We start from the raw sequence: 55,578 nt of genomic DNA on the forward strand, positions 1-55,578 counted from the left end.
AGGCGACGGGGCGATTCTGCGTTAACGTGCTCGGCGCGGACCAACTCTCGCTATGCCGCCGCTTCGCCGCGCGCGCCGATGACAAGTTTTCGCAGCTGGCCCACGGGCAAAGCCCGGCAGGCCTTCCGGTGCTCGACAACGCGATTGCGTGGATCGATTGCACGATTGAGCGCGTGACCGAAGTGGGCGATCACTGGCTGGTGGTCGGCGCGGTCGAGGCGCTGGGCAAGCAGAATGAGGGCAATCCGCTGCTGTTCTTCCGCGGACAGTATCACGACCTCACGCTGCTGGCCGACTGAGTCGCTTCCAGACGCAGTTTTTTCTACCAATCAGTAGAATTTTTTCGTCCCGGCTTGCTGGTTTGATCTCGGTCAAGGATCGCTGCGCCCGCCGCTGCCAGAAAGATGGGGCGCGGAAGGATCAGGCTGTCATTCCCCCTTCCGCCGATTTCTCCCCGACTTCGGGCGGCCAGTAACCCTGGCCGCCCACTTTTCGTTATGCTTTTTAGCGGGCTAGCACGGATGCATGATTGCCGCAGACCGTTCCGACTGGTAGAACCGGGATGGATGAGCGCCTGTGATACCTGCATAGTCCGTAATCGGGCCATTTGCGCCGGTCTCGAACACCCCGAGATTTCGGCACTCAGTGTCATGGGTCGTCGCCGCTCCGTTTCCGCTGGAGAACCGCTGATCTGGGAGGACGACGACTCGCTGCTCGTCGCCAACGTGATCGAAGGTGTTCTGAAGCTGACGACCAGTACCGCCGATGGGCGCGAGCAGATCGTGGGCGTCGCTTACCCTTCCGATTTCATCGGCCGCCCGTTTGGCCAGACCAGCGCCGCCAGCGTGGTCGCGCTGACCGATGCGCGCGTCTGCGTCTTCGCGCGCAATGATTTCGACCGCTTTGCGCGCGAACACCCTGAGCTCGAACACAAGCTGCTGGAACGCACGCTGGCCGAGCTTGACCGCACCCGCGCGTGGATGATGCTGCTGGGCCGCAAGAGCGCGCCCGAAAAGATCGCAACCTTCCTGCTCGACATGTCCGAGAGGTTGGCGGACAACGGCTGTATGACGCACACCGGCCCGGCGCGGCAGTTCACGCTGCCGTTCTCGCGCCAGCAGGTCGCGGACCTCCTCGGTCTCACCATCGAGACGGTCAGCCGCCAGTTCACCAAGCTGAAGGCCGATGGCGTGGTTGCGTTGCCGGGGCGGCGCGATGTCGAGATTCTTGACCGCAGCTCGCTGGTAATGCTCGCCGGTTAGGCACTCAGCCGCGCTCGTTGCGGCGGCACCATTCACTGATGATGGGCAGATAGCTTTCGGGCTTGTCGCGCAGGATCGCGTGCGCGGCGCCGGAAATCGTGCGGTACTGTGCGTGGGGCACGCGGCGGGCGAAACCGGCGACGGTCTGGGGCCGCGCTTCGTCATACTCTCCGGCAACAAACAGCGTACGGCGGCCATCGAGGCGCGCCAGCAGCGGCTCGCCATCATAGTCGCGCAAGGTGCCTGTCGCACGGAATTCGACCGGGCCCCACATCCCGTTATAGACCGCTTCCCCCGCGTGGGGCGGCATGGATTTGCGATAGGCCGCTACGCGGGGATCCCCCGGAGCGCGCCAGACATGGCGACCGAGATAGGCCTCGTCTGCCGCCGCACATTGTTCGATGCCGGGCGGTGCAGCGCTCTCGCACGCGTCCAGCGTGGCGCGCCACTGGGCGGGGAGTTCGCGGCGCAGGGCGGCAGCGTCGGCAATCCAGCTGCGGGTTGAAACCAGCGGTGACTGGATGATCAGACCGGCCAGCGCAGCAGGCCGCCGCGCCCCGTATTCCAGCGCCAGCGTGCCGCCCCAGCTGCCGCCGCCGAGGTGCCAGCGTTCCACGCCGAGCGCGCGGCGGACCGCCTCGATCTCGTCGACAAAGCGCTCCACCCGCCAGTTTTGCGGATTACCGGGCGCATCGGAGCGGCCACTATCGAGCTGGTCGTAGAGGATCACCGCGCGCTCCTCCGCCAGCGCGGTGAGCGCGAGGAGCCCGGCGTGGCCGCTGCCAGGGCCGCCGTGGAGATAGACCAGCGGCAGGCGCGGACCGGATAGCTCACCGTTCACGCGGACATAAAGCCGTCCGCCTTCGACCGGGACCATCAGTTCGCGATCAGGCGCAACACGCAGAGGCAGGCCAGGGATGGGCTGGGCAGGGATGCGCTGGGTGCGAACGACTGGTGCCGTGCAGGCGGCAAGGCCAGCGGCGAGAAAGTTGCGGCGAGTCCAGTTCGGGAAGGGTGCGATCATGTGCGGCATAGTGCCGGGTACCTGCCGCGATGCAAGCACTGCGCATCCGGCAAAACGACGGGCGACCGGCGGGGCCGAAGCCCAGCCTGCCACCCGCCGCCCCTCCGCTGGGGAGGTATGCACAGCTGCGCGGGGAGGGTCGGAGGCCATTCGCGCTGGCGGTGCAATGGGTCAGAAGCGGTAAGAGACGCCCGCGCTGAGGATCCAGGCATTGATCTTGTGGCGGGTTGTCAGCGCGTCGACCCCGCCGGCAGTGGTGAAGTGAGCGGTCGTGTTCATCCAATACTTCTTGGCATCGAGGCTGAGGCCATAGCCCTTGTTGCCCAGCGCGATATCGACACCGCCCTGGACCGCTGCGCCCACTTCATTGGACAGGCGCACGCGGGCCGCGCCCAGCGATGCGGCGGCAGCGCCGGGGCGTTCACCCAGCCACAGGTAGAGCGCCGGGCCAGCGCCGATGTACGGCTTGATCCCGCCAGAGAGTGGCAGGTGATACTTGAGCGTGAGCGTCGCGGGGATCAGCACGGCGTGATCGACGATCGCCGCCCCCGCGAGCGCGCCCGCGCCCGTGACGTGATGCGAACTGGTGCAGCAGATCGTCTCTGCCGAGATGTTTTTCGTGAAGAAGTATTCGACCGCCAGCGTGGGCACTACGTTGTCGCTCGCCTTGGTCTGCGAACCGGCGGGCAGGCCGATGAGGTCCTTGTCGACACGGCTGATCTTGCCATCGGGCAGCACGGCCGAGCCGAGCACCTTGATCTGCCATTTGCCCTCGGTGGAGCCTGCATGAGCGGGAGCCGCGATGAGCGCGGTGGAGGCGAGCGCCGCGCCGATGGCGGCCAGTTGGACAATCTTCATGAGCAGAGCTCCCAAGCTGCGCGGGTCCTGCCCCTTGCAGGACTGCCAAGCCTCGCAGCACGAGTGTCCAATGATCCGGCGGGACGTCATCAACATTGACGGAGCGCAAATTGCGAAGAGAAAAAATAACCGGAAAGGCAAATGATTTCAGCGGAGGCACGATTGCCGGCTGCAAATTGACACCGGTCAATGTTGCGGGGGCGAAGGCCGGGCAGGGACGGTCCAGGACTTGATCCCATCATCCGCTTGGAAGGGTGCTTTCCATGGACTCCGTACTCCCGCGCACTGGCCTCTGGCTCGGCGCGTTGTTCTTCACGGTGATCGCCACCGCGCTGGCGGTCGATACCGGCTTTGCCGTCCACATGATGATCTGCGGCCTCGCCGCGCTCATCGGTCTTGTCGTCACGGTGCGGGGTTGGGACCCCGTAGCCGCGATTCGCCCGCTTGATACAGGACGTTACGATGACGATCTGATCCGCCTGGGTGTCATCGCCACGGTGTTCTGGGGCATGGCGGGGTTCCTCGCAGGCCTCTGGATCGCGCTTGAGCTGGCCTTCCCGCAGCTCAACCTCGGGCTGCAGTGGATCAATTTCGGGCGGCTGCGGCCTTTGCACACGTCCGCCGTGATCTTCGCATTCGGCGGCAATGCGCTGATTGCCACCTCGTTCTATGTGGTCCAGCGAACGTGCCGCACGCGGCTTGCCTTGCCGCGCCTCGCGAAGTTCGTGTTCTGGGGATACCAGCTGTTCATCGTGCTGGCGGCCACCGGCTACCTCATGGGAATAACCCAGGGTAAGGAGTACGCTGAACCGGAATGGTACGTTGACCTGTGGCTCACGGTGGTCTGGGTCGCCTATCTCGCGGTCTTCGTCGGCACGCTGCTCAAGCGGTCGGAACCGCATATCTATGTAGCCAACTGGTTCTACCTCGCCTTCATCCTGACGGTGGCGATGCTCCACCTCGTCAACAACGCTAACATTCCGGTGAGCTTCTTCGGATCGCGCAGCTACCCGGTGTTCGGCGGGGTGCAGGGCGCGCTGGTGCAGTGGTGGTATGGCCACAACGCGGTGGGCTTCTTCCTCACCGCCGGCTTCCTCGCGATGATGTACTACTTCGTGCCCAAACAGGCCGAGCGGCCAGTCTATTCCTACCGGCTTTCGATCATCCACTTCTGGGCGCTGATCTTCCTCTATATCTGGGCCGGTCCGCACCACCTTCACTACACCGCGCTGCCGGATTGGGCGCAGACGCTGGGCATGGTCTTCTCGGTCATGCTGTGGATGCCGAGCTGGGGCGGGATGATCAACGGCCTGATGACGCTCAACGGCGCCTGGGACAAGATCCGCACCGATCCGATCCTGCGCATGATGGTCCTCGCGCTCGCCTTCTATGGCATGAGCACCTTCGAAGGCCCGATGATGAGCATCAAGTCGGTCAACTCGCTCAGCCACTACACCGACTGGACCATCGGCCATGTGCATTCGGGCGCCCTGGGCTGGAACGGGATGATCACGTTCAGCTGCCTCTACTACATGGCGCCGCGCCTGTGGGGCCGGACACGGCTCTACAGCATACGCATGGTGAACTGGCACTTCTGGCTCGCGACCTTGGGAATCGTTTTCTACACCGCCGCGATGTGGGTGGCGGGGATCACCCAGGGCCTGATGTGGCGCGAATACGGGCCGGACGGCTATCTGGTGAACTCCTTCGCCGATACAGTCGCCGCGCTCCACCCGATGTATGCGCTGCGGGTCTTCGGCGGGCTGCTCTACCTCTCGGGCGCCACGGTGATGACGATCAACATCACCCGCACGATCCTTGGCCACTATCGGCAGGAAACACCGCTGCACTCGGCCGCGTTCGATCCGGCGCGCGACGTGCCGCTCGTCCCCGCGACCGCCATCTGACCCGGCCTGACAGGAGATACCGAAATGGCCACTTTCATGGAACGCCACCGCAAGCTGGAACGCAATGTCACGCTGCTGGCAGTGCTGGCGTTTGCGGCGGTGACAGTGGGCGGGATCGTCGAGATCGCGCCGCTGTTCTGGATCGATAACACCATCGAGAAGGTGCAGGGCATGCGCCCCTATACCCCGCTTGAGCAGGCCGGGCGCGACATCTATGTGCGCGAGGGCTGCTACGTCTGCCACAGCCAGATGATCCGCCCCTTCCGCGACGAAGTGGAGCGCTACGGCCACTACAGCCTCGCGGCGGAATCGATGTACGACCATCCGTTCCAGTGGGGATCGAAGCGCACCGGGCCGGATCTGGCGCGCGTGGGCGGCAAGTATTCGGATGAATGGCACGTCCAGCACCTGACGGACCCGCGCTCCGTGGTGCCGGAATCGATCATGCCGACTTACGGCTTCCTCAAGGAGCAGCCGCTCGATCAGGGTGACATGGTGCCTGCGCTGCAGACGCTTGAGCGGGTGGGCGTGCCTTATACCAAGGACGAGATCGCCGGCGCCAACGACGACCTCAAGGCGCAGGCCGATCCCGATGCCGATCATGCCGCGTTCCTGAAGCACTATCCGGGGGCGACAGTGCGCGACTTCGACGGCGATCCCAAGCGGCTGACCGAGATGGATGCGCTTGTCGCCTATCTCCAGGTGCTGGGCACGATGGTCGATGTGAACGCACCGGCCGCGCAGGAACATCTCGCCAAGGAGAAGGGCCGATGAACCTGCTCCAGCTTTCGACCCACTCAACCTACGACCTGCTGCGGCATCTGGCCGACAGCTGGGGCCTGATGATCATGGCGCTGGTGTTCCTCGCGCTGTGCCTCTGGCCGTTCCGCCCCGGCGGAAACGCGGCGAGCCGCGATGCGGCCCTCTCGATCTTCGAGGATGACAGCCATGACGCATGACACAAAGCACGCCGAGAAAGTGATCGACCACGCCACCGGCACGGCCAAGGTCGGGCACGAATGGGACGGGATCGAGGAACTCGATACGCCGCTGCCGCGCTGGTGGCTGTGGACCTTCTACGCGACGATTGTCTTCGCGCTGGTCTATGTCGTGCTTTATCCGGCGATTCCCATGCTCCATTCAGCGAGCACCGGCACGCTGGGCTGGACGAGCCGGGGCATGCTGGCGGGCGATCTGGCCCACGAAAAGGCCGAGCATCAGGCCGTGCGCAATGCCATCGCGGCAACCCCGATCGAGGCGCTGGCCGCCAATCCGGCTCTGCAGCGCGCCGCGATCGAGGGCGGACACGCCGCGTTCAAGGTGAATTGCGTGCAGTGCCACGGTGCGGGCGCGGCGGGCGGGAAGGGCTATCCCAACCTCAACGACGACGACTGGTTGTGGGGCGGCGATCTTGCGACGATCCAGCAGACGCTGGTGAACGGCATCCGCTACCCGGGCAACGATGCAACGCGCAGCAGCCTGATGCCGAGCTTCGGGCGCGACGGGATCCTGACGGCAGCGCAAGTGCAGGATGTGGTCAGCCATGTCCGCGTGCTGAGCAAGCAGGACCCGGCGAGTGCAGCCTCGCGGCGCGGCGCGCAGCTCTTTGCCGATAACTGCGCGGTCTGCCACGGTGCGGGCGGCGAGGGGAACCGCAGCCTGGGTGCGCCCAAGCTCAGCGACAAGATCTGGCTCTATGGCGGGGATCGCGCTTCGCTGACCAATACCGTCACCAATGCGCATGCCGGTGTCATGCCGGCCTGGACCGGGCGGCTTGATCCGGTGACGATCAAGATGCTCGCCGTCTACGTCCACTCGCTGGGCGGCGGTGAGGCGGCGCCGGCGCCGGCGCCTGCAGCACCAGCAGCGGGGGCGGCGCAGTAAGGATCATGAACGCTCAGGATCCCATCGTTTCTGCACCGCTCTATGCCAAGCGCACGGGCGTGTTCCCGAAGAAGATCGACGGGCCGTTCCGCCGCTTCAAATGGCTCGTCATGGCGGTGTGCCTTGCCGTCTATTGGGGCACGCCGTGGATCCGCTGGGACCGGGGGCCGCACGCGCCGGGGCAGGCGGTGCTGGTCGATCTGGCGCACCGCCGGTTCTACATGTTCGCCATCGAGATCTGGCCGCAGGAGTTCTACTTCGTGGCGGGCATGCTGATCATGGCGGGGATCGGGCTGTTCCTCGTCACCAGCGCGGTGGGGCGCGCGTGGTGCGGCTATGCCTGCCCGCAGACGGTGTGGACCGACCTTTACCAGCATGTTGACCGGCTAATCGACGGCGACCGCAATGCGCAGTTGCGGCTTAATGCCGCGCCCTGGACGCCCGCAAAGTTTGCCCGGCGTATGTTCAAGTGGGGCATCTACCTCGGCATCGCCTTCGTGACCGGGGGCGCGTGGATCTTCTATTTTGCCGACGCGCCCACCCTGCAGCGCGAATTCTGGACCGGCACGGCGGCCCCGGTGGCCTATGCCTGCACCGGCATCCTTACCTTCACCACCTTCTGGCTGGGCGGCTTCATGCGCGAGCAGGTGTGCATCTACATGTGCCCCTGGCCGCGCATCCAGACCGCGATGCTCGACGAAAACTCGCTCACCGTCACCTACAAGCACTGGCGGGGCGAGCCGCGCGGGTCGCTCAAGGAGGCCAAAGGCGCGGCCAGCCCGCTGGGTGACTGCATCGATTGCAAGCAATGCGTGGCGGTGTGCCCGACCGGGATCGACATCCGCGAAGGGCCGCAGATCGGCTGCATCACCTGCGCGCTCTGCGTCGATGCCTGCGACAAGGCGATGGCCTCGGTGGGCCGCGCGCGGGGCCTCATCGACTATTGCACGCTTGTCGACGCCGAGCGCGAGATCAAGGGCGAGGCGGCGCGGCCCGTGGTGAAGGTGCTCCTGCGCCCGCGGCTGATCGGCTATTTCGCGGTGTGGGGCGGGATCGGCCTTGCGCTGCTGTTCATGCTCGGCGCGCGCGAGCGGCTCACGCTTTCGGTCGCGCGCGAGCGCAATCCGGAATTCGTCCAGCTTTCGGGCGGCGCCGTGCGCAATGCCTTCACCCTGGCGCTGCGCAACATGGAAGACCGCCCGCGCACCTTGCGCATCGCCGCCGAAGGGCTGCCGGGCGCCGCGCTTTATACCGACGAGATGGCACCCGGCGCGGCCCGCGCGAGCGTCGATGTCGCAGTCCCGGCAGACAGCACGGCCAAGGTGCGGCTCTACACCGTGGTGCCTGCAGCATCGGCCCGTCCGCAGGACTTCGCGCTGACCGCGACGCCGCTGGATGGCGAAGGCCGCACGCCCCGCCGCGAGACGCACTTTGCCGCACCCGGCAGCGAACATGAAGAAGAGGAGCACGATTGATGGCACGGCTTCACGCACGACCCGTCCGGCCCTTCACCGGGCGGCATATGGCGCTGATCATGGTGGGCTTCTTTGGCGTGGTGATCGCGGTCAATGTGCTGCTCGCCAACCTTGCGGTCTCGACCTTCAGCGGGACGGTGGTGGAAAACTCCTACGTTGCGAGCCAGGAATTCAACGGCTGGCTGGGTGCGGCAAAGGCTGACAAGGCGCTGGGCTGGCACATGGCGCTGGCACGCGAGGGTGCGGGCGATGTGCGCTTCACGCTTACGGATGCGAGCGGGCGGCCACTGGCAGGCGCAGCTGTGCGGGCGCAGGCGGATCATCCGCTGGGCGCCAAGGCCCCGGTCACGATGACCCCGCGCGAGGTTGCGCCCGGCGTCTATGAAGCCGCACTGCCGGCGGGCCGCTGGCATGTGGGCATCGAGGTCCGCGCGCAAGGCCATGTCTGGCATGCCGAGGATGACGCGCTGTGAACGCGGCATCGGCGCGCCTCGCCCCCGCAATCAGCCGGACCGTGCTTGCGGTGCCTGGCATGCATTGCGGGGGCTGCATGGGCAAAGTGGAGCGTGCACTGGGCGCGGTGCCGGGTGTCGCCTCTGCGCGGGCCAACCTGACCGCGCGGACCATTGCGGTCGATCACACGGGCGCGGTGGAAATCCCTGAATTGGTGGCCGCGCTGGCCGGAGCGGGCTTTGCCGCGCAGCCGCGCGAGGACGCGCTCGAGCCGCCCTCCGCCTCGCGCGAATTGCTGGCGCCGCTGGCGGTGGCAGCGTTTGCCTGCATGAACGTGATGCTGCTCTCGGTCAGTGTCTGGTCGGGCGCGGATGGCAGTACGCGCGATCTGTTTCACTGGCTTTCCGCAGCTATCGGCGTGCCGGCGATCCTCTATGCGGGGCAGCCGTTCTTCCGCTCGGCACTGGGCGCTTTGAAGCGCGGGCGCACCAATATGGACGTGCCGATCTCCATCGGCGTGACGCTGGCGACCGGCCTTTCCTGCTACGAAACGCTGACCGGCGGCGAGGAAGCCTGGTTCGACGGCACGCTGATGCTGCTGCTGTTCCTCCTCGCGGGCCGCGCGCTCGATGCGATGATGCGTGATCGCGCGCGCGCCGGAGTGGCGGCGCTGCTGCGGCAGGCGGCGAGCGGGGCCATGGTGGTCGGCGCGGACGGCGCGCTGCATTGGTCGGCGGCGGCCACGCTTGCGCCGGGCATGCTGATGCGCGTCGCGGCGGGCGAGCGGCTGGCGGCTGACGGCGCAATCGCCAGCGGCACGAGCAGGTTCGACCAGTCGCTGCTGACGGGCGAGACGGCGCCGGTGCCGGCAGGCCCGGGCCAGCCGGTGCTGGCCGGCATGCTCAACCTCGATGCGCCGGTCGATGTGATCGTGACGGCGGCAGGGCAGGGCACTGCGCTCGCCGAAATCGCGCAGGCGATGGAATCGGCTGGGCAGGCCAAGAGCGCCTTTGTCCGCATCGCCGACCGCGCCTCGCGGCTCTATGCGCCTGCTGTGCATACGCTCGCGGCGCTGAGCTTTGCCGGATGGCTGATCGCGGGGGCGAGCTTCCATCAGGCGCTGGTGGTGGGGATCGCGGTGCTGATCATCACCTGCCCCTGCGCGCTGGGCCTCGCCGTGCCGGTGGCGCAAGTCGTCGCGGCGGGCGCGCTGCTGAAGCAGGGCGTGATGGTGAAGGACGGCAGCGCCATCGAGCGCCTCGCCCGGGTCGACCGCGTGCTGCTCGACAAGACGGGCACGCTGACCATGGGCCGCCCTGTGCCCGATACGGCGGTGCTCGATGCGCTTTGCGAGGAGGAAGCTGCGGTCGCGCTCGCTCTCGCCAGTCACAGCCGCCATCCGCTTTCGCAGGCACTGGCGCTGGCACTTGCGGCGCGCGGGGTGCGCGCGGCGACTGTCGAGAACGTACGCGAGACGGCGGGGCGAGGGGTTTCGGGCACTTGGCGGGGGCTGGCGGTTTCGCTCGGGCGGCCTTCGCAGCCGGGCGGGACCTCTGCTGCGCTCGCCATCGGCGCGGGGCCGGTGCGCGTGATCGGCTTTGCCGACCGGCTGCGGCCCGATGCCCGCGAAGCGCTGGCGGATCTTGCGGCACTCGGTATCCAGGCCTCGATCCTCTCTGGCGACAATGCTGCGGCGGTTGCGGTCACGGCGCGCGAAACCGGCCTCACCGGGCAGGCTGCAGCGCTTCCGGCCGACAAGCTCGACGCGATCCAGCGCCTGCAGCGCAGTGGCAAGTGCGTGCTGATGGTGGGCGATGGGATCAACGATGGTCCCGCGCTCGCTGCTGCCGATGCCTCGATCGCGCCGGGCAGCGCGAGCGATGTTGGCCGGCAGGCGGCGGACTTCGTGTTCACCGGCGATTCGCTGCTCGCCCTGCCGCGCGCCGTGCGCGCCAGCAGGCGGACGATGCGCGTGGTGCGCGAAAACTTCGCCGCCGCGATCCTCTACAACGCCTTTGCCGTGCCGCTGGCGATGGCCGGCCTCGTCACCCCGCTGATGGCGGCAATTGCCATGGCGACCTCGTCGCTGATCGTGGTGGGCAATTCGCTCCGCCTTGCCGGAGCTGCCAGATGACCTCGATCCTGATCCTCATCCCCATCGCGCTCGGCATGGGACTGCTTGGTTTGGCTGCCTTTTTCTGGGCGCTGCGAGGCGGGCAGTTCAGCGACCTTGAGGGCGCGGCGGCGCGCATCCTGATCGACGAGGATACGCCGCTGTGAGCCGCTTGTTCGCCCTGTGCAGTGCGCTGGCCTCCTTGCAGCTGGCGCTGCCGGCCCAGGCGGCGCACCCCACGATGATCGCGCTGTGCGGCGGTGGGGCGCCGATTCCGCTGCCCATGAAAAATCACGAACCGGACAAGCAGTGTTGCAAGATTTGCCATAGCGCAATGCGCAAGCGTTCGGTCGGTGGCACCTGCTGCGGGGACAACGACGACGAAGAGGATTCCGGGCAATGAGCGGGCCAACCAAAGCGGAGCAGTTTGCCGACTGGACCTACTATCCGGAGCTGCTCGCGCGGCCGGTGCCGCGCTACACCAGCTATCCCACGGCGGCGGAGTTCGTCGAGGAAAGCTTCGAGCTGCGCCAGCGCATCTCGCTGGCCAGCCTCACCGGGCCGGTCTCGATCTACCTCCACATTCCTTATTGCGAGGAGATCTGCTGGTACTGCGGCTGCAACACCGGCGCCGCCAACAAGCGTCACCGACTGACCGCGTACCTCGAAGCGCTGCACCGCGAGATCGCGCTGGTGGCCGATATGCTCGATCCCTCCGTGCATATCGAGCATATTGCTTTCGGCGGGGGCAGCCCCAATGCCGTGCCGCCGACCGAGTTCGTGCGTCTGATCGATGCGCTGGTGCTGGCCTTCCGCTTCGTGCGGCCCGCGCTTTCGGTCGAGCTCGATCCGCGCACCCTCACGCGCGATTGGCTGACCGCGATCCGGGGCATCGGCGTCACCCGCGTCAGCCTTGGCGTGCAGACCCTCAACCCCACCGTGCAGGAGGCCATCGGGCGCGTCCAGCCGATCGAGATGATCGAGCGCGCGGTTTCCGGCCTGCGCGCGGCGGGGGTCGGCTCGATCAATTTCGACCTCATGTACGGCCTGCCGCACCAGAACGACGAGGTGCTCGCCGAAACGCTGGCGCAGAGCGTCGCAATGGGGCCCAATCGCATCGCGCTGTTCGGCTACGCCCACGTGCCGCACATGATCCCGCGTCAGCGCCGGATCGATGGTTCTGACCTGCCGGACCAGCGCGGGCGCTTCCGCATGGCGGCGATGGGCGCGCGCCAGTTGATCGATGCGGGCTACCACGCGGTGGGCTTTGATCACTTCGCGCTGCCCGGCGATCCGCTCGCCCGCGCGGCCATGAACGGCACGCTGCGGCGCAATTTCCAGGGCTTTACCGAAGATCCGGCCTCGGTGCTCATCGGCCTCGGCGCATCGGCGATCAGCGAACTGCCCGGGCTGATGGTGCAGAACGAGAAAAACCCCGGGCGCTATCGCATGCTGATCGGCGCGGACAAGCTCGCGGGCCGCAAGGGGATCGAGACCGGCCCGGAAGATGCCCGCCGCGCGGCAATCATCGAGGCATTGCTGTGCAAGGGCGCGGCCAGGATCGACGGCGATTTGCTGGCTGCGGCGCGGCCGCGGCTGGAGCCATTTGCAAAGGAGGGGCTGGTCACGCTGGAGCGCGGCTGGTTGCGGCTTGAAGCAGACGCAGCGCCTTATGCACGCGCCATCGCCTCGGTGTTCGATGCCTATCGCACCGAGGAACGCAGCTTCAGCTCGGCGATCTGAGGCGGGGTGTCGTCCTGCGCCCGTACCACTCCTGCCCCCGCTCACCCTGAGCTTGTCGAAGGGTGCTGGCGCGACCGCCGTGCGTGATGCTTCGACAAGCTCAGCATGGGCGGGGTTGGGGGGCAGTGGCTTGGACATCTCAGGCGGTGCAAGTCGAAGAAATAGCTATGCGCATGCCCGATTGCAGGCTGCATGGTGCGCCCCCGCGCGTTAGGTCAGGGCACACCCCAAACCAGCCCAGCGAGTTCCCATGAAGCCCATCGAAACCATCATGCGCACCGCCCCGGTCATTCCGGTGCTGGTGATCGAGGACGTGGCCCACGCCGTGCCCGTGGCGCGCGCGCTGGTGGCGGGGGGCTTGCGCGTGCTGGAAGTGACGCTGCGCACCCCGGTGGCTCTCGATGTGATCCGCGCGATGCGCAGCGTGGAAGGCGCCATCGTCGGCGCGGGCACGGTGACCGATCCGGCCACGCTCAAGGCCTCGATCGATGCGGGCGCGGAGTTCATCGTCTCGCCCGGCCTCACCGAGCGGTTGGGGGCGGCAGCGGTTTCCTCGGGGATCCCCTATCTGCCGGGCGTCGCCAACGCGGGCGATATCATGCGCGGGCTCGATCTCGGCCTCAGGCATTTCAAGTTCTTCCCGGCGGCGACTTCGGGCGGACTTCCGGCGCTGAAGGCGCTTGCCGGGCCGTTCCATCAGTGCCAGTTTTGCCCGACGGGAGGGATCACGCTGGAATCTGCGCCGGAATGGCTGGGCTTTGGCCCGGTGCTCTGCGTCGGCGGCTCCTGGGTGGTGGGCAAAGGTGTGCCCGATGTTCTGGCTATCGAGGCGGCAGCGCGCGCGGCAGCGGCGCTGGCCTGATCCTGTGGGGCTGCAGCCCCGATGCAGCCTGCTGGCGTGTTCGCCCGCAGGTCCAATCACTTGGCTGGAGGCGCGGCGCGCATGGATACGGTCGATACGCTGAGGAACCGCCTGCAGGAACTTCACGCAAGGACGGCGGAAACCCCGCTGTTCAACCCGGTGTTCCAGCTGAGCCATGATCTTTCGCGTCAGCTGGAAAGCGGCGCGCTCGATCTTTCGGCAATGGAAAGCCTGGTCGCCGCGCTGGAATGCGAAGGCCTGCAGGCCCGCGCTGCGCGGCTGCGCACGCTTGTCGCGCCGACCGATCCGGCGGACAACCTTGCGCGGCTGGCGGCGCTGCTCAACGAGGAAGACGGGTTTTCCGAGTTCCGCCGCCGTTGGGAGCGGCCGCTGCTCCACGCCGTGTTCACCGCGCATCCCACGTTCCTGTTGAGCCCCGACGAGTCCGATGCCGTGGCCGAGGCGGCGCTGGCCGATGATCCGATGGCCGCGACGGTCTGCCAGGTGCCCGGCGCCGCCCCCAAGGTCACGCTCGATTACGAGCACGCCGAAGCGCTCGCCGCCATCGAAAGCGCGGGCGCTGCGCGCGACCGGATCAATGCCGCACTACTGGCCCATGCGCGCACGCGCTGGCCGGGGCGCTGGCTCGATTTCAAGCCGCTGCCGTTCCGCTTCGCGAGCTGGGTCGGCTACGACATGGATGGGCGGACCGACATTTCGTGGTCCACCTCGGTCGCCTACCGGCTGCAGGAAAAGGCGCGGCGGCTCGAAGGCTATGCCGCGCAACTGGGTGCAGCGGTGCCGGATCATGCGCAGATCGCCAGGCTGCGCGGCGCAGCGGCCCATGCGGCCGAGATGGCGGCGCAGTTCACCGGGCTTGGCGCAGAGCCGGAGGCGCTGGCGGCAGCGGCCAATGCGCTGACGGCGGAACATCCGGACAAGTTGCTGTCGCTCGGGCCCGTGATCGCGGCGCTGGAGGCCGAGGCCAGGACTGCCGAGGGCGATGCGGCGATTGCGCTCGCCGTGCTGGCGGGCGCGATGCGCGCGGACGGGCTCGGCATGGGCTGGATCCACTTCCGGGTGAACGCCTCGCAGCTTCTGAACGCGCTCAGGCGGCGGATCGATCCCGAAGGCACGCTGGACCTTGCCAGCAAGAGCGCGCTTTCGAAGCTGCGCGAACTGCTGGCCGAAGTGAAGCCGCTGCGCGCCAATTTCGCCGCGCTCGCCATCGAAACCTCGACCGCGATGCGCCAGTTCCTGGTGATGGCGCAAATCCTCCACCACATCGATGCCGATGCACCGATCCGCATGCTGATCGCCGAGTGCGAGCAGCCGCAGACGGTGCTGGCCGCGCTCTATTTCGCGCGGCTACTGGGGATCGAAGGCAAGGTCGATGTCTCCCCACTGTTCGAGACCGAGGCTGCGCTCGAGCATGGCGGGCGGTTTCTGGAGGCGCTGCTGGCGGAGCCTGCGTACCGGGATTATGTGCGCCTGCGCGGGCGGTTGGCGATCCAGACGGGCTTTTCGGATGCCGGGCGCTTCATGGGGCAGATCCCGGCGGCGCTGGCGATAGAGCGCCTTCAAGGCCGGCTCGCGGCGGCGATGAAGGCGGCGGGGCTGACGGATGTCGCAGCGCTGGTGTTCAACACCCACGGCGAAAGCATGGGCCGCGGCGCGCATCCTTCAGGTTTTGCCGACCGGCTGACCTGGCCGCTGAGCCGCTGGGCGCGCGGGCGCTTCGCCAAGGCCGAGATCGCGCTGGAGCCCGAGGCGAGCTTTCAGGGCGGCGATGGCTACCTGTTCTTCCGCAGCGACGAACTCGCGCTCGCCACGCTGACGCGGATCATCGAGGCGGAAGAGGTGCTGCGCGGGGATGGGGAAGCCGATCCGTTCTATGATCGCACCGACCTCAGCCTAGATTTCTACCGCGCGATCCGGCGCGTGCAGCGCGAGCAGCTGGAAAGCCAGACCTACGCGCGCGCCGTCACGGCGTTCGGGCTCGGCATGCTCAAGAGCACCGGCAGCCGTGTTTCGCGCCGGCAATCGGACATTGCCAGCGACCGCACGATGAGCCTGCGCCAGATCCGCGCGATCCCGCACAACGCGATCCTGCAGCAGATCGGCTATCCGGTGAACGTGATCGCGGGCGCGGGCATTGCGGCGGGGGAGGAGACCGAAGCTGTTGCCGAACTGCTTGGCCGCAGCGCGCGCGGGCGGCAGCTGGTGCGGCTGCTGCGCGCGGCCAATGGCCTCGCCTCGATCAAGACGGTGGCGTGTTTCGGCGAACTGTTCAATTCCGCCTACTGGGCGAGCCGGCCCTATCGCGGCACCGAAACCGCGCTGGAGGATGCCTGCCTCGCGCTGGCGGAATACCTGACGAAGGACGACCGCGCCGGTGTTTTCCGCCGCCTCGCCTCGCGGCTGCGGGTGGACTGGATGAAGCTGCACCGGCTGCTTGCCATGATCCCCCGTGAAGAGGCCCGCAATGCCGCGCCCGAGAAGGAGCGTCGCACCATCGCGCTGCTGCAGGCGCTGCGGCTCTCGCTGCTGATGCACATGTTCCTGCGCGCGGTGCAGGTGCCGCCGTTCTCACGCTCCAACGATGTGAGCCGCGAGGACGTGGTGGAGATGGTCCTCTCGCTGCGGGTGGACGAGGCGCTGGCGCAGCTGCGGCGCGCCTACCCGGTGGTGGAGCCCGAGATCGAAGACTTCCCGGTGAGTGAACCGACCGATTACCCGGACAATCGCGGCGAAGGCTACGGCGCGATCCGCACGCGGTTTATCGATCCCATCGAGCGGGCGCACGCGCTGAACCTCAGGATTTCAGCGGCGATTGCGAACCACTTCGGCGCGCATGGGTGAGGAGAGCTGTCACAAAATCCTAAGCTCGGATTCCTAAAAAATCAGCGTTTGCAAGAAGTTTCACTTCCAGATCGTGGTAATTGAACATTTGCCGCGAACGTCGCTTTAATTCATCATCATCTAAGCGGCGTTTAAATTCGGCAATATCAGGTACTCCCAGTACCGATGCTATACGTGAAAAGTATTGCATCGACTCGGCTCGCGCGAAAACGGGGAAGGGCACGTAACGGTCAAGGGCATAGATTAGTGGGAACGGATACCAGTAAAAGTGATTCGATTGACCAATAGACCGTAAAAAAATAACGAATTCAGCCTGCAGAATACTATCAAAGCTGGGGAAAGACCCTGCTTTGTGCGCTTCATGAACAATATCTGCATGTAGACTGTAGCGGTTCAGTTTAAGTCTTTGTTTCCTTTGGTCTAATGAAGAAACATTTTGATTGAAGGCTGTAAAATCAGAAGTCGATTGGCGGCCTGTTGCGGCTAATTCGCGAACGAGCCAAGCTCGGGAAAAAATCATAATTGTGAGATCGAAGCGTTCCTCATCTAGTGTCACTGCAACAGTTGATACAAACAAATCGTGCGAAATAATCTTAAAGGGATCAAATTGGAGGGGGTGATAAGTGGATAGACTTCGACTTGGCCAAGCAAGTTGACCTACGCGCTCTAGGGTAAAAAGGATTGAATCCCAAACTCGATTATCTTCGCTGTAACGCACTGCCGTTAAAACCAGTTCTGTAAATTGGCGAATATAGGGTCGAAGTGATTTTACAGCGTCTAGAACCACTTCATCTGCTGGAGCATCGCTCTCAAAGTTCGGTGTTAGGGCCCTGATCTCTTCAATCAATGCATCCCCATAATCTCGGAGATAGGGAGCGGCATTTGAAGTATTCTGGCGTATTGCGTTTTCGGCCCGTCTTGACTTTGATTGCGTACCGGAAGCATTTGGGTTCGCCGACAAAATCGCTTCAGGTATCTGACCTAATTTTGGCTTGACGTGCTGCGGTCGATCGACAAGCCAACGCAAGAGTTGCTCGTAAGCGTCTTCATAAGTCTCACCGGAACGAAAATCTACATACATTCTACCTCTATAGTATGTTGGGAGATAGGCTTTCCCATGTTCATCAGATTCCGTAAGTATCGCTGCAAATTTATCTTGCGTACTGCTGGCATATATTTCTGGAGAAATTATCTGACTCTCTGTTCCAACTCCACCGGTTCGCGCATTCGCCTTTTCCGCGTAGGCTTTGTCACAAACCATAATGACCTTCTTGACTAAAGGGTCGTTGACCATGCTCTCCATGAATTTGACTGAATCGTGGCCAGGCTTAAGGTCCCACTTATCTAGCACCACATCGACACCGTCTTCCCGAAGGCGTGAAGCGAGGGTCAAAACCCACGCTTCATGGGTTGGTGATGACCACGAATAGGATATGAATGTGCGAGGGCTAGTTGAAACGTCTAGATTCACTGGCCTTCCTCCCAAGCTTTGAACGTCAATCCGTTGTTAGACCGTAAATATGACTTATCGTTGGTTTTTCCAATACATTGAGGTTGCGCCACGTGGGTTGGGACTGTTGGGCTCAGCCACCTCACCCCACATAAGTCCGCCCCTGCTTCACCGGCTTGGCGGGCAGGCCGAAGATCGCGCCGGCTGAGAGCCTTGTGCCGCGCACCACCAGCACCAGCGTGTCGCCCGCTTCGATGTTCACGTCCTCGCCGGGGTGCTGGATCGATTGGCCGCCTGCGCGGTCGATCTGGACGATGAAGAACGCGCCCGCGCCGCGGCGTTCGGCTTCGCCTACGGTCGCGCCGGTCAGCGCGCCCTTGGGGACGGCGGTGACGACTTCGACGTCGAGGCCGAGATCGTGGAGGAACCTGCGCGCCTCGCCCATGTGTTCGGCGGCCTGGATGCGGCTGTCGGTGGCGGGGTAGAGGATGAGCTCGGTGATCCGCTCGGCGCCGATGTGGGTGGGGAGCACGACCTTGTCTGCCCCCGCGTGGAACAGCTTGCGCTCGGTGGTGGGTGCTTCGCCGCGGGCGATGATCTGGACGGCAGGGTTGAGGCTGCGCGCCGAGAGCGTGATGAACACGTTGGCGGCATCGTCGGGCAGCACCGAAGCGAGGACGCGGGCGTGCAGGATTCCGGCGGCGCGCAGGGTTTCCTCCTGCGTCGCTTCGCCGACCATCACCAGCCAACCGGCAGCGCGGGCTTCCTCCGCCAGATCGGGGTTGCGTTCGATGATGACGAAGGGATGGCGCGCCTCTGTCAGCGCCTTGGCCAGCTGCAGCCCGATGCGGCCCATGCCGCAGATCACGGCGTGGTTCTTCAGGCGGTCGATTTCGGTTTGCATCTTGCCTACCCCCAGGAGCTGGCGGAACTGGAACAGGGTGAACACCTGCACGAGCGCGGAGGTGAGCACGATCATGCCGGTGCAGCCGAGCACGATCGTGGCCGTGGTCCACAAGCGCAGGAAATGGGTGTCGATCGGGCGGACTTCGCCGTAGCCGACCGAGAAGATGGTGAGCAGCACCATGTAGGCCGCATCGTCCGCCGGCCAACCGCTTACGATGTAGCCCAACGTGGAGACTGCGAAGACGATCCCGACATAGAGCAGCGTGCCCGTCAGCAACCGCAGCGGCGAGCCAAGCACGCGGCCTGCGCCCTTGGAGAGTGTGGCGAACTCCTCCATCCGCGCCTCAGCCTCCGCCCAGCCGCATCAGCGCGGCCATGCCCCAGACGGTGCCGACGATGAGGAGCACACCGGCCAGATCGAGCAGGAACCCGGCGCGCAGCACGCGCGGCATGGCGATATGGCCGGTGCCCCAGGCGAGCGCATTGGGCCCGGTGCCGGCGGGAAGCATGAAGCCCCAGCTGGCCGCCAGCGCGGCGGGGAGCGCGAGCAGGATCGGATCGGCCCCGAGCGCACCGCAGAGCGCGGCGACGACGGGCATGATCCCGCTGGCAGCCGCGATGTTGCTGGCAAATTCGGTGACGATCACGACGAAGCCGACGAGCACCAGCGCGACAATCGGCAGCGGCACGCTGCGCAAGGGGAGCATCGCCGTGCCGAGCCAGTCGCTGAGGCCCGAGGCATCCATGCCCATCGCGAGGCTGAGCCCACCGCCGAACATCAGGATCACGTCCCAGGGCATGCGGTTGGCTTCCTTCCACGTCAGCATCGCGCGGCCGGTGCCGTCCGGCAGGACGAAGAGCGTGAGGCCAGCGATGGCGGCGATGGTGCCATCGGTGAGGCCGCCCTTGGGAAACAGGCTTTCGGTGAGGGGGAGCGTGACCCAGGCGAGCACGGTGAGGAGGAAGAGGGGGACGAGGCGGCGTTCGGGCGCGGTCCAGTGGACCGAATGCTCGATGGCATTTCGGGCGGCGGCAGGATCGAAGCTGCCCGGGCCGATCTTGTGGACCCGCGCGATGATGAAGGCGGCGAGCGGCACGCCGATGAGGACGATGGGGAGGCCGAACGCGGACCATTCGATGAAGGTGATCTTCACGCCGAGAGTTCGGTCGAGCAGCCCCGCGGCGATGGCGTTGGTGGGCGTGCCGACGATGGTGCCGTAGCCGCCCAAGGTGGCGGCGAAGGCGACGCCCATCGGCAGTGCGCCGGCCATGCCGTCCGTTTCGCCCTCCTTCACGCCGCCCGAGGAAAGGATAGCGAGCGCCATCGGCATCATGATCAGCGCGGTCGAGGTGTTCGAGATGAACATCGAGATCGAGGCGGTTGCCATCATCACCGCGAGCAGCAGGCGCACCGGGCTCGTCCCGGCGCGGGTGAGCATGGTGAGCGCAAGGCGGCGGTGGAGGCCGGTGCGCTCGATGGCCAGCGCGAGGAAGGCGCCGCCGACGAAGAGGAACATGATCGGCGAATAGTAGGCCGCCGCGGTCTTGTTCGCGTCCGTCACCCCGGTGAGGGGGAGGACGATGAAGGGGAGCATGGCGGTGGCCGACAGCGGCATCGCCTCGGTCATCCACCAGACCGCCATCCACCAGACGAGCCCGGCGGTGTGCCATGCGGTGGGTGGCATCCCGGCAGGCGCGCCGATCAGCAGCGTGGCAAGAAGGCCAAGCGGACCGGCGACGAGGGCGATGGTGCGGGCACTCATGCGGCGGAAGCGGCGCAAGTTGACACAGTTGACACTGTCCTGGGGAATAATTGCATTCGATCAGTACAGGGTTTTTGATCGACCCCCTCGATCAAAAGCCAGACTCTGCCCACGACCTGCATTCCATCGCCCTTTGCCCCGCCAGCGCAGCACGCCAGCCCCTCAAAGCCATAGGCGATGAAGGGTGCGGTAGGAAAACGGTTTTGGTGTCGGGATGGCGGCGGACCGACCGAAGTCCCGCGTTTCCGAGGGCGCGGGCCACGAGCGTTCCATCTTCAGCTCGCCCGTCACCCCGTGCTTGAAACTGGGTTGGGCTGCTTTGGCGCGGCGCCGAAGAAGAAAAGCCAAGGCCCGGATCAAGTCCGGGCCGACGGATTCCTTTGATGTTCTTATGCTGGAGTGGGTGATGTCTTGCGCCGGACACCCCCGCTCGCGGACCCTCTCCCCACGGGGGAGAGGGTCCGCGAGCGTTTACTTGGGCGCGAGGACCATCAGCATCTGGCGGCCTTCCATGCGGGGGAAGGCTTCGACCTTGGCGATTTCGGTGACATCATCCTGCACCTTGCGCAGGAGATTCATGCCGATTTGCTGGTGCGAAAGCTCGCGGCCGCGGAAGCGGAGGGTGATCTTGACCTTGTCGCCTTCCTCGATGAACTTCACGACGCTCCGCATCTTGGTGTCGTAATCGTGGTCATCGATGTTCGGACGCATCTTGATCTCCTTGATCTCCTGCGTCTTCTGGCTCTTGCGGGCGAGGTTGGCCTTCTTCTGCGCTTCGTAGCGGAACTTGCCGACATCGAGGAACTTGCAGACCGGCGGATCGGCGTTGGGCGAGACTTCGACCAGATCGAGGCCGACTTCGGCAGCCTGATCAATCGCTTCGCGGGTGTACATGACGCCCAGATTTTCGCCGTTCTCATCAATCACGCGCACTTTGGGCACGGAAATGAGCTGGTTGTAGCGGGGGCCGGTCTTTACAGGGGGCGCCATCATGCGCCGGGGTGGGGGGGCTATAGTGCTTGCTCCTGATGTTTCAAAAATGGGGGAGGGCTGTGCGCCTGCCCCCGCGCGCTCATATCACAATGCGGCGGCAGATAAAGCGGGAAGGTTGGTTTGGGGTTAAGCGGTGTATGTCGGTTCGATCCGGTTTCACGCGGAGACCCGGAGGCGCGGAGAAGGAAAAAGGAAGTAGGGTTCGCGCAGAGGCGCAAAGGCGCAGAGAGAAGAAGCCGGGACAGCGGCGAAGCCGCCCTGTCACCTCAGCCTTGTCGCAAAATTCGGAGGGCCTGCGGCGCAAGAGACATCTCCGCGCCTCTGCGCCTCTGCGCGAAATCCCTTACGCTCCGCGCCAGAGGGCGAAGCGGGCGAGCCTGCCGGCGGCTGGAACGAGCGCATCGATTGCGCGGGCGGGCTGGAGGGCGCCCAGAATCGCGGGATCGGCGGCGTTCATGCCGCCTGTCAGCGCGCCGAACGCGGGGAGGATGAGGCGGCGCTCGCTCGCGACGGCGCAGGGGCGCGAGACGCGGCGGCCGCGCGCGGTGACAGCGAACTTCGGGTGATAGTGGCCGGAAAGCTCGAGGCCCGTCTCCCCCGGGCGGGCTTCGTGGCGCAGCGCAATGCCGCACACGGTGAGTTCGGGGAGGCCTTTCGCTTCCACGCTCGTGTCCTGGCAATCGTGATTGCCGGTGATCCACACCCAGTCGGTCGCGCGCATCAGCGCATCGAGCATGCCAGCGGCGTGGGGTTCGAGCCGGGCGGGGCCGTGGCTGTCATGGAAATTGTCACCGAGGCAGAACACCCGGCGCGCGCCGGTGGCGCGCAGGGCATCCGCGACTCGGGAAAGCGTCTCGCGGCTGTCGTAGGGCGGGAGCATCTGGCCGCGCTCGGCAAACCAGCTCGCCTTTTCGAGGTGGAGATCGGCGACGATCAGGGCGCGTTCCTCGGCCCAATAGAGCGCGCGCGACGGGGCGAGCGCGAAGTCCTGCCCGGCAAATTCGAAAGCGGCGCCAAACTGGTTGAACATAACGGGAACCATGGACAGGCCTTGCCGGATTGCATTTGGCTTGGCAAGACTTCCCCCATGAGCATTGCACAAGAGGCCGGACAGGCCATCGACAAGGGTATTGGCGCCAAAGAGGATTGGAGCGCGGAAACTGGCCGCGCCCGGACATGGTTCGAAAGCCTGCGGGACCGGATCTGCGCCGAGTTCGAGGCGATCGAGCGCGAGGCGGGGAGCGATGCCAGCTTTACCTACACGCCGTGGAAGCGCGAACACCATGGCGAACCGGTGCCCGATGGCGGGGGCGGCGTGCAGGGCCTGATGAAGGGCAAGCTGTTCGAGAAGGTCGGCGTCAACGTTTCCACCGTGGGCGGAACCTTCAGCCCGGAATTCGCCAAGACGATGAACGGCGCGGACCCTGAAAACCCGGCCTTCACGGCGACCGGCATCAGCCTTGTTGCGCACATGGCGAACCCGCATGTGCCCGCCGTGCACATGAACACGCGCTTCCTGACGACGCGCAAGGCGTGGTTCGGCGGCGGCGGAGATCTCAATCCGCCGATCCCCTATGCCGAGGATACGGCGGACTTCCACGCGAGCTACAAGGCCGCGTGCGATGCGCATGATCCGGCCTATTACGACAAGTTCAAGGCCTGGGCGGACGATTACTTCTACATCCCCCACCGCAAGGTGCACCGGGGCGTGGGCGGCATCTTCTACGATCACCTCGAATGCGCGGATGAGGCCGGGTTCGAGGCGAACTTTGCCTTTACCCGCGATGTGGGCGATGCTTTCCTCAACGTCTATCCGGCGCTGGTGCGGCGGCGGATGAACATGGATTGGACGCAGGACGACAAGCTTAAGCAGCTGAGCTGGCGCGGTCGCTATGCCGAGTTCAATCTGGTCTATGACCGGGGGACGCTGTTCGGCCTGAAGACGGGCGGCAACATCGACGCCATCCTGATGAGCCTGCCGCCTGAGGCGGTGTGGGAATAGGATTTCGCGCAGAGATCGCAAAGTGAAGCAATGAAGGGAGGGACGGAGGCTGCGCCGCAGGCTCTCTCCATCCCTTTGCGATCTCTGCGATCTCTGCGCGAGACTGTTTGTCCGGTGCGGTTCAGTAAGGGCTGCGCGTGCGGCTGCCGCCGGTGTTGGCGAGATCGATCGCGCCGAAGATCATCGGTGCGACGAGAAGGACGACCCAGAGATAGAGGATGGGATGCATGATGTGTTTCCTGTGGTTGCGTCACAGGGGAATGCATCGGCGTGGGCGGTGTTCCCTTAGCGGACCTTTTGCGGCGCCCATGTGGTCCAGATGAGGGCCAGCAGGATGACGGCGGGGATCGGCATCAAATTGAGCCCGAGCGGCAGCGCGGCGGCGCGGGTGGCGAGGGGGGAGAGCCAGATCAGCACCAGCAGGAACTTCTCCCACGGCCGCCAGCCCTCGCGCTGGCCCATGCCGATGAGGAAGGCGATCGGCATGATCAGGAAGGGCAGATCGTAGCTGAAGAGGTAGGGCGAGGCGAGCGCGGTGGCGGCGAGCAGCATGGCGCCGGCGGCTTCGTCGCTGGGGGCGCGGCGCCAGTAGAGGCAGGCGAGCGCACCGGTGATGACGGTGATGACTGCCTGCCCATAAAGGGCGACATTGGTGCCGAAAAGGACGCGCAAGGCCGCATAGGGCGTGGACATGCGCAAGAAGAATTCGCCGGAGGTCTGCGCCATCAAGGTCTGGCTGACGGCAAAACTCTGCGGGTAGGCGCGCCAGGTATCGATGCCGAAGACAAGCAGAGAGGCAAGGCACAGCGCGGCGGCCGATGCGGCGGCGGCGGCGATGGCGGTCCACTTGCGCCCGGCGGCGAGCCAGAAGGGGACGAGGAGCGCGAGGTGCGGCTTGATCACCAGCAGGCCGAACAGTGCGCCTGACAGCGCCTGCGAGCGGCGCAGGGTCAGCACGGCGGCGATCAGCAGGGCGCCGGTGACGAAGCCGTTCTGCGCGTGGCTTGCGGCGAGGTAGGCGGCGGGGAAGGCAAGCACGGCGAGGGTGCCCGCGCCGCCAGCGTTCGGCAGCGCGCGGCGGGCGACGAGGAACCACACGGCCCAGCCGGCAAGCGCCCAGACCAGCCACGCCGCCGCATAGGGCAGCAGCCCCAGCGGCGCGGCGAGGAACAGGTAGGGCGGCGGATTGACGTAGGCGACCATCTGGCCGGTCCCGGCAGCCATCTGCGCGGCATGTTCGGCCACAAGATCGTAGACGCGCGCTGCCGGCCCTGTCTGCAGAAGGCGGCCAGCGCCCCAGAATGCGAGGAAATCGCTGCCCACGGTGCCGGTCGCCTCACGGAAGACCTTCACCATCATGGGAATGTAGGCGACGAGGATCATCGCGGCGTAGACCCGCACGCGGCCGGCATCGAGCCAGGAGAGGGTGCGCAGGTTTGCCTTGAGCCGTGCTTCGAATGTTGCGCCTTCGCTCGACACGAACGGAGGTGGGCTGGGTGTGTCGGGCGTGTCGCTCATTGCACCCTTACGTGCCGCTGCGGTCTCGCATTGGCAACAGACGCGTGAAAGATTTGCCCGGTGGAGGCATTTTCCCTTGTCGGGAGCGCCGGGCCGGGGCCATCTATGGGTGAAATGCTGCGTCAATACGAACTTGTCGAACGTGTGCTCGCCTATGATCCGGATGCGGACGAGGCGATGCTGAACCGCGCCTATGTCTATACGGTGCAGAAACATGGCTCGCAGAAGCGCGCCTCGGGCGATCCGTACTTCTCGCATCCCGTTGAAGTTGCGGGCCTGATGACCGAGCTGAAGCTCGATCAGGAGACGATCATCACCGCGCTGCTCCACGATACGGTGGAGGATACGCTCGCCACGGTCGAGGAAGTCGAGCGCCTGTTCGGCCCCGAAGTGGCGCGGCTGGTGGATGGGGTGACCAAGCTCTCGAAGATCGAGACGATGAGCGATACGGAGCGCGCGGCGGAAAACCTGCGCAAGTTCCTGCTCGCGATGTCCGAGGACTTGCGCGTGCTGCTGGTGAAGCTGGCGGACCGGCTGCACAACATGCGCACGCTGCACTACATCAAGAGCGAGGATAAGCGCCGGCGGATCGCGCGCGAGACGATGGAAATCTACGCGCCGCTGGCCGAGCGCGTGGGCATGTACGAATACATGCGCGAGATGCAGCTCTTGGCCTTCGAGCAGCTGGAGCCCGAAGCCTATGCCACGATCACCGGTCGGTTGACCGCGATCCGCACCGACGAGGGCGCGCAGGTCGATTCCATCGCGCTGGCGATCAAGCAGACGCTGGCGGAAGCGGGGCTGAAGGTGGAGGTTTCGGGGCGCGAGAAGCACCCGTTCTCGATCTGGCGCAAGATGGCCGAGCGCCATGTGAGCTTCGAGCAGATCACCGATATCATGGCGTTTCGCGTGCTGACCGAAAGCGCAGAGGACTGCTACACCGCGCTGGGGCTGCTGCACCGCACCTGGCAGATGATCCCAGGGCGCTTCAAGGACTACATCTCGACGCCGAAGATGAACGGCTACAAGGGCCTGCACACCTCGCTGATCTACAACAACGCGATGCGCGTGGAGGTGCAGATCAAGACGCAGGAGATGCACCGGATCAACGAGTTCGGCCTCGCCGCGCACTGGGCCTACAAACAGGGCGCGCTGCCGGACGGGCAGGTGGGCTGGGTGCGCGATCTGGTCGAGATCCTCGAAGCGAGCCACGATCCGGACGAGCTGCTCGAAAACACGAAGATGGCGATCTATCAGGACCGCATCTTTGCCTTCACCCCCAAGGGCGCGCTGCACCAGCTGCCGAAGGGCGCGACGCCGATCGACTTTGCCTTTGCCGTGCACACCAATCTGGGCGCGCAGGCGGTGGGCGCGAAGATCAACGGGCGGCACGTGCCGCTGCGCACGCCGCTGGGCAACGGCGATGTGGTGGAGATCATCAAGAGCCGCAGCAGCGAGCCGCAGCTTTCGTGGCTGGCCTTCGTCGTCACCGGCAAGGCGCGCGCCGCGATCCGCCGCGCAGTGCGCCAGAAGGAGCGCGCCGAGATCGCCGAGATCGGGCGCAAGCTCTATGACGAGATTGCCGAACGCCTGCCGAGCAAGATTGGCAAGAAGGCGCTGGCGGATGCGATCAAGCGGCTGAAATACGCCAATGAGGAAGAGCTGATGGTCGCTATCGGCAGCGCCAAGATCGATGACCGGCAGGTGATGGAAGCGCTGGTGCCGGGCAGCGCGAAGAACTTGCCCGCCAGCGAAGGCTGGCCGAGCCAGCAGCGCGCCATCGCGGTGCGCGGGCTGACCCCGGGCATGGCGTTCAAGCTGGCCGATTGCTGCCACCCGGTGCCCGGAGACCGCATCGTCGGGCTGCGGCGTGTGGGGCAGGGCGTGACCGTGCACGCCATCGATTGCATGAGCCTTGCCAATGGCATCGATGCCGACTGGATCGACCTTTCATGGGACGCGCGAACCGATGGCGCGGTGGGCCGCATCCGCGCCGAGCTCTATAACCGGCCGGGCACACTCGCCGAAATGGCGGGCGTATTTGCCAAGAACCATGCCAATGTGGTTAATCTGGAAATGACCCAGCGCGAGAATCCGTTCCACACTTATGAAGTGGATCTGGAAGTGCGCGATCTGGCGCACCTGACGCGGATCGTCAGCGCGCTGCGCGCGAGCGACGCGGTGGCGCAGGCGGACCGGATTTGAGCCAATCCCGCATTGGCGTTCCCGTAGTCTGGTGATAGCATTCAGGGATGGCAGAGGAACTTCCCCTTACCACATCGCCAAGGCCCTATCGCCTGACGGTGGACGACTTTCTCCGTCTCGACAATGCGGGGGCGTTCGAGGGCCTTGGCAAGACTGAATTGATTGGCGGGGAGGTCTTCTACTTGAATGCGCAGCATCGTCCGCACGCGCGGATGAAGGGGCAATTGCATCTCGCACTGGTGCAGGCTTTGGGCAAACTGGATATCAGCCTTGCCGTGCTGATCGAAGCGACCGTTGCAATGCCGCCGCACAGCGCGCCGGAGCCAGATCTCATCCTGACCAGCGAGCCCGATGGGGAAGGGCCGGTGCCTCTGGGCTCCGTGCGGCTGCTCATCGAGATTGCCGATACCACACAGCGCCATGATCTGAGTATCAAGGCGGGCATCTATGCTGAAAACGGGGTGCCGGAGTATTGGGTGGTCGATCTGAAGGAGGGCCTTGTGCACCAGATGTGGTCACCTTCAGGCGAAACCTACCTCGAAACGCGCGACGTGGCGCTCGGCGCGCAGATCATGGCGGCGACGATTGCGGGGTTCGCCATGGCGCTTCCGGTGACAGGCTAGGCGCGGCACTCGGCCGATCGTTTCTGGGCGCACCGCACCCGGTATCATCAATTGGATTTCAACAGGGGAACGGGAATGCGTGCGCCAGGGCTGAGCCGGTGGAGCCGGATGCTGCTACCCGTGTTGCTGGCGCTGCCGGGCACGGCGGTCCAGGCCGGGGATGGCGCTGCGCCCGATGCGCAGACACAGGCGTGGTGGGCGCTGACGCGCGAGCTTTCGTCCGATGCGATGGAGGGGCGCGATACGGGCTCGCCGGGGTATGACCGCGCGGCGGCGATGGTCGCGAAGCGCTTTGCGGCGGCGGGGCTGAAGCCGGTCGGCACCGATGGCGGCTGGTTCCAGCCGATCACCTTCGAGGACTTGCGGCTGAACGAGGCGGCATCGCGGCTCACCATCGGCGGGCAGCGGCTGCGCTTCAATCGCGAGGTGCAACTGGCGCCCTCTGCGGCGACACCCAAGGCGCTGGCGGCAGCGGCGACATTCCGGGGCTATTGCTCGGCGGACGAGATCGGCGATGTGAAGGGGCAGCTGGTGGTCTGCTATGGCCGCCCGGCCCCGGCGCGGCTGAAGGGGTTCGACCGGGCGAAGGCGCTGCGCGAGGCGGGCGCGGCGGGCATGCTGCTGATCGCGGCGCCGGGGCTGCCGGGTGAGCCGATCCGCTGGCCCTTTGCCTATTCACGCAGCGTCATGCCGCTGGAAGATGCGGTGAAGGTGAAGGTGAATGTGAAGGCTGGGCCGCCGTGGTTTCAGGGCGTGCTCAATCCCGATGCACTGGCGCGGCTCACCACGCGGGCGGGCGATATCCTGAAGGCAGGCGCGGCGGGGGCGGACTTGCCGCGCGTGGAGCTGGGCGAGGCGAAAGCGGTGCTGGCGGTGCGGCGGCGGGTGACGCGTTCGGCCAATGTGCTGGGCCTGTTGCCGGGCACCGACCCGGCGCTTGCCGGAGAGGCCATCGTGATCGCTGCGCACCTCGATGGTTATGGGCGCGGCGAGCCGGTGAACGGCGACGGGCTTTACAACGGCACGCTCGACGATGCGGCCTATGTCGCGCTGCTGGAGCAGTTTGCCACGATGCGCGCCGGCAAGGGGCTGAAGCGGCCGGTCCTGTTTGCGGTGTTTACCGGAGAGGAAAAGGGGCTGTGGGGCTCGCGCTGGTTCGTGCGGCATCCGACCGTGCCGCTGGCCTCGCTGGCGGCGGTGATCAACCTCGATCAGGTGCGGCCACTCTATCCGCTGAAGCTGATGACGGTGCATGGCCTCAAGGAAAGCACGCTGGGCGCTTTGGTGCGGCAGGTGGCGGAGGCGCGCGGGATTGCGGTGCAGGAGGACCCCGAGCCTGAGCGTGATCTGCTGCGCCGGTCAGACAACTGGCCGCTGATGGAAGCGGGGGTGCCGGGGACGAGCTTCGTCTTTGCGACGTATGACGAGAGCTCTCGCGCGCGGTATCGGGATTGGTACGAGCGGCGCTATCACCACCCGGCGGATGATCTTTCCACGCCGATGGACTGGCAGGCAGCGGCCGATTTCAACCGCTTCTTCACCGGGCTGACCGAGGCGGCGGCGGATGCACCTGCGCGGTTTGTGTGGACTGCGGGAAGCAAACCCGGGGAGCGCTGAGCGCTCCCCGGGCGGGCTGGATCAGTAGAAGATGTCGTAGATCACGTCGACCACTTCGCCCGAGTAGATATCCACGAGCAGCGCGTCGTCGTAGTAGCGGACCCAGCGATAGGGACCATCGACCGGCGGCAGACGATAGGCCCAGGGATCGGCGATCCAGTAGCGCTGGTCGTAAAACGGGGCGCCGATGACCACGCCGATGCTGAAGCGGTTATAGGAATAGCCCTGCCACGGCGCCGAATAGAAGCCGAGGTTGAAAACGGAGCGGTGGCTATTGCGCCAGCCGGACCAGTTGTAGCGGTTGTCGCGCCGCCAGCCGTTGCGGTCCCACCCGCGCCCGCCGTTGTTGTAGGCCCAGGCATTGCCGCGCCAGCCGTTGTTGCCGCGCCAGCCATCGCGATCCCGGTCCCGGTCACGATCTCTGTCACGATTCCAATCGCGCGAGGAATTGGCACCCCAGCCGCCACGGTTCCACTGGCCGTTGTTGTTGCCGCCGTTGTTGTTGCGGCGCCAATCCTCATTGCGGTTGCCGTCGCGGTCGCGGTTCCAGTTGCCGCGTCCGTCGTTCTGCCACTGCCCGCCCGTGTTGCCCCGTCCGGCGTTGTCACGGCCGCTATTGTCGCGGCCGTTGTTGCCCTGCCAGCCGTTGTTGCCGCGATTGGGATCGACGTAGGTCGGGTTGCGCGTGCCCCAGGCCGGGGCCCCGGTGCGGGGCTGCTGGGCCTGACCGCCCTGCGACCATGCCGGACGACCGAAGACGGGCTGGCCGGTGGGGTTCACGCCGTTGCCGCGATCACCGCGTTCCCGGTCACTGTTATTGACGCCGTTGTTGCCCTGCCATGCCTGACGACCCTGCCAGCCGCCCTGGTTGGCGGGCGGCGCGGGGCGGGCGGGCTGCTGGGCATTGCTCGGCGGTGATGCCGGACGGCTCTGCCAGCCGGAGGGCGCGGCTGCCGGAGCAGGGGCGCGGCTCTGCCATGCGGGGGCCTGGGCAGGAGCAGAGCGCTCCATGCGTCCGGCACCGCGTTCACCGCGATCGGGGCGTTCCTGCGCGCTGGCAGTGGCGGGCAACAGCGCCGCCGTGCCCAGCAGGAGGGCAAGAAGTGCGGATGCGCTGCTTTTCAAAACGGACTTCGTTGCCATGGTCCCGGCTCCGGTTACATGGGGCTCCGACTCGCTCGGGGCCTCCCATGTGTCCGGTCTATAACACGTGGGCTGTCCTATGGCTGAACCATGACAGTGGCCTCCGTTCATGTTGGGGTTGTCCAACATGAACGGATCGGGCCGTCAGCGTGTCAGCTTCTTGTAGGCGAGGCGCGTCGGGCGGTCGGCGGCGTCGCCCAGACGGCGGCGCTTGTCTTCCTCGTAGGCCTCAAAGTTGCCTTCGAACCATTCGACGTGGCTGTCACCCTCGAACGCGAGGATATGGGTGGCGAGGCGATCGAGGAAGAAGCGGTCGTGGCTGATGACCACGGCACAGCCGGCAAAGTTCTCGATGGCTTCTTCGAGCGCGCGCAGGGTTTCGACGTCGAGGTCGTTGGTCGGTTCGTCGAGCAGGAGGACGTTGCCGCCCTGCTTGAGCATCTTGGCGATGTGCACGCGGTTGCGTTCACCGCCGGAAAGCTTGCCGACGTTCTTCTGCTGGTCCTGGCCCTTGAAGTTGAACGCGCCGACATAAGCGCGCGTGCTCATGTCCTGCTTGTTGACCTTCATGTAGTCGAGCCCGTCGGAGATTTCCTCCCAGACGTTCTTCTTCGGATCGAGGTGATCGCGGCTCTGGTCGACATAGCCGAGGCGCACCGTCTGGCCGATCTCGATCGTGCCGCTGTCGGGCGTTTCCTGGCCGGTGATGAGCTTGAACAGCGTGGACTTGCCCGCGCCGTTCGGCCCGATCACGCCGACGATGCCGCCCGGCGGGAGGAGGAACGAGAGGTTCTCGAACAGGAGCTTGTCGCCATAGGCCTTGGAGATGTTCTTGGCCTCGATCACCTTGCCGCCCAGGCGCTCTGGCACCTGGATGACGATCTGGGCCTTGTTGATCACGCGGCTTTCGGTCGATTCCACCAGCTGGTCGAACGCCTTGATGCGGGCTTTGCTCTTGGTCTGGCGGCCCTTGGTGCCGGCGCGGATCCAGTCGAGCTCGTCCTTGATCGCCTTCTGCTTGGAGGTGTCCTCGCGCTCTTCCTGCTCGAGCCGTTTGGCCTTGGCTTCGAGGTAAGTCGAGTAGTTGCCCTCATAGGGGAAGTACTTGCCGCGATCGAGTTCGAGGATCCAGCCGACGACATTGTCGAGGAAGTAGCGGTCGTGGGTGATCATCAGCACCGCGCCGGCATATTCCTTGAGGTGGTTTTCCAGCCAGTTGACGCTTTCGGCATCGAGGTGGTTGGTGGGTTCGTCCAGCAGCAGGATCGAAGGCTTCTGGATCAGCAGGCGGGTGAGCGCGATGCGGCGCTTTTCACCGCCCGAGAGGTTGTCCACCGGCCAATCGCCCGGCGGGCAGCGCAGGGCCTCCATCGCGATTTCGAGCTGGTTGTCGAGCGTCCAGCCATCGACCGCGTCGATCTTGTCCTGCAGTTCGGCCATCTCGGCACCGAGCGCGTCGAAATCGGCGTCTTCCTCGCCCATTTCCATGCCGATCTGGTTGAAGCGATCGACCATGTCGGCAATCGCGCGCGCGCCGTCCTTGACGTTTTCGAGCACGGTCTTGCTGGTGTCGAGCTGCGGTTCCTGCTCGAGATAGCCGACGGTGATGTTCTCGCCCGGCCAGGCTTCGCCCGTATAGTCCTTGTCGATCCCGGCCATGATCTTGATGAGCGTCGACTTGCCCGCGCCGTTGGGGCCGACGATACCGATCTTGGCACCCTGATAGAACTGCAGGTTGATGTTGCTCAGCACCGGCTTGGGCGCGCCGGGGAAGGTCTTGGTCATGTTCTTCATGACGTAGGCGTATTGGGCGGCCATCTGAGGTCCTTGCGTATTCTCGGGAAGCTGGATTTGGCCCGCGCTCTACAGGGGCGCGGGGCCGTGGGCAAGCGGGGTGAGGGGTGGGAATGCGGCGGTTTCGCGCGGAGGCGAAGAGAAGAAGGAAGGATGTTTCGCGCAGAGACGCAGAGGACGCAGAGAGGCAGCACCTGCGGCAAAGCCGCTTTCAACCTGCAATGCTCAGGATACGAACAAAGGCCTGCGGCCAGCCAGTCACCGCCCTTTTCTTCTCAGCGTGCTCTGCTCCCTCTGCGTCTCTGCGCGAAACCCCTTTTTCCCTTCCCGCCAAAGCAGATAACGGTGATCCGCCTCAGCCTGCCGTGCGCGCCTTGAAGAAGGCGATGACGTCCTGCTCAACCTGCTTCGTCGCGCTGCCCGGTTCGTCGATCAGGTGCCAGGTCAGCACCGAATGCGGGGCGATGGGCGCGCTGGGATTGGCGTCCGCATCGGGCAGTTCGACCGTTACGCAGCGCTCGCCGAAGGTGTCCTTGAGCATGGCAAAGCGCCCATCGGGGACGAAGCTGTCGCTTGGGAAGCGCAGTGCCATCAGGTGCAAGTCTTCTTCCTCGAACCGGCGCTTGGCACAGGCGATTTCATCGGCGCTTGCATCGATCCGCGCGGCGCCCTTTTTGCCCAGCGGGAGCGAGGGCTGCGAGAGGACCGGGGCCACGACCGCAGGCTCGGTCATCATCGCGAGCGCGAAGCCGCCGGTGAAGCACATGCCGACCGCGCCGACCCCGCGCCCGCCGCATGTCGCATGGGCATGCCGCGCGAGCGCGCGCAGCCAATCGACGATGGGGCTCGACTTGCCATTGGCCCAGACGTTGAATTCGCGGCGCACGCAGATTGCCCAGAGCATCTGGCCTACGGTGTAGGCCTTTGTGGGTTTGCGCCCGTCCTCGCCAAACAGGCTGGGGCAATAGACCGTCATCCCCTGCGCGGCGACGCGATCAGCGAAGCGCAGCACTTGCGGGTGCAGGTTGGGCATTTCGTGCATGACGATGACCGCGGGGCCGCTGCCCTTGCACCAGACGCGGCGCCTATAGGGGCCATCGGTGAAATCGAAGGCTTCGTAGCCGGCGAAGGCTTCGGGATTTTTCATGCTTCCCCCCCCCATGCAAAAAGACCCGGACGGTGATGGCACCGGCCGGGTCTTTTTCGCGCCGCTCAGATGCGGATCAGATACGCTCGATGATGATCGCCGGGGCCATGCCGCCCGCTGCGCACATCGTGACGAGGCCGTAGCGGCCGCCCGAGCGCTCCAGTTCATCGAGCGCGGTGCCGATGAGGATCGAGCCGGTCGCGCCGATCGGGTGGCCCAGCGCCATGGCGCCGCCGTTGATGTTCACCTTGGCGCGGTCGAGTTCGAGATCGCGGATGAACTTTTCGGCGACGACGGCGAAGGCCTCGTTGATTTCCCAGACGTCGATGTCTTCCTTGGTCAGGCCCGCCTTGGCGAGGACCTTCTTGGCGGCGGGAACCGGCGCGTTGAGCATCAGCGTGGGATCATCGCCCTGATTGGCATAGGCGACGATGCGCGCGCGGGGCTTCAGGCCGTGCTTCTCCGCATAAGCGGGCGAGGTGATGAGCAGCGCGGCGGCGCCATCGACGACGCCCGAGGAATTACCCGCGTGGTGGACGGGCTTGATGTCCACGTCCGGATAGCGGCGATTGATCTGCTTGCGGAAGGTGACGCCGCCGCCGAGATCGAAGTCCATCATCCCGGCGAACGCGGGCTTGAGGCTGGCGAGGCCTTCCGCAGTCGTTTCGGGGCGCGGGAATTCCTCGTGGTCGAGCGCGACGGTGCCGTCCTCGTTGAGCACGGGGATCAGCGACTTGGCGAAGCGGTTTTCCTTGATCGCCATGTCGGCGCGCTGCTGGCTGACGAGGGCGAGCGCATCGAGTGCTTTGCGGCTGATGCCTTCGATCGTGGCGATGGCATCGCCGCAGATGCCCTGGTGCGATTGCGGGTGGAGCTCGTCGAGCGCCTTGTTGCCCGAGCCCATCAGGCGCGGCGGGAAGCCGGCATTGGCTTCGGCCGCGGCGTTGGCGGCGGTGAAGCTCATCATTTCGGTGCCGCCCGCGATGACGCAGTCTTCCATCCCGGACATGACGGTGGCTGCGGCCAGGTTCACCGAAGTGATGCCGCCGCCGCAGAAGCGGTCGAGCGTGGTGCCGCTGGCGGTGATGTTGAAGCCCGCCGCAAGCGCGGCCATGCGGCCCAGATCGCCGCCCTGCTTGCCGACCTGCGAGGAGGTGGACCAGATGATGTCGTCCACCGTGCCGGTATCGAGATTGTTACGCTCTGCGATGGCCTTCATGACCGTGGCGGCGAGGTGCTGCGGGTGCAGGTGCGACAGCGCGCCCTTGCCCGGCTTGCCCACCCCGCGCGGGGTGCGGACGGCATCGATGATGTAGGCTTCGGCCATGTCAGACTCTCCCAAGTACGTTAATCGAGCGATTAAACCGCTGCGCGCGCCTGTGCAAGGGGGAACCTCGACAGCGGTGCGGGGCGCGGCTTATGGTGGGCGCACAATCACCAAGAGGAGCCTACCATGCTGCACGCCGAACTGCTGGAGCAGGCCCGGAGCCTTGAGCCGCAGATCACTGCGCTGAGGCGCGCAATCCATGCCGAGCCGGAGCTGGGGCTGCACACACCGCTGACGGCCAGCAAGGTGCGCGCGGCGCTGGCGCATCTGCCGCTGACGTGGCGCGAGGGGCCTTCGACAACTGGGCTGGTCGCGACGCTCAAAGGCGGAGCAGGAGAGGGCCGCCGGGTGCTGCTGCGCGGGGATATGGATGCGCTGGAGATGCCCGAGGAGACCGGGCTGGAATTTGCCTCGCAGTTCGCGGGGCGGATGCATGCCTGCGGGCACGATGCACACACCGCGATGCTGGCGGGGGCGGCGGAATTGCTCTGCGCGCGGGCGGACAAGATTGCCGGCGAAGTGCAGTTCATGTTCCAGCCGGGCGAGGAAGGGCACCACGGCGCGCGGTTCATGATCGACGACGGACTGCTGGAACCGAAGGCGGACGCTGCCTTTGCGCTCCACATCATGCCCAACAGCCCGCACGGGATGATCGCGGGGCGCGCCGGGCCGCTGCTGGCTTCGGCGGACCGCTTCGAGATCACGGTGAAGGGCGATGGCGGCCATGCCTCGATGCCGCACGATACACTGGATCCGGTGCCGGTGGCCTGCGAGATCGTCAGCGCGATCCAGGCGATGGTGACGCGCAAGTTTTCGGTGGCGGACCCGGTGGTGGCGACGGTTTCCAAGATCGAGGCGGGGACGGCCTACAACGTGATCCCGGATGCGGCGCATCTGCTCGGCACGATCCGCACGCTTTCGCCCGCTTCGCGCGCGAAGCTGCACGAGGCGCTGCCGACGCTCGCCCGGCATATCGCTGCGGCACACGGGCTGACCGCAGAGACGGCGATTATTCCGGGCTTTCCGGTGACGATCTGCGATGCGCGCGCGGTCGATCTCGGCGCGGCGGTGGCGGAGGAAATTGCCGGTGAAGGCAGGTTCCACCGGATGGCACATCCGATCATGGGGGCGGAGGATTTCTCCTATGTGCTGGAGCAGACGCCCGGCGCGATGTTCTTCCTTGGCGTGGCGCCGCAGGGGGCGGACTGGAAGAGCTGCTGCTCGATCCATTCGACGCGGATGATGCTGGATGAAAGCGTGATGCCGCTGGGCAGCGCGATGCTGGCGGGCTGTGCGGAGCGGTTTCTGGCGGAAGGCTTTGCGTGAGGACCAAAGTGCCGTGTGCGGTGTCTCGACTTCGCTCGACACGAACGGGTCCCTTGGGGAAGGCTGTTTGATTGCGTGAGGTGCAATGCTGCCGTCTTGAAGGGCTGGCATCGCGGGCGGTGATCTGACAGGGGCTGCCACATGCAAGACCGGGTTCTGCCGCTGCGCGGCATTCACAATTTTCGCGACTATGGCGGCTACGGCGCGCGCGGCGGCATGCTGCGTAAAGGGCATCTGTGGCGTTCGGGGCATCACTTCGATGCGACGCCGGACGATCTCGATGTGGTGCACCGCATCGGCATCGCGCGGGTGATCGATTTGCGCGGGGATAGCGAGCGCGCTTCATTTCCGTGTCTGCGGCATGAGCAATGGGCGGGGCAGGTGGTGTTTTACCCCGGCGAGACGGCCGGAGATCATGGCAGGGCGGTGCATGATGAGGCCGCGGCTGGCGTGCGGACTGCGGACGATGCGCGGGCCGCGATGGTGAAGCTTTACGACAAGCTGCCGTTCCGCCCGGTGCTGGTGGGCACGTTCCGGCTCTACCTCCAGACCCTTGCCGAGGACCATGGGCCGAGCCTGCTGCACTGCTTTGCCGGCAAGGACCGCACCGGCGTCGGCGCAGCGATCGTCCACCGGCTGCTGGGCGTGCATCCGGACGACGTTATGGCGGACTACATGCTGACCAACACGGCCGGCAATTCCGAGGCGCGGATCGCGGCGGCGGCAACCAATGTTCGCGCAGGCTTTGGCCCGATGATGACGGACGATGCGCTGCGCACGATCATGGGCGTCCAGCCGGAGTTTCTGGAAAGCGCCTTCGCCGCGATGGAGCGCGAGCACGGGACGTTCGAGGCCTATGCCGAGGCGGTGCTGGGCGCGGATGCAGCGCTGGTGGCGCGGCTGGAGCAGCAGCTGGTGTTATGAGGGGCGGATTCAGGTCCGCGTCATCACCACCGACTCAAACCGCCGGTCCGCCAGATCATCCGGCGTGATCCACCATTGCAGTGCGCCGCCGCCGAAGTGATGGCCGATGGCGGGGTTGGTCGGCAGTTCGAGCAGCAGCAGGTGGGTTGCGGCCAGCTCCGCTTCGCCGCTGGCAGGGGCGAGCAGGCGCGACGGGGGCGGGGCGATCACGCCTTCGGGTGTGCGCCGGGCGAGGGCGTGCCGGTATGCGACTCGGGCGGTGATCTCTTCGGGGAACTTGGCCGCTTCCTGCGGCGAGGCGTGCAGCGTCGTCTCGATCGCGGCTTCGACGGCCTCGGGAATCACCCGTTCGGCCAGGGCGCGGTGGGTGGCGAGCCAATCCCAGAAAGCCTTGCGCACGGGCGGGGCGATGGGGGCAAGCGCGGGGTTGTTCAGCGCGTGGTCGAACCAGGCCTGCGCTTCCTCGCGCACGGCCTTGAGCTGGGCGGCGCGTTCGTCCGCGTCAAGGCTGGGGTAGGGATCGTGGACGACGGTGCGCGATGCGCGGTCCGCCTCGCGCACAAGGGCGGCGGAGGTGATCTGCACGGAGATCCAGTCCTGCGGATAGCCGTACCAAAGCGGTTCGAAGCCCTGACCATCAGGCCCATGAAAATCCGCGAGATCCAGCGCGGGCGCGAGCTCGTTCTGCCCTTGCGCATCAAGCAGGGCGCGCGCGGTGGCGGCATTGTGCGGCCAGCGGGGTGAGTCCGATTCGGGCAGGGCAATCAGCCGCGGTGCGACGGGCCAGCGGGGCAGGATCTGCGTGCCGTGAGCGGGCGTGAGCGCCCAGGGCCACACCAGCGCGGCTTCATCGCCATAGGCCATGGCGAGGCCCTGCGGCACATCGAGTGCATGCCATGGCATTCCCGCATAGCCCTGCGTGTGGATCACCCGGAAGGCATCGCCGGGGCCCCAATCGCAATCGAGGAACACGGCCAGCGCGCCTTCGGAAGGCAGCAGGCCGAGGCCTGCCTCGTCGGGCACTTCGGCAAGATCGATCTGGAGGAGGAAATGGAGCGGCTTGCCGGTGCCTGGATGGACCGGCCATTCGGCTGTGCCGGGAAGCACCGGGGTGCCGCCAAGCCAACTGCGGCCCTCCGGCGCGCGGTGCGGGGGGAAGTGCTGGCGCAGCACCAAGGCCTGCCGCGTGGAGGCGGCGAGCGGGGCCGGTGCTTCGGGCGTTGTGGCTGCGGGTTCGGGTTCGCCCGGCTCCTCAAGCTCTGCATAGGGGGCAGCGGGCAGCGCATTGGCGGCCTCGGCCTCGGCCAGCGAAGCGGCTGAAATCAGGCGGCTGCGGCCGACTTTTTGCGGCAGGGTTTCGGGCTCGGGCTCGGGATCGGCGGCTTCATCGGCGGCCTTCCGGCGCTTTGCCTTTTTCGGCTTGCGCGGCTTTGGTTCCTGCAGCGCGCGCTGGCGCAGCCAGTACCAGATCAGCGCGATGAGCCCCAGCGCGCTGGCAATGAAGATGGCGAAGATTGCGACTAGGGCGAGCACGCGTTCACCTTTCCGGTGTTACGCTGCGGTATTAGGCCCAAACCTGCAACAAATGGTTATTTTGGGGTGAAGGGACCGGTTCGGCGTTTTGCAGTCTGGCGCTGCGCGTTGGCGCTCTGGATCCCCGCCGGCGCGGGGATGCCCAACAAAAAAGGGGCGGGAGATCGTCCCGCCCCTCTTCAACTCGGTTCGATGCCAATCAGGCTTCGACGGCCATGGCCGTTTCGAGGTTTTCGACGATGGCTTCGAAGAACTTCTCGGTGGTCATCCACGGCTGGTTGGGGCCGATGAGGATCGCGAGGTCCTTGGTCATCTTGCCGCTCTCGACCGTTTCGATGCACACGCGCTCGAGCGTTTCGGCGAACTTCACCACTTCGGGGGTCTCGTCGAACTTGCCGCGATAGATCAGGCCGCGCGTCCAGGCGAAGATCGAGGCGATCGGGTTCGTCGACGTGGCCTTGCCCTGCTGGTGCTGGCGGTAGTGGCGCGTGACGGTGCCGTGCGCGGCTTCGGCTTCGATCGTCTTGCCATCGGGCGACATGAGGACCGAGGTCATCAAGCCGAGCGAGCCGAAGCCCTGCGCCACGGTGTCCGACTGCACGTCGCCATCGTAGTTCTTGCAGGCCCAGACGAACTTGCCCGACCACTTGAGCGCCGAGGCGACCATGTCGTCGATCAGGCGGTGTTCGTAGACGATATCGGCGGCGGCGAACTTCTCCTTGAAGCCTTCGGTTTCGAACACTTCCTGGAACAGATCCTTGAAGCGGCCGTCATAGGCCTTGAGAATCGTGTTCTTGGTAGAGAGGTAGACCGGCCAGCCGAGGCCGAGGCCATAGTTGAACGAGGCGCGGGCGAAATCGCGGATCGAATCGTCGAGGTTGTACATCGCCATGGCGACGCCCGCGCTCGGGAAATCGAACACGTCGAGATCGATCTTCTGGCCGTCATCGCCGTCCCACACGAGGCGCAGCTTGCCCGGGCCGGGGATCAGCGTGTCGGTTGCCTTGTACTGATCACCGAACGCGTGGCGGCCGACGACGATGGGATCGGTCCAGCCCGGCACGAGGCGCGGCACGTTCTGGATCACGATGGGCTCGCGGAACACGACGCCGCCGAGGATGTTGCGGATCGTGCCGTTGGGCGACTTCCACATCTTCTTGAGCTTGAATTCCTCGACCCGCTGCTCGTCCGGCGTGATCGTGGCGCACTTCACGCCGACGCCATATTCCTTGATCGCATTGGCCGAATCGATGGTGATCTGGTCGTTCGTCTCGTCGCGCTTCTCGACCGAGAGATCGTAGTACTTCAGATCGATATCGAGATAGGGAAGGATCAGGCGTTCGCGGATCCACTGCCAGATGATCCGCGTCATTTCGTCGCCATCAAGCTCGACGACAGGATTCTTCACCTTGATCTTTGCCATGGTTTTGTATGCCTTCCCCGGGGAGGTGATCTAAAGAAATTTGGCGTTCCTTAGCAGGCGCTTGGCGGCGCGCAAGCGGTCCAATCTCACCAAAGGGCAAGGCGCGTCCGGATTCGCGCGGTTTGGGTCTGGACAGCGGCGGGGGGGCGGCTCTAGACATTTAACCAAGCGATTAAGCGCCGATCAAAGGAGAGATGCCGTGAGCGATGCACCCGAAGTCCTGACCGAAGTGGACGGCAACGTCCTGATCGTCACCATCAACCGGCCCGAAGCCAAAAATGCGATGACCAAGGCGGCGGCCGAAGGAATCGCTGCGGCGATGGACCAGTTCGATGCCGATGTGGACCTGCGCTGCGCGATCCTGACCGGCGCGGGCGGCACGTTCTGTTCGGGCATGGACCTCAAGGGCTTCCTGCGCGGCGAGCGGCCAAGTGTGCCAGGCCGCGGTTTTGGCGCACTTTCGCAGTGGACGCCGAAGAAGCCGATCATCGCCGCGGTCGACGGCTATGCGCTGGCGGGCGGCATGGAGCTGGCGCTTTCCTGCGATCTGATCGTGGCGAACCGCGCGTCCAAGTTCGGCATCCCCGAAGCGAAGCGCGGCCTTGCGGCGGCGGCTGGCGGCCTGATCAAGCTGCCACGGCAGATTCCGCCGCGCATCGCGATGGAACTCGCGCTGACGGGCGATTTCATCGATGCGGAGCGCGCCTATGCGTTGGGCTTCATCAACGAGATCACCGACGGCCCCTCGCTGGAAGCCGCCAAGGCGCTGGCCGCCCGTGTTGCAGCCAATGGCCCGCTGGCGCTGATCGCGTCGAAGGCCATCGTGCGCGATTCGCACGAATGGACCGAGGCCGAGATGTGGGACAAGCAGGAGGCCTATATCGCGCCGGTGTTTACTTCATCCGATGCGCGCGAGGGATCGCTGGCGTTCGCCGAGAAGCGCAAGCCCAACTGGCAGGGCAAGTAAGCCTGCTGGATCACCCATGACCCGCTCATGCTGAGCTTGTCGAAGCATCAGGCGCACAGGTCGCGCCTGCACCCTTCGACAGGCTCAGGGTGAGCGGTCTGGTGATCGGGCAGCTTGGTTTACGCTGCCTGCAACCCAACAAAAAACCCCGCCGGAGCGGGGTTTTCGAAGCGATGGTGGGCGTAGCAAGGATTGAACTTGCGACCCCTACGATGTCAACGCAACGTTTGTGCCGGAAAGTGGCGGATTTCTGCCGTTTCTTGCATCGGGACGGTGAGAACATGCCGGGAACAAGTTGCCTTTTTGCGCGAGTCTCACGCAAAAGTCACGCAAGTTCTGATGGCCGATACGGGCGGGGCCGGAACGCTATCCCAGGCAACGCACCGGCCCCTGAGCGCTGCGGCTCCAATCCTCAGCGCCTACAGCCCGTTTGCCGGATGGTGCACAACGCCGCCATACCAAGAACTGGGGATAGACCGCGCCGGCTATAGCGTTCCTGCTGGATTGCCGGGCTGATATCAGCGTCTCTGCAATCGGAACAGGACTCGACTCAAGTTCACGCAGCACTAATGATGCGCCAATGAAGCCTGCATTCCATGTCTACATTGATGAGGCTGGCGACCCCGGTGTAAAGCCGAAGCTTACCGTCGATCCATCACCCACTGACTGGTTCGTTATTAGCGCAGTCGTGGTGAGCGATGAGCGGGAGCCCGACATTGTTGGTTGGGTTCAAGATATGGGTGAGGCAGTTCGGACACTGCCCGCAAACCCTTTGCATTACCGCAACCTGAGCTTGACCAATCGGGAGCGCGTAGCGCGAATGCTTGGTCGCAAGCCAGTGCGCTTGTTCTCGGTGGCATCCCACAAAGAAACTATGCGGCAGCACGTAAATAGAAAGCTCGGGCGCGCGTCAGACAAAGAGTTTTACAATTGGTGCCTTCGGCTGTTGCTCGAAAGGGTGACCAGTTTTTGCTATCGTAGAAGCACCCGTGATGGTGGCGAGGTCCAGCCCGCTCGGATAGTGTTTTCCGAGAGAGGTGGTCACAACTATAGCGAATTGCGCGACTACCTGAAAAAACTTGAGGCTCAGACCCTGACCAAAAAATTGGTACTTGAGAGACGAGGATTGTCGCCTGGGATTATCGCAAATAGCTTGATGGAGGTCAGACCACACGCAAGCGTTGCCGGACTGCAACTTGCCGACATTGTGGCCAGTTCCGTTTTTCAAGGCGCATGCAGTTGCCTATCGAAACACAGCCTTCAACCCGCTCTGAGCCTCAAGCCGAGGTTTGATGTTGCCGGGAAAAAGAAATTGCAAGCCAATGTCGGTATGATGCTTTTACCGTTCGCACATCAAGGCGAAATACCGCCCTCAGATTGGCCCTTGTTTGAAAGCTTCGGCTATTCATTTCCCCGGAATGGGTGACGGGCCCCGGCCTTCCGTTCAACCAAGCTTTCAGGCCGCCATTCCGGCGAGCGACCGTCTCAGTTGCTGCCCTCACTCACGAAGCGATCAGGCAAAAGGTTGTTCCGGCGTATCCCGCCGATGCCGAATATGGCAGAATAGTTAGAAGATTCAACGAATTATCTGAGTCTTAAATCAAACACTTACGCGCAACAGCTATGATGACCATTGTGCTAGCTTGCGTTCATGACCGATTCCTCACTCCATGACCGCCTGCATGCCCTGTTTGACCAACTCAAGGACTTCCCCGAGGCTGGGCGCTGCGAGCACGGCACGCACCTGAAGCCCCGCGCGTTCGTCGCGTTCTTGGAGCTTCGGCAGCTTATCGAGCGCGAGGTTCTGCCGGCGCTGCATCAAGTTGAGGCAAGGCGAAGTGACTGAGATGCGTGTTTCTTAACGCGTCACCTCGATCCGTCAGCAGATGGCCGTGCTCGCCAGTTTCTCATGCACTGCGGAGATTGATGATGCGATTGGGTCCACAGGCGCGCTCGGGAGGGGCTGCATAATCGGCGATAGGTTATCGTACGATATGTGCCTCGCGCCAACAGTCGGTCTTCTTTGGTAGGGCCTTGGTAACCACTTCGCGCAATAGGTGATGGAAATCGAGTGCGAGAAATCATGACTGACCCTTTGTACGGCATCGAAGTTCCACCGGAGCTGCGCGACTTGACGCTGCGCCACCAAACCCACATCGGGGAATTGGTCACCCAACTGCGGACAGTCGGTCTTGACGACGCAGCGATCGAAGCCGCAGTCGACCAACTGATCGGCACCTACCGCGCCCAGCTTATCGATGCTGTCAAAGCCATGGGAGGGCACGGTGCCTGATCCGAAGCTGACGGATGAAATGGGCAGGCTTGCCGCGCTCGAGCGCTACGAAGTGCTCGATACGCCGCCGAGCGAGCCCTTCGACAAGATCACAGCTCTTGTGAAAAGCGTTCTGGGAGTACCGATTGCCGCGGTTTCGCTCGTCGACAGGGAACGACAGTGGTTCAAGTCGATACAGGGCCTCGACGTGACGGAAACGCCGAGGTCTGTCTCGTTCTGCTCTCACACGATCATGGACGATGCTGTCCTGGTGATCGAGAATGCAGAGGCCGATAAGCGGTTTCGCGACAACGCCCTGGTTACCGGTGCACCATACATCCGGAGTTATGCGGGCGCTCCCTTGCGAACCCCTGACGGATACAATGTCGGTGCCCTTTGTGCGATCGACACGGTGTCGCGCCCGTTTTCAGATGCGCACCTCGGCATTCTGCGGAGCTTTGCATCGCTGGTTGTTGATGAACTCGAGCTGCGACGCATCGCTGAAAGCGACCATCTGACCGGGGCGATGAGCCGCCGTGGTTTCGTCAGCCAGGTCACCAAAGAGATCGAGCGCTTTCGCAGAGGGAACAGGGGAAGCGTCCTGATCCTGATGGATATTGACCACTTCAAGTCTGTAAATGACCGATTTGGTCACCCTGCCGGCGACGCTGTGCTGAAAGCAATCTCCGGCGTATGCACCGCTCACCTGCGCACAAACGACCTGTTCGGTCGCCTTGGCGGGGAAGAGTTCGGAATACTCCTGACCGAGACCAGCCTTGATGGAGGCGTAGCAGTCACGGAAAAGATCCGCCGGATGATTGCCGAGCAAGTGATACCGCTGGGCGGCGGGATCACCGTAACCGCAAGCTTCGGCGTCTCAGTCTTGGACTCCTCAATCACGAATGCGGACGATTGGATTTCTCGGGCCGATGCAGCTCTGTATGATGCAAAAAGGTCAGGCCGAGATCGCTACATCGTCGCCGATGATGGACGGCAGTCGGGGCCAGACCGGAGGACGTCCTAAGGTTGATGTTGGCGGCGACTGCATCAAACAGCTCGCCGAGCACATGGCGCCTCACCGCGTGCATCCCGAGATCAGCGCCATCGCCTGATCGAGCGCCGCGCTCAGCCTGAGCGCATTGGCGGCAAGCAGATCCGCGTCGCTTACGGCATTGCCGGTCAGCTTGTCCCCCACGCGCGGCGGCACGGCGGGCACGTCGCTGGCCTTGATGCAGGGAACGGGTACGGGGATTTCCACGCGCTCGGTGCGGACTTCAATTGCCGGCGGCGGGGGATGGGCACAACCGGCGAGGGTGAAGGCGGTTCCACCGAGCGAGGCGATGATCAGGCGGCGCATCACAGTTGTCCTTTCGCAGCCATGACGGCAGGGCTCGTTCGGCAGTTGTCCGCAGCACCCGCAGGAGCCCGCTGAGCGTCTATCCGGGCTGCAAGGCCCTCGCGCACCGCCGAACGGTCCTTCGCCTGTGCCAACGCCGCCTGCCCGACCTGAACGCGCTTGTCGGCGTCCGCCTTCAGTCCCTCGACGGCGGCGTTCTGTTCATGCAGCGCGGCGGTGAGCCGGTCGTTCGATTTGCGGGTGACCTCTTCGGCCTTGCGCCAGCCGTCGCGCTCGAGCGCCAGCGCGGCGATCTTGCTGTCGCGCGCCGTGATGCCGGTCTGCCACCATGCCAGCGTCAGCAGCAGCAGAACGATCGCGGCGCCCATCATGCGCTCGCGGGTGCCGGTGATCCAGCGGAGGGCATCGCGCAGCCATTTGCCAAGGCCGAGCAGCTTGGCGCCGATCCAGAACAGCCAGGTCATGCCAGCATCGCCTTGGCGCGGGCCACGCGGGCGCGGCGGTCGGAAATACCGTTCTCGCCGCCATTGATCTTGCGCGTGACATCATCCTCGCGCCCGGCATCGACCAGCGCATTGAGCTTGGCTCTGGTCCACCAGATCGCCGAAACGAGCACGGCGGCGTCAGGCTGCTCAAGCAGCTCAGGCTGCTCCACCAGCGGCAGGCCCGAGCGCATGGCCATATCGGTGTAGTTGGCCCGCCCGGTCACCTGGATCAGCCCGCGCCCCATGAACCGCTTGCCATCCCCGGGCTGCGTGTTGCCGAGATCGCGGCGGCCCTCATACCGGCGCTGCGCATCGGTTGGCCCCCAGATCTCGCGCAGATAGCGATAGCCGCCGGTTTCATGGCTGGTCTGGCCGGTCCAGTTAGCAAGGCGTTCTGCCGTCTCGCGCAAACCGAAGCGGTCGATGTGCTTCACCATGGCTGCGGCGACCGGCTGCATGTCGGCCATCGGGCGCAGCGACACATGGGCGAGAAGTCCAGCCATCGTGCGCGGACCGAAGGCGCCGTCCGCCGTGCCGATGGCATAGCCTTGGGCAAGCAGGCGGCGCTGAAGCGAGGCTACATCGATCACTGCTCGTCCCCCTTCGGCTTGATGCCCGGCTGCTGGCGCATGCGAGCCCACAGCACCACGGCCATCGTCGCCGGGCCGATCAGCGGGCGCACCGGCTCCGGCAGCAACAGCACGAGCTGGGCGTACTGCTCCGGTTCCGTCGAACGCAGCGTCTCGATCGCGCCGAACAGCAGGGCCAGCTTCACGCTGGTGAACTGCCACCAGTGCGCAGCCCACGCGGCTGCGGCCAGCACAGCGCGGCGCAGTTTGGTCATGTCCATCGATGTGTCCTTTTCAGGCTTCGGGATGATCCGGCGCGTCGGCCGGGAAGGCTTTTCGCAGCACCACGCGGGCATCGTGCAGCGCGGGGTGATCGGGATGGTTGGCTTCCACCACCGGGATGAGCGCCATCACGACTTGCGCGATGGCCATGGCGCGGTTGTCCGCCTGCGCCACGCGCGCCTCGAGCAGCGCGATCCGCTTGTCTTGCCGTGCTCCGGCGAGGCCAAGCAGCCAGCGTAGGAACGCCCAGGTCGAAACCAGCACGAGGCCGAGGCCGCCCAGCACTTCGTGGCTTCCAAACGCCAGCGCGCTCAGTTCGCTTTGCTCGCTCATTCCTGCGCTGCCCCTTCAATCACTTCGATGTTGATCCTGACAGTGATCCGCGAGGCGTGCTTTCCTTCGGAAAACAACATCAGCGCGCTGCTGAAGCCCGAGGCCATCGCCAGCAGGAACTGGAATGGCCAGACGAGGGAAATGATGCCGATCCAGCCCAGCAGCCACGCGCCCCACCGGAGCGGGTTGCACGTGACCGGTAGCGTTCCGGATCGATCATGGGCGGCTTCAGCGCTCACGCTTCAGGTTGCCCAGCCAGCGGTTCCACCGAACTTTCCGACCACCAGTTCTCGTGGGGTCCGGTCTCGTCGTCCCATACGATCAGATAGCGTGGCTCGGCTTCGTCCTGAGGTTCCCGCGCGGCGATCGTGCCGACAAGATCGTAGTTCATATCGCTGAGGTAAGACGGGGGCACCTTGACAGCCGCGCCGACTTCGAAAGCAAAGCTCATCTCAGGGCTCCTTGTTCATGTAGCGCCATTTGTTGTTCGGCCCATCGAAGACGAACCAACCGCGCTGGTTTTGCGCCAATGTCGCAAGCGTCGTCGAACCTTGCTTCAGGATCGCGTTGAAACCACCGCCTGCATCGTGCCAGATGATGAATTCGTCGCCATCGTCCGCATCAAGCGTTTCAAGTGTGAAGGTGCGAACAGCCGTCAGATTATTTGAAAGGTTGCCCGCGATCCGCTGATACTTCTTGTCCCGGCCGACACGCAGTGACGCATCCGCATCGCCTTTGCTCGACACGCCCTTGTACTGGCTGCGCAGTTCAAGGCTCTTGACCGTGATCGTCTGCGTGCCGCCGGCGCCAGTATAGGCGAAAGGCTTGATGCTGTGCTCACCGCGCGTATCTTCGACCGAGAGGTACGCATACTGGAACGAGAAAGCGCCGCTGGTGATGGTGGAATAGCAGAATGCCGCGTTCGCAGACGAGCCGCTGCCAGTGATCACCAGCGACGAATGACGCACAGTCAGGTTGCCGCCGTCGAGGCCAATGAAACCGTTGGTGTTGGCCTTGATGATTTTGCAGTGATCGAAGACCAACGCACCCGAGACATTCATCGAGGCAGGCTCGCGGATGTCCGTGCGAACATATTCCGTCTTGGAAGTGGTGAACCGCGCATTGAGCGTGGTCGAGGTCACGGTTTGCGCGATAGATACCTGATAATCGGCAGCACCTCCGCTGGTTCCATTTGTAAGTTGCTTGACGATGCGCGTGCCCGCAGCCGCCCCGGAGGTCACTTCCATGCCGGGAAGGTACAACCCGGTAACCCCGCTGCTGATCGTCATCGTCGTGCCGGAGATCGTGCCGGTGCCAGATGCCGTCACCATCGCCGGGAAGCCCGACGTGCTGGTGGCCATGTTTACTTCGCTGACGATCACGGAAACGAAATTCCAACCGTCGCCCGCATAGATAAGGTTATGCATGTCGGAGTTGCGGATGTTGACCTTGTGCGTGCCGCTGCCGCTGAAGCGCGTGCCGACGAACGAATAGATCGAATTGGCCGAAGTCGTGGAAACGCCATCAGGGATCGAATTGCGATGGCGGAAATTGCTCACCACGAGGCGACTGTTGCGGCACGCCACGACGCCATAGCGGATGCCGACCTGCAGGTTGGTTTCCAGCCCGTCGACGGTCACGTTGGTCCCGCGCACCTGAATGGCGCAGTTCAAACCGCTATCCGGTTGGCCTGGCGAGGCGGTGTTGTGCGTGCCGAATGCCTTGATGTTTTCGAAGCGCACCTGATCGCTGAAGGGGTGCGTGTCCCACGTCGCGGCGGTGCAGCTGATACCCTCACCGGTCACTGAGATCCGCCGCACCACACCGCCGCTGAAAGTCACAGGCTGGGTCAATCCGGTGGCAGTGCCAACGATGATGTCCGAATAGGCGTGGCGAACACCGCGCGCATGTACCTCAATCGCGCAATCGGTGCTGCCGGCCGCAACGCAGACACCGTAGCCGAAGGAATTGTTACCTTCATCATCCCGCAGATCGCGCACCTTGGCACGGACACGCGCACCCATGCAGCCGACCAGCATGACCCCGCGCGATGAGTTCGCTTCGATCCGCGCGTCGATGTCGGCGTCGACATAACCATCCGTCCGCAGCAGGTCGCGCGCCGTGCTGATCTCGCCGCTCATCGCAATATTGATCAGACACGGGTTGTTGCCCAGTTTCGCGATCGTGCCCGAGCTGCTGTAGAGGTTCCACTCGCCAAGTACGCGGTCGAGATAGATCGTGTTGCCAGCCTTGCCAATAACGATCGCGGTCTCGGCAAGGTTGGTCTGGTTCGTGAGAGCACCGGTCCCGCCATCGGCCACCAGAACACCATCGCCATTGATGTACTGGAAGAGGTTCCAGGCGCTATCAGACATCCGAACCGGGTCACCCGGAGAGAGCGCGGCATAGGCCCCGGAGTCGATCGTCAGCGCCGTGATATAGCTGCCGGAACCAGCAGGGAATTCCACGAGCGTTGGCGCCGCCGTCCAGCTTCCGACCGTGGTGTAGGCCTCCCTGGCAAGCAGTCCGGCTGAGCCGCTCGTCACGTTGATCAGGCCGTCGCCATCCCGCAGGATCGCGCAATAGCCGCTGATCGTAGCAAGCGACGAGAGCGACACTGGGCGGTCCACCATGAACGGGCGGTTCTCCACATTCATCTTGGTGATCATCGCGGCAACTTGCGTCGCCTCGTCGCCGCCGCCGCTGCCATATTCGCGCGAGAACACAATGGGCCCTGCGGAAATGAGGACATCGAGCTTCTGGTTATTGGCAAGCCCGATCTTCGACACGCCACCAGTCGCCCCCAGCGTATCAAAGTACGCTTGAACTGAAGGTTCTCCGGCGGCTCCGATGATATCCGCGCCATTCTCGCTCAGCAGTTTGGCAACGAACTGTTCAATCGTATCACCGGTTTGAAGACCGACCAGCGCGCCGCCTTGACCCTCAGCTGTGGCCGTTAGTGCCGAAATGGGGACGTAGTTGGCGAGCGCCGTGTTAAGTTCGGCAGCCGTGAGTACCTTGCCGGGCTGAAAATTCGTCATTTCTCGAAGATCCTGGCAATAAAAAACCCCGCAGAAGCGGGGTCATGAAATCGATGCGGCGACAGCTGATCAGGTCAGGATATCGGGCCAGAATGCGCGGAGGTCCGCTACGGACTTTGCCGTCGTGAGGGCGGGATCTGCCGGCAGGTCGCGTAGAGCCTTCTTCGAGGCGACCACCTTCTTTTTTGCGACCTCGTCACCATCCTCGTCGGCACGCTGCCATGCGACATCAAGCTCGGTGAGCTTGGGCGCACGGGCCTCTCGGAGCTTGCCGCGCCAGATATCGCGGGCTTTGTCCATGTCGAGGGTGATTTGGCCGTCGCCGGCGGTCAACGCTTCGAAGAACGCCACGTCCTCGACCACGAAATGGTGCTCGTCGCCACGAACGTGGTCGACTGTCCAGTCAGCTGCGACAAGGCCGTTCTCGAGCAGCTTAGCCGCCTCAGCCTTGGCGTCGGTCGCATCGACAAGAGTTGTGATCGCGATGCCGCCCGAAGGAAGTTTCCAAATGATCTGCGCCATGTCTGCTCCTTAGAGGCCAGCGGTCACAAAAGTGGCCTTGGTGATCGAACCGCCGCCGCCAGCGACGCCGAAGTTGATGGAAAAGCCTGAGCTGTTGTTCGAGGAACCGCTGCCCCAGAACGCCGATTGCGAGCTCGAACCGTTGCCAGCGTCACCGCCGATCACGACCGGCACTGGGTTGGTGATTGAGTTGCTGTAGGCCACGGTGATGATTCCGCCAGAGAAGGTCACCGAGGAGACGTTGAAGCCCTTGATGATCGAACCGCTGGCAGGTGCGATCTCGCCCGCAGCTTGAACTCTGCCAACTGCCAGAGCGACAGGCGAAGAGACCTGAAAGTTCGTACCGTCGTAGACCATGCAGTAGATCTGACCTGCCACAAGCTGACCGGCCGTCAGCGCGGCACCGTTGTACTGAACGGTTTTGGCACCGAGCCCGTTGACGTTGATCGTGGTCGCGCCGGTATTTGTGGCATTCATTTTCACGTCGACCGCGAGGCCGGCAGAGTAGGCGGTTAGAACTGGCGTCAGGGCAATGGCGATCGCATTGGTGGTCCCGGTATCGGCCGCATAACTGTAGCCGCCGCTCTGGACTGCTCTGGCCACCCCTTGGGGTGTGACAGCCTTCGAGGTATTGGTTCCCGCCGTCACGTCGCTGTTGGCTGCCAGTACCACGATGCCAGCCTGAGCTGTGCTTGCCGGAACGTCGATACCCACGCTCAGCAGCTCCCACTGTGTTCCGTCGTACATCAACAGGTAGATCTGGGCCGCCACCATCTGGCCTGCCTTCATCGCGCCGCCTTCGGACAGGACGTTTTTCACGCCAAGGCCCGCATAGTTGAAGGTCACAGCACCTGTATTGGTGTTGGCGATCTGGATCGCGACCTGCATACCAGCGACGAGGGCAGTCGGCGCCGGCGAGCTCGTGCCGACGAGTGCATTGACGGTACCGGTGTCCGCAATGAAGTTGCCGCTTGTTGCCGCGGCCCTGACTGCCAGCCCCAGATTGGTAACGAAATTGTTGAGGTTGCCGTCATCCGGGATGTTGGTGCTGAGCGCGTTTGCCATCCACGTTGCGACGCCGGCAGCAACAAAGCTGGCCTGGCGGAACACTTTGTTGAACTTTGCCGACGACGCGATTCCCGACGAAAACCCGTTGGCGACGGCGGTGTCGGCCGCATAAATCGCCTGAGAGACGACATTTGCACCCGCCCCCGTGGCGAAGGGCAGGAAATCCGTGCTTGCGGGCATGAGTTACTCCAGTGTCAGGTGAATTGGCCGAAGGCGCCGAAATCGAGCCCCGCGACGTAGTCGGTTTCGATATCGAGCCCGAAGAAGGGCGCGGCAGGAATGGTCGGGATGACGTAGGATATTTCGACCCCAGCCGGGCGCAGATTGAGCACGCCGGCCGCGAACAGCTGTGTGAACACCGGGTCAACCAGCGTGCCATGCAGCGCCAGCACCATGGTCATGTCGCCGTTGTCCTGGATCAGGATTTGGTAGCCCTGCGGCCCAAGCAAGATTTGCCACGCCGTGTATGCCCCGGGGATGGAGCCATCCCAGTGATTGGCGACGATCGTTGCGCGCAGCAGGGTAAGGTAGACGTCATCCGGCAGCGCGATGAGGCCAGTCAGGGGCTCACCCGGACTCCAGATCACGCCCTGGTCCAAACCAAGACCGCTGACATCGAAGCTGAAGTAGACTCCATCGAGCGGGCTCGCGACGTACCGGCTCACCCCGATCCATTGGCCGAGGATGTCAAGCTGCTGGCCTTGAGCGAGGTCGAGATCGAACGCAGCATTGAGGCTGTTCAGTGCCGCCAGTGTGTCAGCGAACGGCTGCACTGACGCTGCGACAGTCGCCATGAAATTCGGCTTGTCCGCGTGCCTTGATGTGATCAGCCCGGTGTAGGGGCTCGCGTTGCCCACCATCAGATCAGCGCCAGATTGATGTCTGCCAGCGCCTGCTGCGGGGCCTGATCGAATGTCATCGGAAGGTCGGCCGCCGCCGGCGATCCGGGATAGACCGCCATCGTGAGCGACGTCAGATTGAACGTCGTCGGCGCGCCGCTGCCTTGGATGGCTGCAGCAATGACCTGTGTCAGGAACACGCTTTCACCGATTGCGAGCGCGTTGATGTAGGCGTTGATCGCCGCGATGATGTTGTTGCCGGTCTGCACGGTGTAGCCGGCCAGTGGCTTCAGCGTGACGTTGGTGACGATCCGTTGATAGGTCGGCCGATCAAAGCGGACCGTGGACGGAATGCCGAATTCATCGGTCACGGTCTGGACGATGCTGCCATAGGTCGCGACGCCGATCTTGCCGTTGGCGATGGCAGCCGCGATCGCCAAGCTGTCCCCACCTTCGACCACAAGCCAGATCGTGTTTGCAGGAACCCCGGCTGTATCGGTGACACCGGTGCTGTTCTCGTGCGCTTCGGCGCGAGAGACCCCGGGAATGTTGCGGACGGCTGCAAGGATGGATGACAGCGGGGTACGCGCGGAGAGGTTGGTCGAGCGTTCCTGCCGCTGACGCAGCGTCGCGTCCTTTTCGACCGGCGCACCAGGTGAGGCCGCTGCGGTGTTGGTTACCGAGATCCAGCCCCGCGTCGGCGTCAGGATTTTGGTGATCGTCCCGATCGCAGCCGAGATCGAGCCCAACTGTGCCGCCGTTGCCGTAACTGTGATCGAGCTTCCTTCCGGGATGGTGACAGTTGTCGGCAGGCTCCAGACATTGCCTGCGGTGTCCTGTACCTGCCCGTTCGTGATGACGGTCCCTGCCGTACCGGTGATCAGGGCCTGAGCGGTGGAGTTCGAGGGCGTCTCCCGGCGAAGCCCGTTGATCTTCACGACTGAAGAGAGGCCGACGCCCTGTGCTGTGCTCGGTGAGAAGCTGTTGTAGACGGCAATCGCGCCAGCGTTCACGTCGGCGATGGCCTGCGCAATGGCGGCGACCCATTGCCCGTCCTGCGTGTCCGGGGTGAGGACCGCATCGACGCCATAGATCTGCTGATAGGTCGCCTGAAGCGAGAGCAGCGTGTCGTCGAAAGAGGGCGCAGTGATGCCCGCCGGGCCCACCTGAGCGCCCAACGTCTGCAGCGGATAGGTTGTCACTGGAGCGGTAGCCCTTATCCGAGAACCGATTGATCAAGCACGAAGGTGAAGTCGAGCAGCGCCAGAGACGGTGAGGTCCCCACAGGAAAACCGGTCACCGGCGCGACCGGCTGCTGCCCACGGCCGAATGCCGCACTGAGCGCAAGGGCCTGCGCGCTGTAGGCAGTCAGCACCGTCGCATTTACCGCCAACGCGCGATTGGTCAGGTCGCTGGAGTAGGCGGTAATCTGTGTCACACCCGGCGTACCGAGGATCACGCGGCGGATTTCAGCGTCGTAACCCGCCTTGGGCTGCCGTCCGAGGATCTTACCGCCCCAGTCGGTGCCTTCGGTCGTATCGAGAAACCACTCGCCCTTGATCAGGCCGAGCCGGGTGTTGATGCATTGCGCGACCGCTGCCGGCGAATTGATCAGGAAGTTCGTGGCGCTTTGTCCGAATGTCATATCGCCGTTGGCGTCGAGCGCGCGAACTCTCATTGCGGGCCTCCGCTGATTCCTGATCCGGCTTGGACGCCGCTGTGCTTGTGCTCGTCGAAATGGATGCCGTTGATGTAGACCCCACCGGGAGCGACAAGGTTGATGCGCTGACTGCCCGGATCGAGCTCGAGCATCGTTGAGCCGTCGGTGCTGCGCAGCTGCGCCTTGGAGGTCGACACGCCGAAAAGCACGCGGGGCTGCGACCAGATGCCGGGGATGACGTAGCCATCCGACAGGTCGTGCATGCGGTAGACCATCGGAGGCTGAATGCCGCCGTTCTGCCACCAGGCATCGATGCAGCGCGAGGCGAAGATAATCAGACACTCGTCGTTTGCAGCGATCGGCAAGGTCAGCGTGACGCCGCCGCCGGAGGGGAATTGTACCGGGCAGTCGACAAGAAGCGGCAGGTTCACGCTGGTGGCCTTGCCGGTCTTTGGATCGGACAGCGTGCCTTGGATCGAGGGCTGCACTTCGCAGGTCATGGCTGCAGGATCGAAAGACTGGATGATGCCGGGCAGGGCCGTCCATATCTGTGCCTGCCGCTCGCGCGTTGCCATCGCCAGCGCTGTTGTCGGATCGCCGAGGCGCTGCCGCTGATCCATCAGAACAGGTACCTTTGGAAGATGCCGGTCTTGCCCGCATTGGTGAGATCGACCGAGAGGCAGACCAAGTCGCTATACCAATCATTTCCCCGTGTGTTGCCGGAGTGCTCGATTACGTACATGCGATAGGTGCCATCAGGGTTGGGCCGGGGCAGGCTGTAGTTCCCGGCTTGAGCTTGATAGGCGGTGGCAAATGTTGCCGCCTGAATGGAAGCGTTGTTCAGCTTGATCGTCGCGCCAAGGGTCAGGTTTGGGTTGAGCAAGCAGCGGACCTTGATGCCGTCCTGCGTCTGTTCAGGCCAGCCGATCATGCCGGTGCCGCTGTTCAAGACCACCGACTCCTTTTTCTTGGGGCTGTCGGCCGGGACAAGGTCAATACCTTCATTCGAAAAGTACCAGATTGCCCCCATCTTGGTCGCCGCATCGGTCAGCACGCGTCGTGCTGCACCATAAGCAGTGGTACCGCGTGGCAACTGCGCTGGCTTTTCGCTCGTGAAATTGTTGAGCTTGCGGCCCATAGCTGCGGCGGCGGCATTCGCCATGTCGAGCACGGTTGATCCTGCAGCAAGCGTGACGAAAATCGGCTTCTGATAACTCCGGTAGCCCTCGGCGGCGATGATGTCGATGTAGGAATCGACCGCGTTTTCTCGACCAGCCTTTGCCTGGACGATCTCGCCATTAAAGATCACCCCAAATGCGCCGTGCTGGTACCCAGCGCTTATCTGGACCTTGGAGTACTCAATGATCTGCTGAAAAGTGACGTTCGAGACGTTGTAGATCCGGATCGATGCCGTCTGTGGAACGCCTACTTCTGCCTGCTTGATGCGGAACGAGAAGTGCAGATTGGACATGTCAACTGCCGTCGTTCCGTCGCCAACGAGCAGGCTCGCCTTGCGGATGTATTGGTTGTGGGCGGCCATAATCAGCCTGTCACAAAGACGAGATGCGTATCGGTGCCGAGGTCGGTGAATGTGGGCGCCTCATCACCGCCTGAACTGTTGAGCACCAGCAGCGAACCGCCGAGGCCGAGATAGTCGTACTGGCCAAGCAGGTCGGTGCCCGTCACCAGCGCGATGCCGGAGACAATCGGCGCCCCCGTCGCATCCGCGATATCGAGCACCCACCCGCCTTGCGCGTTGTTCCGCCACTGCACGGTCATCTGATAGGCGCTGCCAAGCAGCTGGATCGAGAACGTCTGCGGCTCTGCCGTGAGGGGGATTTCGAAAGCTGCCACTGAAGCCTCACGCGTACGTCGGGATCGGGCCGGAATAGCTGACCGCCGATTTCGTACCCTTCTGCGTCACACCGCCAGAGGCTGCAGGATCGGCTCTCTTCGCGGTCGCTGGCATCGATGTCTGGACCGTCTCGACGAGCAGCACCTCTTGAAGCTGAGCCGTGATCATCAGAATGTTTTCGGAAGTCTGGT

Annotated in this window: 56 protein-coding genes (2 of these 56 only partly in view); 25 read left to right on the forward strand and 31 right to left on the reverse strand. The window is 64.4% G+C overall.

Annotated features, from left to right (window positions below):
- Both ACODS2_RS13745 and ACODS2_RS13750 read left to right on the forward strand, forming a co-directional pair.
- Positions 1-299, forward strand: the 3' portion of a protein-coding gene (locus ACODS2_RS13745; RefSeq protein WP_298171592.1) for a flavin reductase family protein. The gene continues 187 nt to the left of window position 1, outside the view; 299 of the gene's 486 nt are visible here — the last part of the coding sequence; its start codon lies off the left edge, out of view; the stop codon is at positions 297-299.
- Positions 300-566: 267 nt separating this feature from the next.
- Entirely contained in the window at positions 567-1,262 is a 696-nt protein-coding gene (locus tag ACODS2_RS13750) for a Crp/Fnr family transcriptional regulator (protein ID WP_488999333.1), read from the forward strand.
- A gap of 4 nt (positions 1,263-1,266) precedes the next feature.
- On the opposite strand, the gene ACODS2_RS13755 is transcribed toward ACODS2_RS13750, so the two are convergent.
- Positions 1,267-2,286, reverse strand: coding sequence for a proline iminopeptidase-family hydrolase (locus ACODS2_RS13755; protein ID WP_488999334.1), 1,020 nt, complete (start codon positions 2,284-2,286; stop codon positions 1,267-1,269).
- A gap of 171 nt (positions 2,287-2,457) precedes the next feature.
- Entirely contained in the window at positions 2,458-3,144 is a 687-nt protein-coding gene (locus ACODS2_RS13760) for an OmpW/AlkL family protein (protein ID WP_488999335.1), read from the reverse strand.
- Positions 3,145-3,407: 263 nt separating this feature from the next.
- On the opposite strand from ACODS2_RS13760, the gene ccoN reads away from it, so the two are divergent.
- From ccoN to ACODS2_RS13820, 12 genes are all read left to right on the forward strand, one after another.
- Positions 3,408-5,051: a cytochrome-c oxidase, cbb3-type subunit I gene (gene ccoN, locus ACODS2_RS13765; RefSeq protein WP_488999336.1), complete on the forward strand. Its 1,644-nt coding sequence runs from the start codon at positions 3,408-3,410 to the stop codon at positions 5,049-5,051.
- Positions 5,052-5,075: 24 nt separating this feature from the next.
- Positions 5,076-5,825 (forward strand): cytochrome-c oxidase, cbb3-type subunit II, encoded by a 750-nt coding sequence (gene ccoO, locus ACODS2_RS13770; protein WP_488999337.1) that lies wholly within the window; start codon positions 5,076-5,078, stop codon positions 5,823-5,825.
- Entirely contained in the window at positions 5,822-6,010 is a 189-nt protein-coding gene (locus ACODS2_RS13775) for a cbb3-type cytochrome c oxidase subunit 3 (RefSeq protein ID WP_298172832.1), read from the forward strand. Before ccoO ends, ACODS2_RS13775 begins: the two co-directional genes overlap by 4 nt.
- Entirely contained in the window at positions 6,000-6,935 is a 936-nt protein-coding gene (ccoP, locus tag ACODS2_RS13780) for a cytochrome-c oxidase, cbb3-type subunit III (RefSeq protein ID WP_488999338.1), read from the forward strand. The genes ACODS2_RS13775 and ccoP overlap by 11 nt, the downstream gene beginning before the upstream one ends.
- 5 nt (positions 6,936-6,940) lie before the next feature.
- Positions 6,941-8,410, forward strand: coding sequence for a cytochrome c oxidase accessory protein CcoG (ccoG, locus tag ACODS2_RS13785; RefSeq protein ID WP_488999339.1), 1,470 nt, complete (start codon positions 6,941-6,943; stop codon positions 8,408-8,410).
- Entirely contained in the window at positions 8,410-8,883 is a 474-nt protein-coding gene (locus ACODS2_RS13790; protein ID WP_488999340.1) for a FixH family protein, read from the forward strand. Before ccoG ends, ACODS2_RS13790 begins: the two co-directional genes overlap by 1 nt.
- The gene (locus ACODS2_RS13795; RefSeq protein ID WP_488999341.1) at positions 8,880-10,997 is read left to right on the forward strand and encodes a heavy metal translocating P-type ATPase; all 2,118 of its coding nucleotides are present in this window, start codon (positions 8,880-8,882) and stop codon (positions 10,995-10,997) included. The genes ACODS2_RS13790 and ACODS2_RS13795 overlap by 4 nt, the downstream gene beginning before the upstream one ends.
- Positions 10,994-11,143 carry a cbb3-type cytochrome oxidase assembly protein CcoS gene (ccoS, locus tag ACODS2_RS13800; RefSeq protein ID WP_488999342.1) on the forward strand — a complete coding sequence of 50 codons (150 nt, stop codon included), beginning with the start codon at positions 10,994-10,996 and terminating at the stop codon, positions 11,141-11,143. Before ACODS2_RS13795 ends, ccoS begins: the two co-directional genes overlap by 4 nt.
- Entirely contained in the window at positions 11,140-11,379 is a 240-nt protein-coding gene (locus ACODS2_RS13805; RefSeq protein ID WP_488999343.1) for a hypothetical protein, read from the forward strand. Before ccoS ends, ACODS2_RS13805 begins: the two co-directional genes overlap by 4 nt.
- A complete protein-coding gene (hemN, locus tag ACODS2_RS13810) occupies positions 11,376-12,719 on the forward strand; it encodes an oxygen-independent coproporphyrinogen III oxidase (RefSeq protein WP_488999344.1) in 1,344 nt (447 codons plus the stop codon). Before ACODS2_RS13805 ends, hemN begins: the two co-directional genes overlap by 4 nt.
- A 250-nt stretch (positions 12,720-12,969) precedes the next feature.
- The gene (gene eda, locus ACODS2_RS13815; RefSeq protein WP_298172808.1) at positions 12,970-13,581 is read left to right on the forward strand and encodes a bifunctional 4-hydroxy-2-oxoglutarate aldolase/2-dehydro-3-deoxy-phosphogluconate aldolase; all 612 of its coding nucleotides are present in this window, start codon (positions 12,970-12,972) and stop codon (positions 13,579-13,581) included.
- Between the two features lie 81 nt (positions 13,582-13,662).
- Positions 13,663-16,443 carry a phosphoenolpyruvate carboxylase gene (locus ACODS2_RS13820; RefSeq protein WP_488999345.1) on the forward strand — a complete coding sequence of 927 codons (2,781 nt, stop codon included), beginning with the start codon at positions 13,663-13,665 and terminating at the stop codon, positions 16,441-16,443.
- Positions 16,444-16,462: 19 nt separating this feature from the next.
- Here ACODS2_RS13820 and ACODS2_RS13825 read toward each other — a convergent pair whose 3' ends face one another.
- The 5 genes from ACODS2_RS13825 to pdeM form a co-directional block, all read right to left on the reverse strand.
- On the reverse strand, positions 16,463-17,914 hold the full coding sequence (locus ACODS2_RS13825) for a TIR domain-containing protein (protein WP_488999346.1): 1,452 nt from the start codon (positions 17,912-17,914) through the stop codon (positions 16,463-16,465).
- 121 nt (positions 17,915-18,035) lie between these two features.
- Positions 18,036-19,136, reverse strand: coding sequence for a potassium channel family protein (locus tag ACODS2_RS13830; RefSeq protein WP_488999347.1), 1,101 nt, complete (start codon positions 19,134-19,136; stop codon positions 18,036-18,038).
- Between the two features lie 7 nt (positions 19,137-19,143).
- Positions 19,144-20,562, reverse strand: a complete 1,419-nt coding sequence (locus tag ACODS2_RS13835; protein ID WP_488999348.1) for an SLC13 family permease — start codon at positions 20,560-20,562, stop codon at positions 19,144-19,146.
- A gap of 471 nt (positions 20,563-21,033) precedes the next feature.
- Entirely contained in the window at positions 21,034-21,555 is a 522-nt protein-coding gene (infC, locus tag ACODS2_RS13840) for a translation initiation factor IF-3 (RefSeq protein ID WP_298172796.1), read from the reverse strand.
- Between the two features lie 343 nt (positions 21,556-21,898).
- Complete coding sequence (gene pdeM, locus ACODS2_RS13845) at positions 21,899-22,597, reverse strand: ligase-associated DNA damage response endonuclease PdeM (RefSeq protein WP_488999349.1); 699 nt, start codon at positions 22,595-22,597, stop codon at positions 21,899-21,901.
- A 45-nt stretch (positions 22,598-22,642) separates the two neighbouring features.
- On the opposite strand from pdeM, the gene hemF reads away from it, so the two are divergent.
- Positions 22,643-23,557: an oxygen-dependent coproporphyrinogen oxidase gene (gene hemF, locus ACODS2_RS13850; protein ID WP_488999350.1), complete on the forward strand. Its 915-nt coding sequence runs from the start codon at positions 22,643-22,645 to the stop codon at positions 23,555-23,557.
- 285 nt (positions 23,558-23,842) lie between these two features.
- Here the strand turns inward: hemF and ACODS2_RS13855 are convergent, their stop codons facing one another.
- Entirely contained in the window at positions 23,843-25,075 is a 1,233-nt protein-coding gene (locus ACODS2_RS13855; RefSeq protein WP_488999351.1) for a glycosyltransferase family 87 protein, read from the reverse strand.
- A 114-nt stretch (positions 25,076-25,189) separates the two neighbouring features.
- Between ACODS2_RS13855 and ACODS2_RS13860 the strand changes: the two genes are divergently transcribed.
- The 3 genes from ACODS2_RS13860 to ACODS2_RS13870 all read left to right on the forward strand — a co-directional run bounded on the left by ACODS2_RS13860 (position 25,190) and on the right by ACODS2_RS13870 (position 29,520).
- Positions 25,190-27,280 carry a RelA/SpoT family protein gene (locus tag ACODS2_RS13860; protein WP_488999508.1) on the forward strand — a complete coding sequence of 697 codons (2,091 nt, stop codon included), beginning with the start codon at positions 25,190-25,192 and terminating at the stop codon, positions 27,278-27,280.
- 47 nt (positions 27,281-27,327) lie between these two features.
- Positions 27,328-27,903 (forward strand): Uma2 family endonuclease, encoded by a 576-nt coding sequence (locus tag ACODS2_RS13865; RefSeq protein ID WP_298172786.1) that lies wholly within the window; start codon positions 27,328-27,330, stop codon positions 27,901-27,903.
- Positions 27,904-27,978: 75 nt separating this feature from the next.
- The gene (locus tag ACODS2_RS13870; protein ID WP_488999352.1) at positions 27,979-29,520 is read left to right on the forward strand and encodes a M28 family peptidase; all 1,542 of its coding nucleotides are present in this window, start codon (positions 27,979-27,981) and stop codon (positions 29,518-29,520) included.
- Between the two features lie 21 nt (positions 29,521-29,541).
- On the opposite strand, the gene ACODS2_RS13875 is transcribed toward ACODS2_RS13870, so the two are convergent.
- The 4 genes from ACODS2_RS13875 to ACODS2_RS13890 all read right to left on the reverse strand — a co-directional run bounded on the left by ACODS2_RS13875 (position 29,542) and on the right by ACODS2_RS13890 (position 34,931).
- Positions 29,542-30,663, reverse strand: coding sequence for an RcnB family protein (locus tag ACODS2_RS13875; RefSeq protein ID WP_488999353.1), 1,122 nt, complete (start codon positions 30,661-30,663; stop codon positions 29,542-29,544).
- A gap of 144 nt (positions 30,664-30,807) precedes the next feature.
- Positions 30,808-32,481 carry an energy-dependent translational throttle protein EttA gene (ettA, locus tag ACODS2_RS13880; protein WP_421837862.1) on the reverse strand — a complete coding sequence of 558 codons (1,674 nt, stop codon included), beginning with the start codon at positions 32,479-32,481 and terminating at the stop codon, positions 30,808-30,810.
- A 331-nt stretch (positions 32,482-32,812) separates the two neighbouring features.
- Positions 32,813-33,604 (reverse strand): dienelactone hydrolase family protein, encoded by a 792-nt coding sequence (locus ACODS2_RS13885; protein WP_488999354.1) that lies wholly within the window; start codon positions 33,602-33,604, stop codon positions 32,813-32,815.
- Positions 33,605-33,680: 76 nt separating this feature from the next.
- Positions 33,681-34,931, reverse strand: coding sequence for an acetyl-CoA C-acetyltransferase (locus ACODS2_RS13890; protein ID WP_488999355.1), 1,251 nt, complete (start codon positions 34,929-34,931; stop codon positions 33,681-33,683).
- Positions 34,932-35,057: 126 nt separating this feature from the next.
- Here ACODS2_RS13890 and ACODS2_RS13895 point away from each other — a divergent pair, with 126 nt between their 5' ends.
- Positions 35,058-36,257, forward strand: a complete 1,200-nt coding sequence (locus ACODS2_RS13895; protein ID WP_488999356.1) for a M20 metallopeptidase family protein — start codon at positions 35,058-35,060, stop codon at positions 36,255-36,257.
- A gap of 141 nt (positions 36,258-36,398) precedes the next feature.
- Positions 36,399-37,181 (forward strand): tyrosine-protein phosphatase, encoded by a 783-nt coding sequence (locus ACODS2_RS13900; RefSeq protein WP_488999357.1) that lies wholly within the window; start codon positions 36,399-36,401, stop codon positions 37,179-37,181.
- Positions 37,182-37,190: 9 nt separating this feature from the next.
- Here the strand turns inward: ACODS2_RS13900 and ACODS2_RS13905 are convergent, their stop codons facing one another.
- Positions 37,191-38,714 (reverse strand): DUF1963 domain-containing protein, encoded by a 1,524-nt coding sequence (locus tag ACODS2_RS13905; protein ID WP_488999358.1) that lies wholly within the window; start codon positions 38,712-38,714, stop codon positions 37,191-37,193.
- A 199-nt stretch (positions 38,715-38,913) separates the two neighbouring features.
- Positions 38,914-40,137 (reverse strand): NADP-dependent isocitrate dehydrogenase, encoded by a 1,224-nt coding sequence (locus ACODS2_RS13910; RefSeq protein ID WP_298174679.1) that lies wholly within the window; start codon positions 40,135-40,137, stop codon positions 38,914-38,916.
- Between the two features lie 199 nt (positions 40,138-40,336).
- Between ACODS2_RS13910 and ACODS2_RS13915 the strand changes: the two genes are divergently transcribed.
- From ACODS2_RS13915 to ACODS2_RS13935, 5 genes are all read left to right on the forward strand, one after another.
- On the forward strand, positions 40,337-41,104 hold the full coding sequence (locus tag ACODS2_RS13915) for a crotonase/enoyl-CoA hydratase family protein (RefSeq protein ID WP_488999359.1): 768 nt from the start codon (positions 40,337-40,339) through the stop codon (positions 41,102-41,104).
- 580 nt (positions 41,105-41,684) lie between these two features.
- Positions 41,685-42,530, forward strand: coding sequence for a DUF3800 domain-containing protein (locus ACODS2_RS13920; RefSeq protein ID WP_488999360.1), 846 nt, complete (start codon positions 41,685-41,687; stop codon positions 42,528-42,530).
- A 225-nt stretch (positions 42,531-42,755) separates the two neighbouring features.
- The gene (locus ACODS2_RS13925; RefSeq protein ID WP_488999361.1) at positions 42,756-42,950 is read left to right on the forward strand and encodes a hypothetical protein; all 195 of its coding nucleotides are present in this window, start codon (positions 42,756-42,758) and stop codon (positions 42,948-42,950) included.
- A gap of 237 nt (positions 42,951-43,187) precedes the next feature.
- Entirely contained in the window at positions 43,188-43,397 is a 210-nt protein-coding gene (locus ACODS2_RS13930) for a hypothetical protein (protein WP_488999362.1), read from the forward strand.
- Positions 43,390-44,400: a sensor domain-containing diguanylate cyclase gene (locus tag ACODS2_RS13935; RefSeq protein WP_488999363.1), complete on the forward strand. Its 1,011-nt coding sequence runs from the start codon at positions 43,390-43,392 to the stop codon at positions 44,398-44,400. The genes ACODS2_RS13930 and ACODS2_RS13935 overlap by 8 nt, the downstream gene beginning before the upstream one ends.
- Positions 44,401-44,451: 51 nt before the next feature.
- Here the strand turns inward: ACODS2_RS13935 and ACODS2_RS13940 are convergent, their stop codons facing one another.
- The 17 genes from ACODS2_RS13940 to ACODS2_RS14020 all read right to left on the reverse strand — a co-directional run.
- Positions 44,452-44,733 (reverse strand): hypothetical protein, encoded by a 282-nt coding sequence (locus tag ACODS2_RS13940; protein ID WP_488999364.1) that lies wholly within the window; start codon positions 44,731-44,733, stop codon positions 44,452-44,454.
- Positions 44,733-45,197, reverse strand: coding sequence for a hypothetical protein (locus ACODS2_RS13945; RefSeq protein ID WP_488999365.1), 465 nt, complete (start codon positions 45,195-45,197; stop codon positions 44,733-44,735). Before ACODS2_RS13945 ends, ACODS2_RS13940 begins: the two co-directional genes overlap by 1 nt.
- Positions 45,194-45,808, reverse strand: coding sequence for a glycoside hydrolase family 19 protein (locus tag ACODS2_RS13950; protein ID WP_488999366.1), 615 nt, complete (start codon positions 45,806-45,808; stop codon positions 45,194-45,196). Before ACODS2_RS13950 ends, ACODS2_RS13945 begins: the two co-directional genes overlap by 4 nt.
- Positions 45,805-46,068, reverse strand: a complete 264-nt coding sequence (locus tag ACODS2_RS13955) for a hypothetical protein (RefSeq protein WP_488999367.1) — start codon at positions 46,066-46,068, stop codon at positions 45,805-45,807. The genes ACODS2_RS13950 and ACODS2_RS13955 overlap by 4 nt, the downstream gene beginning before the upstream one ends.
- Positions 46,069-46,081: 13 nt before the next feature.
- Positions 46,082-46,402 carry a hypothetical protein gene (locus ACODS2_RS13960; RefSeq protein WP_488999368.1) on the reverse strand — a complete coding sequence of 107 codons (321 nt, stop codon included), beginning with the start codon at positions 46,400-46,402 and terminating at the stop codon, positions 46,082-46,084.
- Positions 46,399-46,641 carry a hypothetical protein gene (locus ACODS2_RS13965; RefSeq protein ID WP_488999369.1) on the reverse strand — a complete coding sequence of 81 codons (243 nt, stop codon included), beginning with the start codon at positions 46,639-46,641 and terminating at the stop codon, positions 46,399-46,401. Before ACODS2_RS13965 ends, ACODS2_RS13960 begins: the two co-directional genes overlap by 4 nt.
- Entirely contained in the window at positions 46,638-46,853 is a 216-nt protein-coding gene (locus tag ACODS2_RS13970; RefSeq protein ID WP_488999370.1) for a hypothetical protein, read from the reverse strand. The genes ACODS2_RS13965 and ACODS2_RS13970 overlap by 4 nt, the downstream gene beginning before the upstream one ends.
- Before the next feature lies 1 nt (position 46,854).
- Complete coding sequence (locus tag ACODS2_RS13975) at positions 46,855-49,443, reverse strand: hypothetical protein (protein WP_488999371.1); 2,589 nt, start codon at positions 49,441-49,443, stop codon at positions 46,855-46,857.
- A 69-nt stretch (positions 49,444-49,512) separates the two neighbouring features.
- Positions 49,513-49,965, reverse strand: a complete 453-nt coding sequence (locus ACODS2_RS13980; RefSeq protein WP_488999372.1) for a hypothetical protein — start codon at positions 49,963-49,965, stop codon at positions 49,513-49,515.
- Positions 49,966-49,974: 9 nt separating this feature from the next.
- Entirely contained in the window at positions 49,975-51,213 is a 1,239-nt protein-coding gene (locus tag ACODS2_RS13985) for a hypothetical protein (protein WP_488999373.1), read from the reverse strand.
- A 14-nt stretch (positions 51,214-51,227) separates the two neighbouring features.
- On the reverse strand, positions 51,228-51,893 hold the full coding sequence (locus ACODS2_RS13990) for a DUF2612 domain-containing protein (RefSeq protein ID WP_488999374.1): 666 nt from the start codon (positions 51,891-51,893) through the stop codon (positions 51,228-51,230).
- Positions 51,893-53,074 (reverse strand): baseplate J/gp47 family protein, encoded by a 1,182-nt coding sequence (locus ACODS2_RS13995; RefSeq protein ID WP_488999375.1) that lies wholly within the window; start codon positions 53,072-53,074, stop codon positions 51,893-51,895. The genes ACODS2_RS13990 and ACODS2_RS13995 overlap by 1 nt, the downstream gene beginning before the upstream one ends.
- A 14-nt stretch (positions 53,075-53,088) precedes the next feature.
- Complete coding sequence (locus tag ACODS2_RS14000) at positions 53,089-53,550, reverse strand: contractile injection system sheath initiator (protein WP_488999376.1); 462 nt, start codon at positions 53,548-53,550, stop codon at positions 53,089-53,091.
- Positions 53,547-54,107 carry a Gp138 family membrane-puncturing spike protein gene (locus ACODS2_RS14005; protein ID WP_488999377.1) on the reverse strand — a complete coding sequence of 187 codons (561 nt, stop codon included), beginning with the start codon at positions 54,105-54,107 and terminating at the stop codon, positions 53,547-53,549. Before ACODS2_RS14005 ends, ACODS2_RS14000 begins: the two co-directional genes overlap by 4 nt.
- A gap of 44 nt (positions 54,108-54,151) precedes the next feature.
- The gene (locus tag ACODS2_RS14010; RefSeq protein ID WP_488999378.1) at positions 54,152-55,072 is read right to left on the reverse strand and encodes a phage protein; all 921 of its coding nucleotides are present in this window, start codon (positions 55,070-55,072) and stop codon (positions 54,152-54,154) included.
- Between the two features lie 2 nt (positions 55,073-55,074).
- Positions 55,075-55,386, reverse strand: a complete 312-nt coding sequence (locus tag ACODS2_RS14015; protein WP_488999379.1) for a phage baseplate plug family protein — start codon at positions 55,384-55,386, stop codon at positions 55,075-55,077.
- 7 nt (positions 55,387-55,393) lie between these two features.
- A protein-coding gene (locus ACODS2_RS14020) for a phage baseplate protein (RefSeq protein WP_488999380.1) crosses the window boundary here: on the reverse strand, positions 55,394-55,578 show its 3' end. The gene runs 637 nt beyond the window's last position; only the last 185 of its 822 coding nucleotides appear in the window; the start codon falls outside the window, past its right edge; it ends in the stop codon at positions 55,394-55,396.

The sequence above is a fragment of the Novosphingobium sp. FG137 genome (genome assembly GCF_057809735.1).

What these genes read in the sequence shown, in the direction of transcription:
- ACODS2_RS13890 (WP_488999355.1), bottom strand. Translation starts at nt 34,931, where the DNA reads ATGGCCGAAGCCTACATCATCGATGCCGTCCGCACCCCGCGCGGGGTG.
- ACODS2_RS14005 (WP_488999377.1), bottom strand. Translation starts at nt 54,107, where the DNA reads ATGGCAACGCGCGAGCGGCAGGCACAGATATGGACGGCCCTGCCCGGC.
- ccoO (WP_488999337.1), top strand. Translation starts at nt 5,076, where the DNA reads ATGGCCACTTTCATGGAACGCCACCGCAAGCTGGAACGCAATGTCACG.
- pdeM (WP_488999349.1), bottom strand. Translation starts at nt 22,597, where the DNA reads ATGGTTCCCGTTATGTTCAACCAGTTTGGCGCCGCTTTCGAATTTGCC.
- ACODS2_RS13750 (WP_488999333.1), top strand. Translation starts at nt 567, where the DNA reads ATGAGCGCCTGTGATACCTGCATAGTCCGTAATCGGGCCATTTGCGCC.
- ccoG (WP_488999339.1), top strand. Translation starts at nt 6,941, where the DNA reads ATGAACGCTCAGGATCCCATCGTTTCTGCACCGCTCTATGCCAAGCGC.
- ACODS2_RS13865 (WP_298172786.1), top strand. Translation starts at nt 27,328, where the DNA reads ATGGCAGAGGAACTTCCCCTTACCACATCGCCAAGGCCCTATCGCCTG.
- ACODS2_RS13820 (WP_488999345.1), top strand. Translation starts at nt 13,663, where the DNA reads ATGGATACGGTCGATACGCTGAGGAACCGCCTGCAGGAACTTCACGCA.
- infC (WP_298172796.1), bottom strand. Translation starts at nt 21,555, where the DNA reads ATGATGGCGCCCCCTGTAAAGACCGGCCCCCGCTACAACCAGCTCATT.
- ACODS2_RS13945 (WP_488999365.1), bottom strand. Translation starts at nt 45,197, where the DNA reads ATGACCTGGCTGTTCTGGATCGGCGCCAAGCTGCTCGGCCTTGGCAAA.
- ACODS2_RS13790 (WP_488999340.1), top strand. Translation starts at nt 8,410, where the DNA reads ATGGCACGGCTTCACGCACGACCCGTCCGGCCCTTCACCGGGCGGCAT.
- hemF (WP_488999350.1), top strand. Translation starts at nt 22,643, where the DNA reads ATGAGCATTGCACAAGAGGCCGGACAGGCCATCGACAAGGGTATTGGC.
- ACODS2_RS13870 (WP_488999352.1), top strand. Translation starts at nt 27,979, where the DNA reads ATGCGTGCGCCAGGGCTGAGCCGGTGGAGCCGGATGCTGCTACCCGTG.
- ACODS2_RS13920 (WP_488999360.1), top strand. Translation starts at nt 41,685, where the DNA reads ATGAAGCCTGCATTCCATGTCTACATTGATGAGGCTGGCGACCCCGGT.
- ACODS2_RS13985 (WP_488999373.1), bottom strand. Translation starts at nt 51,213, where the DNA reads ATGCCCGCAAGCACGGATTTCCTGCCCTTCGCCACGGGGGCGGGTGCA.
- ACODS2_RS13760 (WP_488999335.1), bottom strand. Translation starts at nt 3,144, where the DNA reads ATGAAGATTGTCCAACTGGCCGCCATCGGCGCGGCGCTCGCCTCCACC.
- ccoP (WP_488999338.1), top strand. Translation starts at nt 6,000, where the DNA reads ATGACGCATGACACAAAGCACGCCGAGAAAGTGATCGACCACGCCACC.
- ettA (WP_421837862.1), bottom strand. Translation starts at nt 32,481, where the DNA reads ATGGCCGCCCAATACGCCTACGTCATGAAGAACATGACCAAGACCTTC.
- ACODS2_RS13900 (WP_488999357.1), top strand. Translation starts at nt 36,399, where the DNA reads ATGCAAGACCGGGTTCTGCCGCTGCGCGGCATTCACAATTTTCGCGAC.
- ACODS2_RS13885 (WP_488999354.1), bottom strand. Translation starts at nt 33,604, where the DNA reads ATGAAAAATCCCGAAGCCTTCGCCGGCTACGAAGCCTTCGATTTCACC.
- ccoS (WP_488999342.1), top strand. Translation starts at nt 10,994, where the DNA reads ATGACCTCGATCCTGATCCTCATCCCCATCGCGCTCGGCATGGGACTG.
- ACODS2_RS13925 (WP_488999361.1), top strand. Translation starts at nt 42,756, where the DNA reads ATGACCGATTCCTCACTCCATGACCGCCTGCATGCCCTGTTTGACCAA.
- ACODS2_RS14010 (WP_488999378.1), bottom strand. Translation starts at nt 55,072, where the DNA reads ATGGCCGCCCACAACCAATACATCCGCAAGGCGAGCCTGCTCGTTGGC.
- ACODS2_RS13830 (WP_488999347.1), bottom strand. Translation starts at nt 19,136, where the DNA reads ATGGAGGAGTTCGCCACACTCTCCAAGGGCGCAGGCCGCGTGCTTGGC.
- ACODS2_RS13955 (WP_488999367.1), bottom strand. Translation starts at nt 46,068, where the DNA reads ATGGACATGACCAAACTGCGCCGCGCTGTGCTGGCCGCAGCCGCGTGG.
- ccoN (WP_488999336.1), top strand. Translation starts at nt 3,408, where the DNA reads ATGGACTCCGTACTCCCGCGCACTGGCCTCTGGCTCGGCGCGTTGTTC.
- ACODS2_RS13980 (WP_488999372.1), bottom strand. Translation starts at nt 49,965, where the DNA reads ATGGCGCAGATCATTTGGAAACTTCCTTCGGGCGGCATCGCGATCACA.
- ACODS2_RS14000 (WP_488999376.1), bottom strand. Translation starts at nt 53,550, where the DNA reads ATGAGAGTTCGCGCGCTCGACGCCAACGGCGATATGACATTCGGACAA.
- ACODS2_RS13990 (WP_488999374.1), bottom strand. Translation starts at nt 51,893, where the DNA reads ATGGTGGGCAACGCGAGCCCCTACACCGGGCTGATCACATCAAGGCAC.
- ACODS2_RS13835 (WP_488999348.1), bottom strand. Translation starts at nt 20,562, where the DNA reads ATGAGTGCCCGCACCATCGCCCTCGTCGCCGGTCCGCTTGGCCTTCTT.
- ACODS2_RS13960 (WP_488999368.1), bottom strand. Translation starts at nt 46,402, where the DNA reads ATGAGCGAGCAAAGCGAACTGAGCGCGCTGGCGTTTGGAAGCCACGAA.
- ACODS2_RS13970 (WP_488999370.1), bottom strand. Translation starts at nt 46,853, where the DNA reads ATGAGCTTTGCTTTCGAAGTCGGCGCGGCTGTCAAGGTGCCCCCGTCT.
- ACODS2_RS13930 (WP_488999362.1), top strand. Translation starts at nt 43,188, where the DNA reads ATGACTGACCCTTTGTACGGCATCGAAGTTCCACCGGAGCTGCGCGAC.
- ACODS2_RS13975 (WP_488999371.1), bottom strand. Translation starts at nt 49,443, where the DNA reads ATGACGAATTTTCAGCCCGGCAAGGTACTCACGGCTGCCGAACTTAAC.
- hemN (WP_488999344.1), top strand. Translation starts at nt 11,376, where the DNA reads ATGAGCGGGCCAACCAAAGCGGAGCAGTTTGCCGACTGGACCTACTAT.
- ACODS2_RS13855 (WP_488999351.1), bottom strand. Translation starts at nt 25,075, where the DNA reads ATGAGCGACACGCCCGACACACCCAGCCCACCTCCGTTCGTGTCGAGC.
- ACODS2_RS13910 (WP_298174679.1), bottom strand. Translation starts at nt 40,137, where the DNA reads ATGGCAAAGATCAAGGTGAAGAATCCTGTCGTCGAGCTTGATGGCGAC.
- ACODS2_RS13940 (WP_488999364.1), bottom strand. Translation starts at nt 44,733, where the DNA reads ATGCGCCGCCTGATCATCGCCTCGCTCGGTGGAACCGCCTTCACCCTC.
- ACODS2_RS13875 (WP_488999353.1), bottom strand. Translation starts at nt 30,663, where the DNA reads ATGGCAACGAAGTCCGTTTTGAAAAGCAGCGCATCCGCACTTCTTGCC.
- eda (WP_298172808.1), top strand. Translation starts at nt 12,970, where the DNA reads ATGAAGCCCATCGAAACCATCATGCGCACCGCCCCGGTCATTCCGGTG.
- ACODS2_RS13775 (WP_298172832.1), top strand. Translation starts at nt 5,822, where the DNA reads ATGAACCTGCTCCAGCTTTCGACCCACTCAACCTACGACCTGCTGCGG.
- ACODS2_RS13755 (WP_488999334.1), bottom strand. Translation starts at nt 2,286, where the DNA reads ATGATCGCACCCTTCCCGAACTGGACTCGCCGCAACTTTCTCGCCGCT.
- ACODS2_RS13895 (WP_488999356.1), top strand. Translation starts at nt 35,058, where the DNA reads ATGCTGCACGCCGAACTGCTGGAGCAGGCCCGGAGCCTTGAGCCGCAG.
- ACODS2_RS13860 (WP_488999508.1), top strand. Translation starts at nt 25,190, where the DNA reads ATGCTGCGTCAATACGAACTTGTCGAACGTGTGCTCGCCTATGATCCG.